The organism is Nocardiopsis sp. NPDC006139 (assembly GCF_040614155.1).
In the GTDB taxonomy this organism is placed as follows: Bacteria; Actinomycetota; Actinomycetes; order Streptosporangiales; family Streptosporangiaceae; genus Nocardiopsis; species Nocardiopsis changdeensis.
In genome coordinates, this window is sequence record NZ_JBEXTT010000006.1 from 287578 (window position 1) to 330571 (window position 42994).

Annotated in this window: 39 protein-coding genes (1 of these 39 cut by a window edge); 27 read left to right on the forward strand and 12 right to left on the reverse strand. The window is 73.0% G+C overall.

What is annotated here, in order from left to right; translation table 11 throughout:
• The 13 genes from mraY to ABZ249_RS10640 all read left to right on the forward strand — a co-directional run.
• Positions 1-903, forward strand: partial view of a phospho-N-acetylmuramoyl-pentapeptide-transferase gene (gene mraY, locus ABZ249_RS10580; protein WP_220562504.1) — the 3' portion only. It extends 171 nt beyond the left edge of the window; 903 of the gene's 1074 nt are visible here — the last part of the coding sequence; its start codon lies off the left edge, out of view; its stop codon occupies positions 901-903.
• A 6-nt stretch (positions 904-909) separates the two neighbouring features.
• Positions 910-2346: a UDP-N-acetylmuramoyl-L-alanine--D-glutamate ligase gene (gene murD, locus ABZ249_RS10585; RefSeq protein ID WP_355260154.1), complete on the forward strand. Its 1437-nt coding sequence runs from the start codon at positions 910-912 to the stop codon at positions 2344-2346.
• A 167-nt stretch (positions 2347-2513) separates the two neighbouring features.
• Positions 2514-3941, forward strand: a complete 1428-nt coding sequence (gene ftsW, locus ABZ249_RS10590; protein WP_355260157.1) for a putative lipid II flippase FtsW — start codon at positions 2514-2516, stop codon at positions 3939-3941.
• Complete coding sequence (gene murG / locus ABZ249_RS10595; protein WP_355260160.1) at positions 3938-5098, forward strand: undecaprenyldiphospho-muramoylpentapeptide beta-N-acetylglucosaminyltransferase; 1161 nt, start codon at positions 3938-3940, stop codon at positions 5096-5098. The genes ftsW and murG overlap by 4 nt, the downstream gene beginning before the upstream one ends.
• Positions 5095-6591, forward strand: a complete 1497-nt coding sequence (murC, locus tag ABZ249_RS10600; protein ID WP_355260163.1) for a UDP-N-acetylmuramate--L-alanine ligase — start codon at positions 5095-5097, stop codon at positions 6589-6591. Before murG ends, murC begins: the two co-directional genes overlap by 4 nt.
• A 15-nt stretch (positions 6592-6606) precedes the next feature.
• Complete coding sequence (locus ABZ249_RS10605) at positions 6607-7368, forward strand: FtsQ-type POTRA domain-containing protein (RefSeq protein WP_355260166.1); 762 nt, start codon at positions 6607-6609, stop codon at positions 7366-7368.
• A 493-nt stretch (positions 7369-7861) separates the two neighbouring features.
• Complete coding sequence (ftsZ, locus tag ABZ249_RS10610) at positions 7862-9310, forward strand: cell division protein FtsZ (RefSeq protein WP_355260169.1); 1449 nt, start codon at positions 7862-7864, stop codon at positions 9308-9310.
• A 132-nt stretch (positions 9311-9442) separates the two neighbouring features.
• Entirely contained in the window at positions 9443-10168 is a 726-nt protein-coding gene (gene pgeF, locus ABZ249_RS10615; RefSeq protein WP_355260172.1) for a peptidoglycan editing factor PgeF, read from the forward strand.
• 51 nt (positions 10169-10219) lie between these two features.
• On the forward strand, positions 10220-10945 hold the full coding sequence (locus tag ABZ249_RS10620; RefSeq protein WP_355260175.1) for a YggS family pyridoxal phosphate-dependent enzyme: 726 nt from the start codon (positions 10220-10222) through the stop codon (positions 10943-10945).
• 135 nt (positions 10946-11080) lie between these two features.
• Positions 11081-11611, forward strand: coding sequence for a cell division protein SepF (gene sepF, locus ABZ249_RS10625; RefSeq protein WP_220562496.1), 531 nt, complete (start codon positions 11081-11083; stop codon positions 11609-11611).
• A 37-nt stretch (positions 11612-11648) separates the two neighbouring features.
• Positions 11649-11948, forward strand: a complete 300-nt coding sequence (locus ABZ249_RS10630; protein WP_220562495.1) for a YggT family protein — start codon at positions 11649-11651, stop codon at positions 11946-11948.
• Between the two features lie 131 nt (positions 11949-12079).
• Positions 12080-12931, forward strand: a complete 852-nt coding sequence (locus tag ABZ249_RS10635) for a DivIVA domain-containing protein (protein ID WP_220565256.1) — start codon at positions 12080-12082, stop codon at positions 12929-12931.
• Positions 12932-12995: 64 nt separating this feature from the next.
• A complete protein-coding gene (locus ABZ249_RS10640) occupies positions 12996-14645 on the forward strand; it encodes a hypothetical protein (protein ID WP_355260178.1) in 1650 nt (549 codons plus the stop codon).
• A gap of 62 nt (positions 14646-14707) precedes the next feature.
• Here the strand turns inward: ABZ249_RS10640 and ileS are convergent, their stop codons facing one another.
• Positions 14708-17911, reverse strand: a complete 3204-nt coding sequence (gene ileS, locus ABZ249_RS10645) for an isoleucine--tRNA ligase (RefSeq protein ID WP_355260181.1) — start codon at positions 17909-17911, stop codon at positions 14708-14710.
• Between the two features lie 366 nt (positions 17912-18277).
• On the opposite strand from ileS, the gene ABZ249_RS10650 reads away from it, so the two are divergent.
• From ABZ249_RS10650 to ABZ249_RS10670, 5 genes are all read left to right on the forward strand, one after another.
• Positions 18278-18538, forward strand: coding sequence for a hypothetical protein (locus tag ABZ249_RS10650; RefSeq protein ID WP_220562492.1), 261 nt, complete (start codon positions 18278-18280; stop codon positions 18536-18538).
• A gap of 8 nt (positions 18539-18546) precedes the next feature.
• Positions 18547-19089: a GNAT family N-acetyltransferase gene (locus ABZ249_RS10655; RefSeq protein WP_355260185.1), complete on the forward strand. Its 543-nt coding sequence runs from the start codon at positions 18547-18549 to the stop codon at positions 19087-19089.
• 145 nt (positions 19090-19234) lie between these two features.
• The gene (locus ABZ249_RS10660) at positions 19235-19645 is read left to right on the forward strand and encodes a TraR/DksA C4-type zinc finger protein (protein ID WP_220562491.1); all 411 of its coding nucleotides are present in this window, start codon (positions 19235-19237) and stop codon (positions 19643-19645) included.
• A 29-nt stretch (positions 19646-19674) separates the two neighbouring features.
• Positions 19675-20316, forward strand: coding sequence for a signal peptidase II (gene lspA, locus ABZ249_RS10665; RefSeq protein ID WP_355260189.1), 642 nt, complete (start codon positions 19675-19677; stop codon positions 20314-20316).
• Positions 20313-21239 (forward strand): RluA family pseudouridine synthase, encoded by a 927-nt coding sequence (locus ABZ249_RS10670; protein ID WP_220562489.1) that lies wholly within the window; start codon positions 20313-20315, stop codon positions 21237-21239. Before lspA ends, ABZ249_RS10670 begins: the two co-directional genes overlap by 4 nt.
• Before the next feature lie 117 nt (positions 21240-21356).
• Here the strand turns inward: ABZ249_RS10670 and ABZ249_RS10675 are convergent, their stop codons facing one another.
• Entirely contained in the window at positions 21357-22328 is a 972-nt protein-coding gene (locus tag ABZ249_RS10675) for a DMT family transporter (protein WP_355260193.1), read from the reverse strand.
• Between the two features lie 73 nt (positions 22329-22401).
• Between ABZ249_RS10675 and ABZ249_RS10680 the strand changes: the two genes are divergently transcribed.
• Entirely contained in the window at positions 22402-23322 is a 921-nt protein-coding gene (locus ABZ249_RS10680; protein WP_220562487.1) for a LysR family transcriptional regulator, read from the forward strand.
• 246 nt (positions 23323-23568) lie between these two features.
• Here ABZ249_RS10680 and ABZ249_RS10685 read toward each other — a convergent pair whose 3' ends face one another.
• A complete protein-coding gene (locus ABZ249_RS10685; RefSeq protein WP_355260198.1) occupies positions 23569-25251 on the reverse strand; it encodes a thiamine pyrophosphate-dependent enzyme in 1683 nt (560 codons plus the stop codon).
• Between the two features lie 283 nt (positions 25252-25534).
• On the opposite strand from ABZ249_RS10685, the gene ABZ249_RS10690 reads away from it, so the two are divergent.
• Entirely contained in the window at positions 25535-26782 is a 1248-nt protein-coding gene (locus tag ABZ249_RS10690; RefSeq protein WP_355260201.1) for an Nramp family divalent metal transporter, read from the forward strand.
• A gap of 45 nt (positions 26783-26827) precedes the next feature.
• Here the strand turns inward: ABZ249_RS10690 and ABZ249_RS10695 are convergent, their stop codons facing one another.
• The 3 genes from ABZ249_RS10695 to ABZ249_RS10705 form a co-directional block, all read right to left on the reverse strand.
• Positions 26828-27142: an AzlD domain-containing protein gene (locus ABZ249_RS10695; protein WP_355260204.1), complete on the reverse strand. Its 315-nt coding sequence runs from the start codon at positions 27140-27142 to the stop codon at positions 26828-26830.
• Positions 27139-27897, reverse strand: coding sequence for an AzlC family ABC transporter permease (locus ABZ249_RS10700; protein ID WP_355260207.1), 759 nt, complete (start codon positions 27895-27897; stop codon positions 27139-27141). The genes ABZ249_RS10695 and ABZ249_RS10700 overlap by 4 nt, the downstream gene beginning before the upstream one ends.
• A gap of 98 nt (positions 27898-27995) precedes the next feature.
• Complete coding sequence (locus ABZ249_RS10705; protein ID WP_355260210.1) at positions 27996-28853, reverse strand: AraC family transcriptional regulator; 858 nt, start codon at positions 28851-28853, stop codon at positions 27996-27998.
• A 56-nt stretch (positions 28854-28909) separates the two neighbouring features.
• Here ABZ249_RS10705 and ABZ249_RS10710 point away from each other — a divergent pair, with 56 nt between their 5' ends.
• The 3 genes from ABZ249_RS10710 to ABZ249_RS10720 all read left to right on the forward strand — a co-directional run bounded on the left by ABZ249_RS10710 (position 28910) and on the right by ABZ249_RS10720 (position 30706).
• Positions 28910-29347, forward strand: coding sequence for a GNAT family N-acetyltransferase (locus ABZ249_RS10710; RefSeq protein ID WP_220562482.1), 438 nt, complete (start codon positions 28910-28912; stop codon positions 29345-29347).
• 145 nt (positions 29348-29492) lie between these two features.
• Positions 29493-30161, forward strand: a complete 669-nt coding sequence (locus tag ABZ249_RS10715; protein WP_355260214.1) for a PaaI family thioesterase — start codon at positions 29493-29495, stop codon at positions 30159-30161.
• 248 nt (positions 30162-30409) lie between these two features.
• Positions 30410-30706, forward strand: coding sequence for a chorismate mutase (locus ABZ249_RS10720; RefSeq protein ID WP_277615487.1), 297 nt, complete (start codon positions 30410-30412; stop codon positions 30704-30706).
• A 13-nt stretch (positions 30707-30719) separates the two neighbouring features.
• On the opposite strand, the gene ABZ249_RS10725 is transcribed toward ABZ249_RS10720, so the two are convergent.
• A complete protein-coding gene (locus tag ABZ249_RS10725; RefSeq protein WP_355260276.1) occupies positions 30720-31919 on the reverse strand; it encodes an endonuclease/exonuclease/phosphatase family protein in 1200 nt (399 codons plus the stop codon).
• Between the two features lie 98 nt (positions 31920-32017).
• Between ABZ249_RS10725 and ABZ249_RS10730 the strand changes: the two genes are divergently transcribed.
• From ABZ249_RS10730 to ABZ249_RS10740, 3 genes are all read left to right on the forward strand, one after another.
• Positions 32018-32863 carry a hypothetical protein gene (locus ABZ249_RS10730; RefSeq protein ID WP_355260217.1) on the forward strand — a complete coding sequence of 282 codons (846 nt, stop codon included), beginning with the start codon at positions 32018-32020 and terminating at the stop codon, positions 32861-32863.
• Positions 32864-33048: 185 nt separating this feature from the next.
• Positions 33049-36612, forward strand: coding sequence for a DNA polymerase III subunit alpha (gene dnaE / locus ABZ249_RS10735; RefSeq protein WP_355260220.1), 3564 nt, complete (start codon positions 33049-33051; stop codon positions 36610-36612).
• 149 nt (positions 36613-36761) lie between these two features.
• Complete coding sequence (locus ABZ249_RS10740) at positions 36762-37574, forward strand: PadR family transcriptional regulator (RefSeq protein WP_355260223.1); 813 nt, start codon at positions 36762-36764, stop codon at positions 37572-37574.
• Positions 37575-37631: 57 nt separating this feature from the next.
• Here the strand turns inward: ABZ249_RS10740 and ABZ249_RS10745 are convergent, their stop codons facing one another.
• Both ABZ249_RS10745 and ABZ249_RS10750 read right to left on the reverse strand, forming a co-directional pair.
• Positions 37632-38165, reverse strand: a complete 534-nt coding sequence (locus ABZ249_RS10745; RefSeq protein ID WP_355260226.1) for a DinB family protein — start codon at positions 38163-38165, stop codon at positions 37632-37634.
• A gap of 65 nt (positions 38166-38230) precedes the next feature.
• Positions 38231-38770, reverse strand: coding sequence for a DinB family protein (locus ABZ249_RS10750; RefSeq protein ID WP_355260229.1), 540 nt, complete (start codon positions 38768-38770; stop codon positions 38231-38233).
• A gap of 81 nt (positions 38771-38851) precedes the next feature.
• Here ABZ249_RS10750 and ABZ249_RS10755 point away from each other — a divergent pair, with 81 nt between their 5' ends.
• Entirely contained in the window at positions 38852-39490 is a 639-nt protein-coding gene (locus tag ABZ249_RS10755) for a hypothetical protein (protein WP_355260232.1), read from the forward strand.
• A gap of 3 nt (positions 39491-39493) precedes the next feature.
• On the opposite strand, the gene ABZ249_RS10760 is transcribed toward ABZ249_RS10755, so the two are convergent.
• The 3 genes from ABZ249_RS10760 to ABZ249_RS10770 all read right to left on the reverse strand — a co-directional run bounded on the left by ABZ249_RS10760 (position 39494) and on the right by ABZ249_RS10770 (position 42869).
• On the reverse strand, positions 39494-41359 hold the full coding sequence (locus ABZ249_RS10760) for a long-chain fatty acid--CoA ligase (protein ID WP_355260235.1): 1866 nt from the start codon (positions 41357-41359) through the stop codon (positions 39494-39496).
• A 128-nt stretch (positions 41360-41487) separates the two neighbouring features.
• Complete coding sequence (gene ybaK, locus ABZ249_RS10765) at positions 41488-41943, reverse strand: Cys-tRNA(Pro) deacylase (RefSeq protein WP_355260279.1); 456 nt, start codon at positions 41941-41943, stop codon at positions 41488-41490.
• Positions 41944-42095: 152 nt separating this feature from the next.
• Positions 42096-42869 carry an LON peptidase substrate-binding domain-containing protein gene (locus ABZ249_RS10770; RefSeq protein ID WP_355260239.1) on the reverse strand — a complete coding sequence of 258 codons (774 nt, stop codon included), beginning with the start codon at positions 42867-42869 and terminating at the stop codon, positions 42096-42098.
• Positions 42870-42994 lie beyond the last annotated feature (125 nt).

Consider the following 42994-nt stretch of genomic DNA (forward strand, 5'->3'; position numbering starts at 1 on the left):
ATCCTCGGCGCGGTGATCGGCTACTTCGGCTCCCACCTGGTGCTGGCGCTGGTGCAGCCCTCCGCCACCGGGCCCACCGCCTCCGGCCTGCTGGTGATGTTCCTGTTCGTCGGGATGGGCTGCGTCGGCTTCCTGGACGACTTCATCAAGATCTACAAGCGCCGCAGCCTGGGACTGCGCAGCGGCGCCAAGATGGTCGGCCAGGCCGTGGTCGGCGTCGGCTTCGCCTACGGCGTCACCATGTTCCCCAACGGCTACGGCTACACCCCCGCCGCCCCCAGCCTGTCCTTCCTCCGTGACTTCGGCCCCCCGCTGATGATCGGCCTGTTCGTCATCTGGGCGCTGTTCCTCATCGTCGGGTTCTCCAACGCCGTCAACCTCACCGACGGCCTCGACGGCCTGGCCACCGGCGCCACCATCCTGTCGCTGGTCGCCTACGTGATCATCGGCAACTGGCAGCTGCGCCAGTCCTGCGTGTCCTACCTGTCGAGCAACTGCTACACGGTCCGCGACCCCCTGGACCTGGCCGTCGTGGCCTCGGCCGTGCTCGGCTCCTGCATCGCCTTCCTCTGGTTCAACGCCCCGCCCGCCAAGGTCTTCATGGGCGACACCGGCTCCCTGGCCCTGGGCGGCCTCATCGTGGGCCTGGCCATCACCACCCGCACCCAGCTCCTGCTGCTGCTCATCGGCGGCCTGTTCGTCATCATCACCATGTCCGTGATGATCCAGATCACGTCGTTCCGCCTCACCGGCAAGCGCGTGTTCCGCATGGCGCCGCTGCAGCACCACTTCGAGCTCAAGGGCTGGGCCGAACCGACCATCGTCATCCGCTTCTGGATCATCCAGGGGCTGTTCGTGGCGGTCGCCATCGGCCTGTTCTACCTCGAATGGATGCCGAGGTAACCCCGGATGTCCCACCACTCCACCACTTCCACCCCCTTCACCGGCCTGCGGGTCTGCGTCGCCGGCCTGGGCGTCTCCGGACCGCCCGCGGTCCGGCTCCTGCTGGAGCACGGCGCCCGCGTCACCGTGGTCGACGGGCGTGACGACGACACCGTCCGCCCGGTCGCGGCCGAGCTCTCCGCCGCCGGGGCCGAGGTCGTCCTGGGCGCCACCCCGCTGCCCGAGGAGTGCGACCTCGTCGTCACCTCGCCCGGCTGGCGCCCCGACTCCCCGCTCCTGGCCGCCGCGGCCGAGGCCGGCATCGAGGTCATCGGCGACGTCGAACTGGCGTGGCGGATCAAGCCCGCCGACCAGCTGTGGCTGGCGGTCACCGGCACCAACGGCAAGACCACCACGGTGCGCATGCTGGAGGCGATGCTGCGGGCCGACGGCCGCGACGCGCTCGCCGTCGGCAACGTCGGCACCCCCGTGATCGACGCGGTCCGCCCCGACGCGGACGGCCGCTACCCCCGGGTACTGGCCGTGGAGCTGTCCAGCTTCCAGCTGCACTGGTCCTCCAGCCTGCGCCCGCACGCCGCGGCCGTCCTCAACGTCGCCCCCGACCACCTGGACTGGCACGGCGGCCTGGAGCCCTACGCCCGGGCCAAGGGCATGGTGTTCGCTCCCGGCACCCTCCGGGTCGTCAACCTCGCCGACCCCTGGTCGGTGCGCCTGGCCGAGGAGGACGGCGACCCGCACACCCCGCTGGTCGGCTTCGGCCTGGGGACCCCGCGCCCGGGCGAGCTCGGCGTCGTCGAGGACCTGCTGGTGGACCGGGCCTTCGTCGACGACCCGGTGACCAGCGCCGAGGAGCTGGCCGCACTGGCCGACGTGCGCCCGCCCGCCCCGCACAACGTCGCCAACGCCCTGGCCGCGGCGGCGCTGGCCCGCTCCATCGGGGTCGCCCCCGCCTCCATCAGGGCCGGGCTGGCGGCGTTCGCCCCCGAACCGCACCGGATCGCCCACGTGGCCACGGTGTCCGGGGTCGACTACGTCGACGACTCCAAGGCCACCAACCCGCACGCCGCCGCCGCCTCCCTGGGCGCCTACGACACGGTGGTGTGGATCGCCGGCGGCCTGCTCAAGGGCGCCGACGTGGACGAGCTGGTGGCCGCGGCCGCCGGCCGGCTGCGCGGCGCGGTGCTCATCGGCGCCGACCGCGCCCGGCTGCGCGAGGCCCTGGACGCGCACGCCCCCGACCTCCCGGTCGTGGAGATCGAGGGCCCGGCCCCCGGCGCTCCCGAGGGCCACACCGTCATGGACGCGGTCGTCGCCGCGGCCGCGGACATGGCCAGGGAGGGCGACACCGTCCTGCTGGCCCCGGCCGCGGCGTCCATGGACATGTTCGCCAACTACCCCGAGCGCGGACGCCTGTTCGCCGAAGCGGTCCGCCGCCTGGGCTGACCGCCCCGATCGCCGCCCCTGCGTGACCGAAAGTGCACGGGCGGTGATCGGTGTGCGCGGCGCCACCCCCTTCCGCGCCGAAGATGGCCAACACGCGGGAAATGTCCACGGTTCCCGCCCCGCAGTTCGCCACTATTGAGGCGCGCAGGTGCGGAGGGTGGGTGCGGATGGCGACGACGACGATCCCCGGGGTGGCCCGGACCCGGGGGACGACGGTGACCGAGGGGCGCGAGCGTGCCCTGTGGCGGGAGTGGATCGGGGCGCTGGACCGGCCCCTGACCTCCTACTACCTGATCCTGGGAACGGCGGTGCTGCTCATCGCCCTGGGCCTGGTGATGGTGCTCTCCTCCACGATGGTCAAGTCCATCAGCGAGACGGGGTCGTCCTTCTCCCTCTTCCAGAAGCAGCTGGTGTCGGCCGCCATCGGCCTGCCCCTGATGATCCTCGCCTCCCACCTGCCCCAGCAGGTGTTCCGGCTGGTCGGCTACCCCGCCATGATCGTCTCGGCCGCGCTGCTGCTCCTCACCGTCTTCCAGGGCGTGGAGGTCAACGGCGCCACCCGCTGGCTCGACATCGGCGGTCTGATCGTGCAGCCCTCAGAGCCCGCCAAGCTCGCCTTCGTCCTGTGGGGCGCCGGCATCCTGGCCCGCAAGGACGAGCTCAACGAGCTCACCGAGTGGCGGCACCTGCTCTTCCCGCTGCTGCCCGGCTGCGGACTGCTCGTCCTGCTCGTGCTGCTCGGCTCCAACCTGTCCACCGCCCTGGTGTTCCTGGTCACCTTCCTCGGGCTGCTGTGGGTGATCGGCGCGCCCGGCAAGCTCTTCGTCGCCATGTTCGGCCTCGTCCTGGGCCTGGCCGTCATCGCCATCGCCATCGAGCCCTACCGGATGGCCCGCGTCACCGCGCTGTTCGACCCCACCGCCGACCCGCTGGGCGACAACATGCAGTCGCTCCACGGGCTCTACGCCCTGGGCACCGGCGGCATCCTGGGCGTCGGCATCGGCGCCAGCCGGGAGAAGTGGGGCTTCCTGCCCTTCGCCGAGTCCGACTTCGTGTTCGCCATCATCGGCGAGGAGTTCGGCCTCATCGGCACCCTGCTCCTCCTGGCGCTCTTCGGGGTCCTGGGCTACGCCGGGCTGCGCGTGGCCTCCCGGGTCAAGGAGCCCTTCCCCCGCCTGGCCGCATTCGCCATCGTGACCTGGATCATGGGCCAGACCATGATCAACATCGGCGCCGTCATCGGGCTGCTCCCGGTGACCGGAGTCCCGCTGCCCCTGGTGTCGTACGGGGGTTCGTCGCTGATCACCACCATGGTCGCCCTGGGCGTCCTGCTGTCCCTGGCCAAGACCGAGCCCCAGGCGCAGCGGGCCCTGGCGGCCCGGGGTCCCGGTTGGGTGGAAAGGGCTCTAAGCTGGCTGGGCCTGGAGAACACCACCGCCACGGCCGCCGGCCGCGGGGGCGGCGTGCCCTCCGGGCGCGCCGCCACGGCGCGGAGCCCGCGCACGAAGGCTCCGCGGGGCGGCAGGACCAAGCCCACGTACGACAGCGGACCGATCCCGTCCGGGGACCGGTCGAGGAGGAATCGGCGACGATGAGGGTAGCCCTCGCCGGAGGCGGCACGGCCGGGCATATCGAGCCCGCGCTCTCCCTTGCGGACGCGCTGCGGCGCATCGACCCCAACACGGAGATCCTCTGCCTGGGCACCGAGCGGGGACTGGAGACCCGCCTCGTGCCCATGCGCGGATACGAGCTGGGCCTGATCCCGGCCGTCCCCCTGCCCCGCAAGCTCACCCCGCAGCTGCTCAGCGTCCCCGGCAAGCTCGCCGGGGCCCTCAGCGCCGCGGGCGACCACCTGGACCGGCTCCAGGCCGACGTCATCGTCGGCTTCGGCGGCTACGTCGCCACCCCCGGCTACCTGGCGGCCCGGCGGCGGCGCGTGCCCATCGTCGTCCACGAGGCCAACCCCCTGCCCGGGCTGGCCAACCGCCTGGGCGCCCGGCTGACCCCCCACGTCTTCACCGGGCACCCCCACACCCAGATCCGCAACGGACGGTTCGTCGGCATCCCGCTCCGCCAGCAGATCACCACCCTGGACCGGCTGGCCATGGGCGACAAGGCCCGCACCTACTTCGGCCTGCGCCCGGACCTGCCCACCCTGCTGATCTTCGGCGGCTCCCAGGGCGCCCAGCGCATCAACGAGACCGCCTTCGCCGCCCGTGACGCCTTCCGCGACCACGGCGTCCAGGTCCTGCACGTCGTCGGCCCCAAGAACGCCGACGAGCCCCAGGACCTCACCCAGGACGGCATCCCCTACGTCGCCGTCCCCTACGTCGACCGCATGGACATGGCCTACGCCGCCGCGGACGTGGCCATGTGCCGCTCCGGTGCGCTGACCTGCGCCGAGCTCACCGCCGTCGGCCTGCCCGGCGCGTTCGTGCCGCTGGCCATCGGCAACGGCGAGCAGGCCCTCAACGCCGAGCCCGTCGTCCAGGCGGGCGGCGGCCTCATGGTGAACAACGCCGACGTCTCCGTCGAGTGGATCACCGGCACGCTCATCCCGCTGCTCACCGACACCGACCGGGTCGTCGCCATGTCCGAGGCCGCCGCCCGCATGGGCCGCCGCGACGCCGACATGGAACTGGCCCGCGAGGTCATGGCCGTCGCCCGCGGCGACCGCCCCGCGCCGGAGGTGCCCGTCGCCGAGGACGACGGCGACGACGCCTACTACGACGACGGGAAGGACGCCCGATGAGCCTGGTGCGACCGACCGACCCCGTCCCCGTCGACAAGCTGGGACGCACCCACTTCATCGGCCTGGGCGGCGCCGGCATGTCCGGCATCGCCCGGGTGCTGCTCCAGTCCGGCGTCGAGGTCTCGGGCAGCGACGCCCGCGACAGCGACACCCTGCGCGAGCTCGAGGAGATGGGCGCCCGCGTCCACGTCGGCCACGCCGCCGAGCACCTCGGCGACGCCGAGACCGTCGTCGTCTCCTCCGCCGTCCGGGAGACCAACCCCGAGCTCGCCGAGGCCCACCGCCGCGGCCTGCGCATCCTGCCCCGGGCCGCCGCCCTGGGCGCCCTGCTGCTGGGCCGCGAGGGCGTCGCCATCGCCGGGACCCACGGCAAGACCACCACCACCTCGATGGTCACCGTCGTCCTGCAGCACCTGGGCGTCGACCCCGGCTACGTGATCGGCGGCAAGCTGGTCACCACCGGCCTGGGCGCGGACGCCGGCATCGGCGGCCCCATCGCCGTGGAGGCCGACGAGAGCGACGGCTCCTTCCTCATGCTCTCCCCGAAGGTCGCCGTGGTCACCAACGTCGAGGCCGACCACCTGGACAACTACAGCGGCATCGAGGAGATCCACGCCAACTTCGACGCGTTCGTCGACCGCGTGGAGCGCACCCTCATCGTCGGCATCGACGACGAGGGCGCCCGCCGGGTCGCCCGGACCGCGCGCGAGCGCGGCAAGAAGGTCCTCACCTACGGCGAGGCCCCCGAGGCCGACTACCGGATCACCCGGATCCGCCCCCGCGGGTTCACCACCGAGTTCACCCTCGCGACCGCCGAAGGCGAGATCGAGGGCACCGTCGCGGTCCCAGGCCGCCACAACGTGCTCAACGCCGCCGCCGCGGTCGCCGTCGCCGACGAGCTCGGCCACGACCTGGAGGTCGCGGTCGAGGGCATCGCCGACTTCGGCGGCGCCGCCCGCCGCTTCGAGCCCAAGGGCGCGGCCGGGGGAGTGGGCATCTACGACAGCTACGCCCACCACCCCACCGAGCTCGACGCCGACCTGCGCGCCACCCGCGCCGCCCTGGAGTCGTTCGCCGAAGAGGCGCGCGAGGCCGGGGAGGAGCAGGCGCCGGGCCGCATCATCGCCGTCTTCCAGCCGCACCTGTTCAGCCGCACCCGGATCTTCGCCGAGGAGTTCGGGGCCGCCCTCACCCTGGCCGACGAGGTCGTGGTGCTGGAGATCTACGCCGCCCGAGAGGACCCCGAACCCGGGGTCACCGCCGAACTGATCACCTCCGAGGTGGGCCACGACCGGGTGCACTACGTCCCCGGGCGCGCCGACGCCGTCCGCCTGGCCGCCGAGCTGGCGCGTCCGGGCGACATCGTCCTGACGATGGGCGCCGGCGACGTCACCGAGCTGGGCCCGCTCATCGTGGACCGGCTCGCCGAGGCCGCCGACGTGGAGGAAGTGGCCGAGTCCCTCGGCCACGGCGGCGGACGGGACCGGGACTGACGTCGGAGGACACGGGTGAGGGCAGACCACGACGGAGCGGACGGCGGCACCGGTACCGGAACCGCGCGGCCACCCGCCGCCGCGGCGTCGCGTGAGCGGTCCGACCCCTGGAAGGTCGCCTTCGTGGCCCTCCTGGTGGTCGCCCTGGTCTGCGTCGTCACCTGGATACTCCTGGGCTCGCGCCTGCTCGTGGTGCGCGAGGTCGCCGTGAGCGGGCTGGACCGGGTCGGACGCGAGGAGGTCGTCGCCGCCGTCGACGTCCCCACCGGGACCCCCCTCATCCGGGTGGACCTGGAGGCGGGCGCCGACCGGGTCGGCGACCTCGCCCTCGTGGAGTCGGCCACGGTCACCCGGGGCTGGCCCGCCACCCTGCGGGTCGAGGTCGTCGAACGCCGGCCCCTGCTCGCGGTGCGGGTGGGGGAGGAGTACCGGCTCGTCGACCGCGACGGCGTCCGCATCGAGGACTCGCCGTCCCGGCCCGGCACCCACCCGCTGGTCCGGGTCACCGGCGAGATCGAGGGGAACGACGCCGTCCGGGCCGCCGCGGCCATCGTCGAGTCCGCCCCCGACTCGCTGCTGGCCCGCATCCGGCTCATCGACGCCACCGACCCCGACGCCATCCGGATCGAGATCAGCGAGGGCGCCGTCATCGAATGGGGGACCGCCGAGGGCACCGGCGACAAGAGCGAGATCCTGCGCGTGCTGATGCGCGAGCACCCCCCGGGGGACGGTGTCGTGTACGACCTCTCCACCCCCGACCTGGCCATCGTCCGGTGAAGCGGCGGTCAGGCCCCGGGAAAGGACGGCAAAGCCGGACGAAGCCGGACCGGCGGCCGCTTCCGGAGGGCCGGCGGCCCCCTCGGGAGGGGGTGCGGACACGACGCGGGGACATTCCAGACGCGACGCGCCGAGTCAGCACATCGCTTCCTCGTGTTATACGACGTTAGGCTGAAGCAGTCATCGGTTGCCGGTGGTGGGCGGTCGGCTTACTGTCGAGAGTCACGACCACCGTCAACAAAGTACAGAACACGCTTTTCGGGGTACGCGGGAACCGTATTTCTCCCGCCGGACCCGGGGGAGGCACAGAGCCTCCCCGGTTCGGCACCCCACGGTTCACGCGGTCCCGGGTCCCCCGCGCCGGCGTCCTGGGACGCCTCGTCGGAGAACCCGAAACGCACACTGTAGAACCGGAGCCGAACCCACCGGCCCGGCGGACACCACCGCCGGACACGGGAGGGAACGGCGTATGCGAGCGGAAAGGCCCCTCGTCGTGGCAGCACCGCAGAACTACCTCGCGGTCATCAAAGTCGTCGGTATCGGCGGCGGCGGTGTCAACGCCGTCAACCGAATGATCGAAGAGGGGCTCAAGGGCGTCGAGTTCATCGCGATCAATACCGATGCCCAGGCGCTGCTGATGAGTGACGCCGACGTCAAGCTGGACGTCGGCCGTGAACTCACCCGCGGCCTGGGAGCCGGAGCCAACCCCGACGTCGGCCGCAAGGCCGCCGAGGACCACCGGGAGGAGATCGAGGAGGTCCTCAAGGGGGCCGACATGGTCTTCGTCACCGCGGGTGAGGGCGGCGGCACCGGTACGGGCGGCGCGCCCGTGGTCGCCAACATCGCCCGATCCCTGGGGGCCCTCACCATCGGTGTGGTCACCCGCCCCTTCGGCTTCGAGGGCAAGCGGCGCGCCACCCAGGCCGAGTCGGGGATAGCGATGCTCCGTGAGGAGGTCGACACACTCATCGTGATTCCCAACGACCGGCTGCTCTCCATCTCCGACCGGCAGGTCAGCGTCCTGGACGCCTTCAAGGCGGCCGACCAGGTGCTGCTCTCCGGTGTCCAGGGCATCACCGACCTGATCACCACGCCCGGCCTCATCAACCTGGACTTCGCCGACGTCAAGTCGGTCATGTCCGGGGCCGGCTCCGCGCTCATGGGCATCGGCTCGGCGCGCGGCGACGACCGCGCGGTGGCCGCCGCGGAGATGGCCATCTCGTCCCCGCTGCTGGAGGCCAGCATCGACGGCGCCCACGGCGTCCTGCTGTCCATCCAGGGCGGCTCCGACCTGGGGCTGTTCGAGATCAACGAGGCGGCACAGCTCGTCTCCAACTCCGCGGCCCCCGAGGCCAACATCATCTTCGGCGCCGTCATCGACGACGCCCTGGGCGACGAGGTCCGGGTGACCGTCATCGCCGCGGGCTTCGACGAACCCGAGGTCACCGGGCCCGCGCTGCACCGGCGCGAGCCGGTGGACCCTCCTAAGGCCGTCGCCCCCACGGCGGGCGCCGCGACCGGCGGACAGGGGGCGTCCACGACCCCCGCCGCGGACGCGGCCGGGGCGTCGGCCGAGAAACTGCCGTGGCTCGGCGGCCGGCACAGCGCCGAGCCGGCCCGTGCGCAGCAGACCCCGCCGCCGGCCTGGGAACCGGCCCCGACGGCCCCGGCGGCCCCGGTCGAGCCCGAGCCGGTCGCGGTGACCGAGCCCGAGCCGCAGCCCGAGCCGGAACCGCAGGCCCCGGCCCACGACCGGTTCGCCGAGGCCGCGCCGGCCGAGCCCGAGCCGGCCCCGGCCCGGGAGGAGCACGCCGACGAGCCCCGGCCCGTCCACGTGGTCTCGGAGTCGGTCGCCGAACGGCGCGCCGACGTCCCCACGCCCCGGCGCCGGGTCGTGTTCGAGGAGCCGGACGACCTGGACATCCCCGACTTCCTGAAGTAGCGCGGACCGACACCCCGGTACCATCGACGTGTCAGCGGCCCCGACCCGGGTGGGCGGGGCCGTCGCCGCTCCGGGGGTCGGCGTCCACCGCGCCGTCCCGACCGGGCCGAGGGAAGGACAGCGGTCACAGGGATGGGCACCATCGTCGACCTCGGGCACGGGGTCCGTGCCGCCGTCACCGAGCGCCACGGCGGGACCAGCTCCCCGCCCTACGACTCGCTCAACATGGGCCTGGGGACGGGGGACGACCGGGAGACGGTGCTGGCCAACCGGCGCACCGCCGCGCGGAACCTCGGTTTCGACGCCGACCGCGTCGTCTGGATGGACCAGGTGCACAGCGCCGACGTCCTGGTCGCCGACGCCCCCGGCACAGTCGGGACCTGCGACGGCGTCGTCACCACCACCCCCGGCCTGGTCCTGGCCTCCCTGGCCGCCGACTGCCTGCCCGTCCTGGCGGCCGACGGCGAACGCGGCGTCCTGGGCGCCGCCCACTCCGGCCGCCTGGGCACCGCCCACGGTGTGGCCGCCAACCTCATCGCCGCCATGGCCGACCAGGGCGCCCGCCCCGGGAGCACCACCGTCCTCCTCGGCCCCTCCATCTGCGGCAAGTGCTACGAGGTCCCGGCCGGGCTGCGGGACGAGACCGCCCGCGACACCCCCGAGGCCGCCTCCACCACCCGCCGGGGCACCCCCGGGGTCGACATGGTCGCCGCCGTCACCGCACAGCTGCGCCGCGCCGGGGTCACCGACATCCGGGCCGACGGCCGCTGCACCCTGGAGACACCCGAGCTGTTCTCGCACCGGGGCGGCGCCCCCACCGGGCGGTTCGCGTCGTTCGTCTGGCAGGAACAGGACTGAACCGGACCGGACCGCACGGACCGGCGAGACCGAGAGATGGATGAGGACGACGTGTCACACGACCCGGCCCGCGTCGAGCGGATCAAGGAGAACCTCGCGGCGGCCCGCGCCCGCGTCGAGGCGGCCTGCCACAAGGCCGACCGGGACCCCGCGGAGGTGTCGCTGATCGCGGTCACCAAGACCCGCCCCGCCGAGGACGTGCGCATCCTCGCCTCGCTCGGCCTGGCCGACATGGGGGAGAACCGCGACCAGGAGGCGGCCCCCAAGGCCGCCGCCACCGCAGACCTCGACCTGACCTGGCACTTCATCGGCCAGTTGCAGACCAACAAGGCCAGGTCGGTGGCCTCCTACGCCGACGTCGTCCACTCGGTGGACCGGGCGAAGCTCGCCCGCGCGCTGGGCGACCGGGCCGCGGCCGCCGGGCGCCGCCTCACCTGCCTGGTCCAGGTCAACCTCGACGACGACTCGCAGGCGGGCGTGCTGGGCCCGCGCGGCGGGGTCGACCCCGCCGACGCGGCGGAGCTGGCCGCCCGGATCGACGAGCACGAGGCGCTCGAACTCGGCGGTGTGATGGCCGTGGCACCCCGAGAGGGCGACCCTTATGAGGCTTTCGGTCGTCTTTATGAGGTCGCGTGTCTCATTCGTGATCGTTATCCTCGGGCCACGATGGTCTCCGCGGGTATGAGCGGGGACTTGGAGGCCGCGATCGAGCGTGGCGCGACACACCTTCGGCTCGGTGCGGCGTTGCTCGGCGATCGCGGGCCGATCGTGGGGTAATGTCCCCACATAGACCTTGGAACCCGTCTGTGGAGTTCGCCCGAAAGGGCGTCACACCCCGTTGCACCAGGGAAGACGGGGCGGTACGGAGGAGTCGGCTGCGGTGCAGGCCGCGGGGACGACGGAGGACATGAGATGGCCGGCGCGATGCGCAAGATGGCGGTCTACCTCGGCCTCGTGGAGGACGACCGTTACGATCACCGCTATGCGGACGAATATGATGAGTTCGATGATTTCGACGAGGGCGTGGAGGAGCACCGCGAACGCGGCGCCGACTCCCCGCACGGCGAGGGAACACGGGGCGAGGACGTGAACGACACCGGCGACCACTCGGGCACGGGTGAACGGCGCGGTGGCACGACCACGACCTCTGCCTCCACCGCCGACCTCGCGAGGATCACCACGCTCCATCCGCGCACGTACAACGAGGCGCGTACGATCGGAGAGCACTTCCGGGAGGGTACGCCGGTGATCATGAACCTGACCGAGATGGTCGACAGCGACGCCAAGCGTCTGGTCGACTTCGCGGCTGGTCTGATCTTCGGTCTGCATGGCAGTATCGAACGCGTGACCAACAAGGTGTTCCTACTGTCCCCGGCCAACGTCGAGGTGACCGCGGAAGACAAGGCGCGGATCGCTGAGCGAGGGTTCTTCAATCAGAGCTAGACCATCGGATTTGTCCAGAGATTGGGTCGAATAGACCGTGAGTATCGTCCTGTCCGTGCTGGTCATCGCGCTGCGACTGTACGTCTTCGTACTGCTCGCGCGCGTCGTGCTGGAGATGGTGCAGTCCTTCTCCAGGGACTGGCGCCCCTCGGGGTTCCTGCTCGTGATCGCCGAGATCGTGTACACGCTCACCGACCCGCCGCTGCGTTTCCTGCGCAGGTTCATCAAGCCCGTCCGGCTCGGCAGCATCGCGCTCGACCTGAGCGTCCTGGTGCTGTTCCTGGGCCTGTCGATCGCCGCGAGCCTGCTGGGAAGCCTGGCACTCTCGGTCGCCTAGAGCAGGCGTCGGGGGCGAAAAAAGTCGCCCCCGATTCCGTTATGTGGTCTTGGTCATGATCCGGATTGCCGTAAGGTCACGATCAGGTAGCGTCCCTACGGATGGACTCCAAGCGCGCCAAGGAGACGAACATGCCGCTGACACCCGCTGATGTGCGGAACAAGCAGTTCAGCACGACCCGGCTCCGGCCGGGCTACGACGAAGAAGAGGTCGATGCCTTTCTCGACGAGGTCGAGTCCGAGCTGGACCGGCTGATCCAGGAGAACGAGGAACTGCGCGGCAAGCTCGCCGAGTGCCTGCGCGGCAAGGTGCCCAACGCCGGGATGCAGGACTTCCAGCAGCCCCAGGAGCAGCCCGAGCCGCCCCGCCCCGAGCCCGTCCAGCCGCCTCAGGCCGTCGTCGAGCCCCAGCCCCAGGCGCCCGCCCCCATGCACATGGGCATGGGCGGCGAGGAGAACATGGACACGGCCGCCCGCGTCCTGGCCCTGGCCCAGCAGACCGCCGACCAGGCCATCTCCGACGCCCGCCGCGAGGCCGACGAGACCCTGGGCCGCGCCCGCCACGAGTCCGAGGACATCCTCGGCAAGGCCCGCCGCCAGGCGGAGCAGATCATCGGCGAGGCCCGCGTCCGCTCGGAGAACCTCGACCGGGACGCCCAAGAGCGCCACCGCCAGGTCATGGGCAGCCTCGTCCAGCAGCGCGAGGAGCTGGAGCACAAGGTCAACGTGCTCAAGGACTTCGAGCGCGAGTACCGCAGCCGCCTGAAGGACTACTTCGAGCGCCAGCTGCGCGAGCTGGAGGAGGGCGCGGGCATCGAGCAGCCGAACCCGAACACCACGGGCGGCTTCCAGACGATGGCCCCGCCGACCGGTCCCACCCCGGCGCTGCAGCACGGCGGCCCCGGCGGCAACCCCTTCGGCCAGCCCGAGCCCGTCCAGCACGGCGGTTTCCACCCGGGCGAGGCCCCGCACGAGCGTCGCTGACCCCGGTCGGCGGTAGGCTCCACAACTGAAGACTCCGGCAACGTGTAAAGGTCCTGGTCGACCCGTGATCCTCAGCGTCCTCGCATCCGTCGCGGTGCTGGCGGCCATCGCCGTCATCGTGGCAGCCCTGGTGTTCGCCGAGACCACCCTGGTGTTCATCGCCCTGGGGTTGGCCGGTGTGAGTGTGCTGCTCCTGGTGGGCGCCCTCATCCAGGGGAGGACCCGAGTGGATCGAACGGACGGTTTGGGGAAGTCGTCCGTTCCCGCGGCCGTGCACGTGGCGCCGGAGCACTCCGGGCGCGTACCCGCACCGGCTCCCGAGCCGGTGCGGGAACCCCGCGCCTGGACGGAGGACTCCGGACCGGGGGAGCCGGAGTACGATCTGCCGCGCTGGCAGACACCCACGGCCCGTGAGTGGCCGGAACCGGACACGGTGGCGCCTGCCCCCGCCCCGTCCGCCTCCACCGCGGTCGAGCACGGCTCCCGCGAAGAGCAGGCACCCGCCCCTGTCGACCCCCGGCCCGCCCACCGCCCCTTCGAGGACGCGCGGGACCCGGCCCCCGAGCCCGCGGCCGCGCGGGCCGAAGCCCCCGAGGATTCCCACGACGACGCCGGGCTCTCCTGGTTCGACCGGCGCGAGTCCGCCGCCGAGGAGGCGGAGGAGCAGGTCGTTCCGGCCCCCGCCTCCGGGACCGGTGATGACGCCGAGGCCGGGCTCTCCTGGTTCGACCGGCGCGAGTCCGCCGCCGAGGAGGCGGAGGAGCAGGTCGTCCCGGCCCCCGCCTCCGGGACCGGCGATGAAGCCGGGGCGGAGCTCTCCTGGTTCAACAGGCGTGAGACCGCGACGGCCGATGACGACGCCGAGGCGCCCGGGGAGCAGGAGACCGCCGCCCCCGAAGCCGAGGACACCCGGCCCGTACGGGACACGGGCGACGCGGCCGATGACGCGGAGGAGCCGGTCGTCCAGACCGCCGCCTCCGGGACCGGCGATGACACCGGGGCCGAGCGCGAGCGTGCCGCGGACGAGGAGGACGACGAGGCCGTCTCCGAGCCCTCGTGGTCCGACCGGCGCGAGGACGCCGACGACGCGGACGACGTGCACGGGGCGGAGGAGCCCGGCGCGCCCGTCGCGGACTCCGTTGAGACCGGTGAGGTCGACGAGGCCGCCGCCGAGCCGGACACCGACTCCGCTGTCCGCGACACCGAGGACTCCGACGCGGCCGAACCGGCGCGCGACGAGGCGGCGGAGGCGGACGACGACCTCCGGACGCCGGCGGAGGACGCCGCCGACGGCTCTCCGCGGGGCGACGGGGACACCGGCGCCGGAGAGATCGCGGAGCGCGGGGACGCGGCCGAGGAGCCCGAGTCCTTCTCCTACAGCATCCCGCAGCGCGACGGGGACGCGCGGGACTCCGAGGAGCCCGAGGCGCAGGAGGCCGGGGAGGCCGCCGCGGCGGACGCCGAGGACTCCGACGACGCCGACCGGCCGCGTGAGGACGCGGCGGAGGACGCCGGCGACGGCTCTCCGCGGGGCGACGGGGACACCGGCGCCGGGGAGTCCGCGGAGCGCGGGGACGCGCCCGAGGAGCCCGAGTCCTTCTCCTACAGCATCCCGCAGCGCGGCGACGACACCGAGACCACGGCCGTGTTCACCTACCGCAGGCCCCAGGACAACGAGGACCCCGACGCCACGGCGGCCTTCACCCGCGACTGACACCCGGCGACAACGACGACGGGCGCCGCCCCCACCGGGGGGGCGGCGCCCGTCTCGTTCGGTCAGGCCCTGCGGAAGCCGAAGGCCACCCCGAACTCCTCCGACTCGGTGCGGTGCAGGTCCGCGCCGATCTCGCCCGCGGTGAACGCGTCCGCCAGCACCTCGCCGGCGATGGCCGCGGCGTGCTCGTCCAGCGCCTGCGCGGTGGACTCGTCGGTGGCCGCCCACCACACGTGGATGCGGTCCGACACGTCCAGGCCGCTCTGCTTGCGGGCCTCCTGGAGCATGCGCACCATCTCGCGGGCCAGGCCCGCGCGGCGCAGCTCCGGCGTCAGCTCCAGGTCCAGGGCCACGGTCTCGCCCGCACCCGAGGCGACCGCCCAGCCCTCGCGCGGCTGCTCGGTGACCAGCACCTCGTCGGCGCTGACCTCCACCGGCTCGTCCTCGACCCGGACCTGCGCCCACCCGGTGTCGCGCACCTGGCGCACCAGCTCCGCCGGGTCCGCCGCCCCGATCGCCCGGGCGACCAGCGGGGTCCGCTTGGCGAACCGCTTGCCCAGCGCCCGGAAGTTCGGCTTGACCAGGTAGTCCACCAGGTCGCCGCCGACCGTCGACAGCGACTCCAGCGACGCCACGTTCAGCTCGTCGGCGATCTGCTCCCGCAGCTGCGCGGGCAGGTCCGCGAACCCGGCGGCGCCCACCAGGGCCCGCGCCAGCGGCTGGCGGGTGCGCACCGCCGAGTCCACCCGGGCCGAGCGGCCCAGCTCCACCAGGCGGCGGGTCAGCGCCATGTGCGCCGACAGCTCCGGGTCGACCAGGTCCTCGCGGACCTCGGGCCACGAGGCCAGGTGCACCGACTCCGGGGCGTCGGGCCGGCGCAGCGCCGTCCACACGTGGTCGGTCAGGAACGGCACCACCGGCGCCATCAGCAGCGTCACGGTCTCCAGGGCCTCGAACAGCGTCGCGAACGCCGCCGCGCCCTCGGGGGTGTCCGCGCCGCCCCAGAACCGGCGGCGCGACCGGCGCACGTACCAGTTCGAGATGTCGTCGACGAACGCGGTCAGGCGGCGGCCCGCCGTCGTCGTGTCGAAGGCCTCCAGGGCCTCGGTGACGTCCCGCACGACCTCGTTGAGCTCCGACAGCAGCCACCGGTCCAGCAGCGGCCGGTCCTGCGGGGCCGGGGCGTCGGCCAGCCGGGAGTGGTCCCAGCCCTCGCCGGCGTTGGCGTACAGGGTGAAGAACGACACGGTGCTGTAGTACGTCAGCAGCACCTTGCGGACGATCTCCTCCAATGCGGCGTGCCCCACCCGGCGGGCGGTCCACGGCGAGCCGCTGGCCAGCATGAACCACCGCAGCGCGTCGGCGCCGTGCCGGTCCATCACCGGGATGGGCTCCATGACGTTGCCCAGGTGCTTGCTCATCTTGCGGCCGTCCTCGGCGAGGATGTGGCCGAGCACCACCACGTTCTCGAACGCGTTGCGGTCGTGCACCAGCGTGTTGACCGCCAGCAGCGAGTAGAACCAGCCGCGGGTCTGGTCGATCGCCTCGGAGATGTACTGCGCCGGGAAGTTCTCCCGGAACACCTCCGCGTTGACGTGCGGGGCGCCCCACTGGGCGAACGGCATCGACCCCGAGTCGAACCAGGCGTCGATCACCTCGGGCACCCGCCGGGCCACCCGCTGCTCCTCGGGCAGGGACGGGTCGGCGTCCGGGTCGGGGATGACGATGTCGTCCACGAACGGCCGGTGCGGGTCGAGGTTCGACAGGTCCTCGCCGCTGAGCTCGCTCAGCTCCGCCAGCGAGCCCACGCAGATCTGCCGCCCGTCGGGGAACTCCCAGACCGGCAGCGGGGTGCCCCAGTAGCGGTTGCGCGACAGCGCCCAGTCGACGTTGTTGCGCAGCCACTCGCCGAAGCGGCCCTCCTTGACGTTCTCCGGCACCCAGTTGGTGGCCTGGTTCTGCGCCAGCAGCTCGTCCTTGACCGCGGTGGTGCGGATGTACCAGGACGGCACCGCGTAGTACAGCAGCGCCGTGTGGCAGCGCCAGCAGTGCGGGTAGGAGTGCTCGTAGGCCAGGTGCCGGAACAGCAGGCCCCGGTCCTTGAGGTCGCGCACCAGCGTCTTGTCGGCGTCCTTGAAGAACACCCCGCCGACCAGGTCCAGGTCGGCCTCGAAGGTGCCGTCCGGGCGGACGGGGTTCACCATCGGCAGCCCGTAGGCGCGGCACACCGCCATGTCGTCGGCGCCGAACGCGGGCGACTGGTGCACCAGGCCGGTGCCGTCCTCGACGGTCACGTAGTCGGCGAGCACCACGTAGTGGGCGGGCTCGTCGAAGGCCACCAGGTCGAAGGGGCGCTGGTAGGTCCAGCGCTCCATCTCGTCGCCCTCGAAGGACTCCCCGGTCAGCTCCCAGCCCTCGCCCAGGACCTTCTCGAACAGCGGCCGGGCCAGCACCAGGCGCTCGTTCCCGTCGGTGGCCACCACGTACTCCACGTCGGGGTGGACCGCCACCGCCGTGTTGGACACCAGGGTCCACGGGGTGGTCGTCCACACCAGCAGCGAGGTGGGGTGCTCGGGCGAGGCCAGCGGCCCGGACGTCACCGGGAACCGCACGTACACCGACGGGTCGGTGACGGTCTCGTAGCCCTGGGCCAGCTCGTGGTCGGACAGGGTGGTGCCGCAGCGCGGGCAGTAGGGGCTGATCCGGAAGTCGCGGACCAGCAGGCCCTTGTCCCAGATCTGCTTGAGCGCCCACCACACCGACTCCACGTACTGGGGGTCCATGGTGCGGTAGGCATCGTCCATGTTCACCCAGTAGCCCATGCGCTCGGTCATCGCGGTGAACGCGTCGACGTTGCGCAGCACGGACTCGCGGCAGCGGGCGTTGAACTCGGCGATGCCGAAGGACTCGATGTCCTTCTTGCCGGACAGGCCCAGCTCCTTCTCCACGGCCACCTCGACGGGCAGGCCGTGGCAGTCCCACCCGGCCTTGCGGTCGACGTGGTAGCCGCGCATGGTGCGGAAGCGCGGGAAGACGTCCTTGAACGCGCGGGCCTCGACGTGGTGCACGCCGGGCTGGCCGTTGGCGGTGGGGGGACCCTCGTAGAAGACCCAGTTGGGGCCGCCTCGGGTCTGGTCGAGGGAGCGCTGGAAGACGTTCTCCTTCGACCAGCGGTCGAGGATCTCGCGCTCCATCGCGGGCAGGTCGATCTGCGCGGGCAGCTGGGGGAGTGCGCGGGACGCGCTCGGCCGGGACTCGTTGGCCACCGTCGTACCTTTCCATCAGGGTCGTTCCTGACGGAGGGACGAGGCCGGGGCCCCGCGGTACCACCCTCCTTGGACGCCGCCGGTCCGGTCCGCGCGAGGGCGGCCGGGACGGGTCCCACTTCGTTCACGTCTGCCGGTTCTACTGGGGGCGTCGGCCCTGTTCTTCCGGCGGTTCCGGGGTGATCTTCGTGCCGGTCGTACCCCCGGGCTCCCACCGCCCCCGGGTCGCTCGGACGCATCGACCGCTTCTAAGCTGTGTCCGTCCGGTCGGGGCCGGCACTACTCGTCCCCATCGACACCTGGGCACAGGATAACGCAGCGCGGGGGCGGCGCCCCGCGCTTTTTCGACGGGGAGGGCGGAGGCGGGTGGCGGAGAACGTGCGCGGAACCGTCCTGGTGACGCTTGCGGACCGGGACGACGCCGAGGAGCTGGCCGAACAGCTCCTGGAGCAGGGCTACGAACCGTGCCTGGTGCACCGGGACATGCTGGCGGGGGAGGACGACGCCGAGGACGCCGACTGGGTGATCGAGGTGCGCACCGGCCCGCACGGCGGCCCGGCGGTGTTCGACGAACCCCACCTGGCGGCGCTGGCCGAGGACTACGGCGGCTTCGCCGCCGCCGAGTGACCGCCGCCATGGGCCCCGTGCGCGTCCGCCGGGCGGTCCCCGCCGACGCCCCGGCCATCGCGGCCGTCAACGTCGCCTCCTGGCACGCCGCCTACCGCGGCCTCATCGCCCGGGAGCACTTGGAGAGCCTGGACACCGACCGCCTGGCCGGGATCTGGGCGGGGCGGCTGCGCGGCCACCTGGTCCGCCCGGGCGCGGGATGCCTGGTGGCCGAACCGGCCGAGGGGCCGGGCGGCATCGTCGCCTACGCCGGGTTCGCCCCGGCCGCCGACCCCGACGACGCCGACCGCACCGTCACCGACCTGGAGACCTTCTACTCGCTGCCCGAGGTGTGGGGCACCGGCGTCAACCGCCGCCTGTGGGAGGAGACCCTGGCCGCCATGACCGCCGGCGGCACCGGCCACGGCGTCCTGTGGGTGCTGGAGGGCAACGCCCGCGCCCGCCGCTTCTACGCCGCCGCCGGGTGGCGTGACACCGGCGCGGTCACCCCCACCCCGCTGCTGGGCGGGGCGCTGGTGGTGCCCGCGGTGCTGTACCGGCGCGACCTGTGAGGACGTGCGACGCCGGCGCCCGGGTCGTTGCCAAGGGGGCGGGGCTCGCCTAGGCTTCCCGGCACCACTCGCGGCTCCGTCCACGGGGGTGATCCCGCAGGTCGGCGGGGTACGGGCGGGGGCGCACGGTCGGGAGGTAAGTGCGATGAAGGCCACCGAGGCGGCGGATCTGCCGGTACTGCCCGGCGAGGAGCCGTGGACCCGGCAGGAGCTCGCGGGGGTCCGCGAACGCCTGGAAGACGACATCGCCGCCGCGCGCAGGGAGATCCGCCAGGTCGAGGAGCAGGTCGCCGAGCGGCTGGAGGACCCCGTGGACGGGGCCGGGGACGACCCCGCCGATACCGGGGCCAAGGCCTTCCAACGCGAACACGAGTTGGCGTTGGCCTACAATACTCGTGACCTGCTCGCCGCGAGCGAGCGGGCGATCGAACGGATGGACGCGGGAACCTACGGGGTCTGCGACTCATGCGGACGGCCCATCGGCAAGGAGCGCCTCCAGGCGTTCCCGCGGGCCACCCTGTGCGTCTCCTGCAAACAGCGCGAGGAGCGTCGCTGACTGAGGTAGAGCCCTCCGGGGACAGCAACATGACCACCGCCCGCACACCGGGGGGCCGCCGGCGGCGCTACCTGCTGCTGGTGCTCGTCGCGCTCGCCGCCATCGGCGTGGACCTCCTCACGAAGGAATGGGTCCTGGCCGCCTTCCAGGAGGGCGAGCGGCTCGACGTCATCGGCGAGATCGTGCAGTTCACGCTGGTGTACAACACCGGCGCCGCGTTCTCCATGGGCACCGACCACACCTGGGTGTTCACCACCATCGCCAGCGTCGTCGTCCTCGTCATCGCCTACATCGGGCTGCGGGTGCGCAGCGTCTGGTGGGCCGTGACCCTGGGCCTGATGATGGGCGGGGCCGCCGGGAACCTCGTGGACCGGATCTTCCGCGAACCCGAGCCGTTCCACGGTGCCGTCGTGGACTTCATCAAGGTGATGGACTTCCCGGTGTTCAACATCGCCGACTCCTGCGTGGTGGTCGGCGCCTGCCTGGTCGTCCTGCTGACCTTCAAGGGCGTGGAGCTGGACGGCAGCATCGTCTCCGACGACAAGGACGGCGACAGGGCCGGCGGCGGGGCGCGGGACACCGCGACCGCGGCCGGGGGCTCCGCCGAGGGCCGGACCGGGGACGACACCGCCCCCGGCGACGACACCACCACCGAAGGGAAGGGCCAGTGAGCGACACCCGCAGCCTGCCCGTGCCCGACGGGCTGGAGGGCGACCGGCTCGACTCGGCGATCGCCCGCATGTTCGGGCTGTCCCGCACCCGTGCGGCCGAGCTCATCGTGGACGGCAGCGTCCTGGTCGACGGCTCCGAGGCGGGCAAGTCCGACCGCGTCCGCGCCGGCGCCTGGCTGGAGATCACCCTGCCGCCGCCGCCCACCGCCCCCGTGCCGCGCCCCGAGCCCGTCCCGGGCATGCGGATCGTGCACGAGGACGCCGACATCATCGTGGTCGACAAGCCCGTCGGGGTCGTCGCCCACCCCACCGTCGGCTGGACCGGCCCCAGCGTCCTGGAGGGCCTGCTGGCCGCCGGGATCCAGGTGGCCACCAGCGGCGCCGCCGAGCGCCAGGGCATCGTGCACCGCCTGGACGCCAACACCACCGGGCTCATGGTGGTCGCCAAGAGCGAGACCGCCTACAGCGTCCTCAAGCGCGCCTTCAAGGAGCGCACGGTGGACAAGCGCTACCACACCCTCGTCCAGGGCCACCCCGACCCGCTGCGCGGCACCGTCGACGCGCCCATCGACCGCCACCCGGCGGGCGACGGCCGCTGGGCCGTGGTCGCGGGCGGGCGCCCCTCGGTGACCCACTACGACACCCAGGAGGCGTTCCGGGCCGCCAGCCTGCTGGAGATCAAGCTGGAGACCGGGCGCACCCACCAGATCCGGGTGCACATGTCGGCGCTGCGCCACCCGTGCGTGGGCGACATGCTCTACGGGGCCGACCCCACGCTCGCCGAGCGCCTGGGGGTGCGCCGCCAGTGGCTGCACGCGGTGCGGCTCGGGTTCGACCACCCCACCGAGCACCGGCCGGTGGAGTTCTCCAGCCCCTACCCGGAGGACCTGGAGCGGGCCGTGGAGATGCTGCGCGAGGACTGAGCCGCCCCTGGCTCCCCGGCCGGTGCGGACACCGGGCCGGGCGGGGCCGGACACGGCACGCGAACGCACGAGGGGCCGCCGGACATCCGTCCGGCGGCCCCTCTCCCGTCGTCCCGGTCAGCCCCGGGGCGGCGGGGCGACGGGCCGGGTGCGCACCAGCCCCTGGCACAGGGCCGCGCCGATGATGATCACCAGCGCCCCCAGCGGCTGGTTCCACGACAGGGTCTCGCCCATGAGGACGATCCCCGCGGCGATCGACACCACCGGCGCCACGTAGGTGACGGTGGTCGCGACGGTCGCCCCCGCCTCCCGCAGCACCGCGTACTGGAGCACGTAGGCCACCCCCGTGCCCATCACCCCCAGGACCAGGACCGAGGCCACCACCTGCCAGGTCACGTCGGTCGGGGCGTCGGTGGCCACCGGCACCAGCACCGCCAGCGGCACGGCGGCCAGCAGCAGCTGCAGCGCCGACAGCTCCAGGGCGCCGTGGGAGCTGCCCGCCACGAACCGGCGCAGGTACGGGGTGCCGATGCCGTAGCAGGCGGTCGCCGCGACCACGAACCCCATGCCGACCATGGCGTCCCGGTCGCTCACGCTCACCTCGCCCAGGGAGTTCCACACGCCGAACACCACGAGCACGCCCAGGAAGCCGATCCCCAGCCCGAGCACCCGGTCGCGGTCGGGGCGGCGCTCGTCGGCCAGCAGCAGCATCGAGAACACCACGCCGAACAGCGGCGTCGCGGCGTTGACGATGCCCATCACCGCCGAGGGGATGAGCTGGCCGGCGTACCCGAACAGCGTGAACGGGATCGTGTTGAGCAGCAGCGCGGCCACGAACATGTGGGCCAGCAGCCGCGGCGAGGTCGGCAGCCGGCCGCCGCGCAGCAGCACCACCGCCAGCAGCGGCAGGGCGCCGGCGGCGATCCGGCCCAGGGACAGCTGCATCGGCTCCAGGGACTGGGCGGCGACCCTGATGAAGACGAAGCTCATGCCCCAGATCAGGGCCAGGAGCGCGAACTTGACCCGCCAGTCGGCGGTGAGGCGGCGGACCCCGGCGGACGCGGCCGGGGAGGGAGAGAGCACGGGCATGGGACGTTTGTACCGCGCACCGATGTGTTAGGTCTACTTCGTATTTCTAAACGAGTGAGTTAGTGTTCCTTACATGCTCAGTGTCGACCGCCTCCGTGTCCTCCACGCCATCGCGGCGCACGGCTCCCTCAGCGCCGCCGCCGAGGCCCTGCACGTCACCAACTCCGCCGTCTCCCAGCAGCTCTCCAAGCTCGAACGCGAGGTCGGCCAGCCCCTGGTCGAGCGCAACGGGCGCGGGGTGCGCCTCACCGACGCCGCCGAACTCCTCGTCGAGCACGCCTCCCGGATCCTCTCCCTGGTGCAGCGGGCCGAGGCCGACCTGGAGGCCCACCGCGACCACGTCACCGGGCACCTGCGCCTGTCCGGCACCCCCACCGCCGTGCGCGGCATCCTGCCCCAGGCCCTCAACACCCTGCGCGAGGCCCACCCCCGGCTGCGGGTCGAGCTCTTCGAGGAGGAGCCCCACGAGAGCCTGCAGTCGATGGCCCGCGGCGAGGTGGACCTGTGCATGGTCATCGACTGGATGGGCTCCCCGCTCGCCCTGCCCGAGGGCATGAGCCGCGCGCCCCTGATGGAGGACGTCGGCGACATCGCCCTGCCCGCCGACCACCCCCTCGCCCACCGGGAGATCCTCGCCATCGACGAGATCCTCGACCTGCCCTGGATCAGCTGGTCGCGCGGGTCCATCTGCAACGACTGGCTCTACGACATGATCCGCTCGCGCGGCGGCGAGCCCAACGTCATCCACAACGTCGAGGAGCACCAGACCAAGCTGGCCCTCATCGCCGCCGGGATCGGCGCCGCCGTCATGCCCCGGCTGGGCCGCGGCCCGCTCCCCGACGGGGTGCGGGTGGTGCCGGTGCAGCCCGCCCTGGTCCGCCAGGTGTACGTGTTCTGGCGCACCGACGCCTCCCGCCGCCCCGCCATCCGCGCCACCGTCCGCGCCCTGCGCGAGTCGGCCGCCGCCTACGACACCCGCCCCGTCCCGGCCTGACGCCCGGGACGGGGCCCGGGCGGAGCCGCCGCGAGCGCGACGGACGCCGGGCCCGGTCGTCTTCCCCGCCCGGGACGCCCGCCGCGGGTAGCCGGGAGAGCCGTGCCTCGCGCGGGCGTGCGGACGGGCGGCCGCATCGGCGTCCCTGCCCGGGACACCTGCCCCGGGTGCCCCTGGGCGGAGACGGGGCGCCGCTCGAAGCCCCGACCGGGGCCGGCCTCAGGGGCCGGTCCCCGGACGGGACGGTCAGCGTGGGGCCTGGAGGAGTTCCGTCAGGGTCGCTGAGGGGCTGATCACCTCGGGGTCCGTGCGCACGTCCACCAGGGTCGGCAGGTCCGCCGCCACCGCCTCGCCCAGCACCTTGACCAGCTCCTCCCGGGTGTGCACGGTCTCCCCGCGCGCGCCCAGCGAACGGGCGTACCCCGCCAGGTCCAGCGGCCCGCCGATCCGCGTCCCCGCCAGCCGGCCCAGCTCGCGGGCCTGGTGCATGGCGATCGTGCCGTACAGCCCGTTCTGGAACACCACCACCGTCACCGGGGCGCCCTCGCGCACCGCCGTCTCCAGCTCCTGCCCGGTCATCAGCGCGCCGCCGTCGCCCGCCACCGCCACCACCGTGCGCTCCGGCTCGGCCAGCTTGGCGGCGACCGCGGCCGGGACCGCGTACCCCATCGCCCCGCTGGTGGGCGCCAGCTGGGTGCGCGGGTGCCGGAACCACCAGCCCCGGTGCAGGAACGACGCGAAGTTCCCGGCGTCGTTGGTGACCACCGCGTCCTCGGGCAGCGCCTCGCGCATCCCCGCGATCACCTGCCAGGGGTGCAGCCCCGGCCCCTCGTGCGCCTGCGTCTCCACCGGCACGGCCGACGAGTCCACCCAGGCCCGCCGGGCCGCGCTCCAGTCCCGGTAGGGGGCCTGGAACGGGGCTTCGGCCAGCTCGCGCAGGGCCTCGCCCGCGTCGGCCACCACCGACGCCCACAGGTCCAGGTGCGACCCCGGCCGCCCCGGGTCGATGTCGATCCGCGCCACCTTGGCCCGGGCCGTGTCCGGCAGCCGGTACCCCTGGGTTGTGGTCTCGCTCAGTCGGCACCCCACCACCAGCACCGCGTCGGCCTCCGACAGCGCGGCCAGCGTCGCGGGCGGGGCGCCCAGCCCCAGGTGGCCCAGGTAGAGCGCGTGGTCGTTGGGGAACACGTCCTGCCTGCGCCAGGCGGAGTACACGCCGGCGCCGAACCGCTCGGCCACGCGCACCAGGTCGGCGCGGGCGCCCCGGGCGCCCCCGCCCGCCACGACCACCGGCCGCACCGCCCGGGTCAGCCACGCCGCCAGCCGGTCGCGCTCGGCCCCGCCCAGCGGGGGCCGCGGCGGCTCCGGCGGCCGCGGGACCGACGCCGGTCCCACCACCTGTCCGAACAGGTCGCCCGGCACCGCGATGGACACCGGCCCCGGGCGGCCCGAGCGGGCCACCCGCAGCGCCTCGGCGGTCACCTCGGCCAGCCGGTCGGCCCGGTGCACGGTGGTGGACCACTTGGTGATGGGCGCGTAGAACGCGGTGAGGTCCACCTCCTGGAACGCCTCCCGCCCCAGCCGCTCCGTCTCGGCCTGGCCCAGGAACACGACCATCGGGGTGGAGTCCTGGTGCGCGGTGTGCACCGCGACCGCCAGGTTGGCCGCCCCCGGGCCGCGGGTGGCCGCCGCCACCGCCGGGACCCCGGTGAGCTTGGCGTCGGCCTCGGCCATGAACCCGGCGCCGCCCTCGTGCCGGGTGGACACCAGGCGCATCCCGGGATGGCGGTCGATCGCGTCGGCGAGCTCCAGGAAGCTCTCGCCCGGGACGGTGTAGCAGCGGCGGACGCCCGCGGCGGCCAGGACGTCGACCACCGCCTGCGCGGCGGTGCGGTCGGGGGGCGTGGGTCGGTGGTCGGCTGTGGCCATGGGGTGGGTCCCTTCCATCGTCGCAAGGTCCGCTCGGCGCGTCCGGGATCCGCCGGACGCCCGTCAACGACCTTTCCAGGCACCGTGAAGCCGGGTCAAGGAGCGCCCCGGGCGCCTGTGGACGACCACCCCCGAACCGCCCCCTGTGATCCGTGTCATAGAGATTCGGGCACGGAAGGGTCACGGAGGGCATTGTCACCTTTGCAAGTGGTGTGTCCGCTTCTAAAGTGCTGCGAGTCCGCGGTGGAACCGGTCCGCCACGGGACGCGACGGAAGGACACAGGTGGCCGCCACCGAACAACGCAAGGCGACGTGGAAGCAGATCGGTCCGGGAATCGTCGTCGCGGCCACCGGCGTGGGCGCCGGAGACCTGGTCGCCACCCTCATCGCGGGCAACCTCTTCGGTTACGCCCTCCTGTGGGCCACCATCGTGGGCTGCATCGTCAAGATCTCCCTGGCCGAGGCGACCGGCCGCTGGCACCTCGCCACCGGGCGCACCATCTTCGACGGCTGGACCAGCCTGGGCCGCTGGACCTGGGCGTACTTCGGCGTCTACGTGGTCCTCTGGGGCTTCGTCTACGGCGCCAGCGCCATGTCCGCCACGGCGCTTCCGCTCTCGGCCCTCTTCCCGCAGGTGCCCTTCAACGCCTGGGCGATCCTCGCGGGCGTCTCCGGCCTGGCCATCGTCTGGTTCAACCGGTACGCGATCTTCGAGAAGATCATGATGATCTTCATCGGCGTCATGTTCGTGATCGTCGTCGGCCTCGCGATCTACGTCGGTCCCGACATCGGCGAGGCCGTCACCGGCCTGGTCCCGCTGCTGCCCGAGGGCTCCCTCTTCTACACCCTGGGGCTCATCGGCGGCGTCGGCGGCACCATCACGATGGCCGCCTACGGCTACTGGGTCAACGCCAAGGGCTGGCGCGACTCCGGCTGGATGCGCATGATGCGCATCGACAACCGGGTCGCCTACATCACCACCGGCGTCTTCGTCATCGCGATGCTCGTCGTCGGCGCCGAGCTCCTCTACGCCAGCGGCATCGCCCTGTCCTCGGGCGACCAGGGCCTGCTCGACCTGGGCGAGGTCCTGCGCGACCGCTTCGGCGGGTTCGTCGCCACGCTGTTCCTCGTCGGCTTCTTCAGCGCCGCCTACTCCTCGATCATCGGCGTCTGGCACGGCGTCAGCCTGCTCTTCGCCGACTTCGTCAACCACGTGCGCGGCCAGAGCGACATGGACCCGGGGGCCACCGAGAAGAGCCTGCCCTTCCGCGCCTACATGCTGTGGCTGACCTTCCCGCCCATGCTGCTCCTGCTGCTGGGCCGCCCGGTCCAGCTCATCATCGCCTACGGCGTCCTCGGCTCGTTCTTCATGCCGTTCCTCGCCTTCACGCTGATGTGGCTGCTCAACTCCTCCCGCACCCCCGCCGAATGGCGCAACGGGTGGATCTCCAACACCGGCCTGGCCATCGCGGGCGGCCTGTTCCTGGTGCTGTGCGGATACGAGCTCTACGGCGTCATCACCGGGGAGTGACCCCGGCGCGGGGGCGGTACCTCCAGGGCCGCCCCCGCACCGCGTTCACAGCCCCAGGGCCCGCAGCCCGGCGGTGACCACCGCCGCGGCCAGCACCACCACCAGGAACGGGGCGCGCAGCGCCAGCGCGGCCACCGCCGCGCCCACCCCGCCCATCCGGGCGGTGTCCCAGGCCAGCGCCTGGCCCTCGCCGCGCAGCGCCTCCACCGCGATCAGCGCGGCCAGCAGCGCCAGCGGCACCGCCGTCGCGAACCGGCGCAGCCAGGCGTTGTCCAGCAGGCGCCGCGGCGCCGCCAGCCCGGCGAACTTCAGCAGGTAGCACCCGGCCGCCGTCGCGACCAGCACGATCCACAGCGTCACGACCGCACCCCCTCGCCGTCGTTGTCGGACTCCTTCGCGTCCGCGGCCCCGGGGGCCGCAGCGGGGCCGGCCACCCGCATCTCCGGCCCGACCAGGGCGATCAACGCGGCCGACGCGGCCAGCAGCACCGGCACCCCCGGCGGCAGCAGCGGTGTGGCCGCCAGGGCCAGCCCCGCCCCCAGCCCGGCGATCAGCCAGGTGCGGGCGCCGCCCTCGCGCAGCCGCGGCCACAGCAGCGCCAGGAAGATCGCCGGGCCGACCGCGTCCAGGCCCAGCGCGCCGATGTCGCTCACGCGCTCCGTGGCCAGAGCGCCCACCAGCGTCGTGACCACCCACGACGTCCCCAGCACCACATAGGTCGTGGTGAACGCCAGCCGGGCCGAGGCCCGGTCCGGCTGGGCCAGGGCCACCGCCGTCGTCTCGTCGATGACCCCGTGCGCGGCCAGCGCCCGCCGGAGCCCGCCCCGCAGGTCGAGGACGTCGGCCAGCCGCAGGCCGTACAGGGTGTTGCGGGCGCCCAGCAGCAGGGCGCCCAGCGCCCCGGCGACCAGGCTGCCGCCGCCGGCGACCACGCCGATCAGCGCGAACTGGGAGGCTCCGGTGAACATGAACATGCTGGTGAACACGGCCTGGGCCGGGGACAGCCCGGCGGTCGCGGCGGCGGTGCCGAACGCCAGGCCGGCGGCGCCCACGGCGACGCCGACCCCGAGGCTGTCGCGCACCGCGGGAGAACGGAGAAGGGAGATGGCTTTCACGCCGCCCCACGCTAGGAGCCGGGGCCGCCCGCCGTCTTGTACGTTCTTGCGCCCGCCCGGCACCGTGCCCGACCCCGGGCCGCCGGGCCGAACCCGGCTCAGCGCCCGGCCAGCGCCCGCCGGTACGCGCCCGGGGGCACCCCCAGGTGGCGGCGGAAGTGCCTGCTCAGATGCGCCTGGTCGGTGAACCCCACCTCCACCGCCACCTCCGACGGGGCCCGCCCGGCCGCCAGCAGCGTCCGGGCGCGGTCCACCCGCAGCTGGTTGAGGTAGGCGTGCGGGGGCAGCCCGTAGGCCTTCGAGAACGCCCGTGACAGCGCGAACGGGCCCAGGCCCACCGCGGCGGCCAGCTCCTCCAGGGTCGGCGGGTCGGTGAGCCGGGACGCCAGCACCTCCCGCGCCAGGGCCGTCTCGGGCCGGGCCTCGCGGGTCCGGACCCGGGGCGGGCGCTCGCGGCCGTGGGAGCGCAGCAGCGCCGCGATCCCGCGCCGCACCAGGGAGGAGGCCCCCAGCCGGTCGCCGCGTTCGGCCGCCAGGTGCGCCGCGTGCAGCAGCCGGGACGCCTCGGGTGCGTCGATCCCCGACTCGCTGAACGCCGGGGTGCCCCGCAGCCCCAGCTCCCGGGCGATGCCGACCACCACCTCCGGCCGGGGGTAGAACACCCGGTACGTCCACCCCTCGGGAACGCCCGCGTGCCCGGTGTGCACCTCGTCCGGGCCGACCACCGCCAGGCCGCCCGGGCCCACACGCGAGGTGCCGCCGGGGTGGGCGTACTCCTCGACGCCGCCGGTGATGACCCCGAACGTGTAGGTGGGGTGGGTGTGCCGGGTGAAGTTGGTGGTGACGAACCGGGCGGTGAGCATCTCCGTGTCCGGCAGCCCGGAGAAACGCCAGTAGCGCGCGCGTTCGGCGCGGGGGTCGTCGACGACGGGGTGGACCGTACTGGGCATGCCCATACGCCCAGGTTAACGTCGGTTCCTCCGCGGTGCCGCGCCGGTATTACGCTGCGCTCATGACCACGACCGAGATCAGGCAGGCGCGCGACGACCGCGACCGCGCCGCAGTGTTCGTCATCCGGGGCGCCGTCTTCGTCGCCGAGCAGAAGGTGCCCGTCGCCGAGGAGTGGGACGACCGCGACCCCGCCGCCCTCCACCTCCTCGCCCTCGTCGACGGGGTGCCCGCGGGCACCGTCCGCGTGGTGGAGCAGGACGGGGGAGCGGGCCTGCTCGGGCGCATGGCCGTACTGCCCGAGCGGCGCGGCACCGGCCTGGGCGCCGCCCTGGTGCGGGCCGCGGAGGACCTGGCCCGCGAACGCGGGCTCGCCGCCATGGAGCTGCACGCCCAGACCCACGCACTGGGCTTCTACGAGCGGCTGGGCTACACCGCCCACGGGGAGGAGTTCCTCGACGCCGGGATCCCGCACCGGCACATGGTCCGCGACCTGGGCTGACGTCCCTCGAAGTGCCCCCCGTCTCCCCTCGGTGTGACGGGGGGCGCACCCCCGGCCGCGGGGCGACCGGAATACCGCCGAGTAGGATTCGGTTTCGGGTGGTGGCCCCCACCACCAGTGCACACGCCGACCCGACGAGGAACACATGACGGTCAACACGCAGCCGGCCACCGAACGCCCCGACCCCCGCGCCTTCGGCCTCCCCGTGGTCGAACAGGCCGACATCCCCGCCGAACTGCGCACCCTCGTCGGCCGCGTGCACGCCCTCATCGACACCGTCGCCAACACCACCGAGACCGACCCCGCCGTCCTCGCCGAGGCCGCCGCCGCCGTCGAGGAGGTCACCGACCGCCTCGCCGCCGCGCCCCGCCGCCAGATCGGCACCATGGTCCGCCGCGACCTCCCCGACGGCGAGAGCGAGTACGGCACCATCACCAACATCGTCGCCGGGGACACCAACCCCGCCGCGCCGCCCCTGTCCCTGGTCCCGGCCGCCGGCGGCGGGGTGTACGGCGAGGTCACCCTCGACACCGTCTACCAGGGCCCTCCCGGGCTGGTCCACGGCGGCTGGATCGCCGCCCTCCTCGACCAGGCCGTCGGGACCGCCTCCTCCCTGGCGACCTCGCCCGGCCTCACCGCGCGGCTCGAGGTGAACTACCGCAGGCCCACCCCGCTGTTCAACCCGCTGGAGATCACCGCCGAGGTCGAGCGCACGGAGCGGCGCAAGGTCTACGTCAACGGCCGTATCCGCGTCAACGGCGAGGTCACCGCCGAGGCCACGGCCATCATGGTCCGCGTCGAGGTCCCCGAATAGGGGACCGGCCGGGGGCGCGCGTGCGCGCCCTCCGCGGACACGCTAAGATCACGCACATGACCCACCGCTATCACGTGTTTAGCGAGCCGACGCTCCCGTCGGCCGCCGACGACACGTAGGCGGAGACGGGAACGTCGGCAACAGAGCACTCGGGCCCCGCGGCCCCGGTGCTCTTTCGCTTTCCAGGCGGCCGACACCCTCCCGCACGGGACCCCGTACGGCCGCATCCACCGCGACCGGAGGCCACCGTGCACGACCAGACGTCCACCACCAGCGAGATCGCCCGCCTGCGCGAACACATCGACGCCATGGACGCGCGCCTCGCCGAGCTCCTGGAGCAGCGCGCCCTCGTCGCCGCCCGGGTCCAGCGGCTCAAGCCCGTCGGGTACTTCGCCGGACGCGACATGGACCGCGAGCGCCGCCTCGTCGAGCGCATGGCCGAACACGCGCCCCGCCTGGGCGCCGACCGGCTCGCCGCCATCATGGACAGCGTCATCACCGCCGGCCTGGCCGCCGCCGAGGAGGAGGCCGCCCGCGACCGCTGACCCGGCGGGGGCGTCAGCGGGACACGTCCACCCACACCAGGCGGTGGTCGGAGGCGGGGAACGGGGGACCCGCGCCGGCCAGGCGCGCCAGCGGGTCGTCCGGCGCCGGCCAGAACACGCCCCGGTCGCCCACCGCCAGGTCCCGCGAGGGCAGCACGTAGTCCACCCGCAGGTGCCCCGGCGGGGTGTCCTCGGTGAAGGCGTCCCCGTGGCCGGGCGCGCCCGCCGCGCTCCCGGCCCGGCCCCGGCCGCCCTGGGAGTGGGGGAGCGGGTCCGCCACCCGGGGGTGGGCCAGCAGGCGGTCGATCGCCCCGGGCAGGGAGGAGCCGTTGCGGGGGTCGGCGTTGAGGTCCCCCGCCAGCACGAACGGGGCGTCCGGCGCCAGCCCTCCGGCGGCCCCGGCGTCGTCGCGGATGTAGCCGTCCGCCCCGGGCGTCAGGTAGTCCGCCCAGAACCGGATCTCGTCGTGGTTGCGCAGCACGTTGCGGCGCTCGGGGCCGTCGAACGCGGGCGGCGTCGGATGCGAGGCCAGCAGGTGCACCGGGCGGCCCCACCCGGTGTCCACCGGCAGGTCCCAGTGGCTCTTGGACGACAGCCGCGCCGCCGCCCACGCCCGCGGCGACAGGAACGGCTCCCCGCTCGCCGGGTCCACCGGGACCAGCGCCCCGGGCATCGCCGCCCGCGGCAGCAGCCGGAACGTGCGCGCCCGCTCCGCGTCCAGGGGGTACCGGGAGAGCACCGCCATCCCGTACTGGCCGGGGAACCGGCCGAACCCGAACGCGTCCCCGGCGTAGGCGTCGCTCCCGGGCTCGGCCACCACCCGCCCGTCGCCGTCGAGGTCCTGACCGGACGAGACCCCGGTGTTCACCGGAGCAGTGAAGACATGGGGGAACTCCACACCCTCGGCACCGTTCCACCCGCGCTCCAGGTACTCGCGGGCGAACAGCTCCAGGGACCGGCCCGTCGGGTCGTGGTCGAACTCGTTCACCAGCAGCACGTCGGGGCGCACCCGCTGCACGGTCTCGGCGACCGCCCGCGCCAGCCTCCACTCCCCGGAGGCCAGCGCCGACGCCATCGCCCCGGGCCGCTGCCGCGACAGGGCCGTGTTGAAGGTCGCGAACCGCACCGACCCGGCGGGCACGGGCGGCGGCACCGACGGGGACACCGCCACGGCGGGCGCGGCGGCCGGCACGTCCTCGGAGGCCAGGACCATGGTGGCGGTGGACGCGGGAAGGAGAGGTCTCACCCGCCCATTCTCCCAACCGGAAAAGCCCTTGCGCGGATCCGGCCGCCCCCGCTTTCCTCGGGGGCATGCCCGAACCCAACCTGCCCTTCCGCTGGGACGTGGAACACGACCGCCTCGGCTCCCTCGTCGAGCCCGCCGACCCCGAGCGGTCCTATGTCGAGGCCCTCACCGAGTGCGCCGCCAAGGTGCTGGCCCGCGGCGGCGGCCGCGACCTGTACTTCGTCGGGCGCTCCCCGGACAGCGTGTACGACCTGCTGCGGGGCGTCCTGGCCGACACCGGGCACCGCGACCGCGTGCACCGGCTGCCGCTGTCCCTGTACGGGTACGACGGCCAGGGCCTGAGCCGGGCCGAACAGGCCCAGCTGCGCGCCAACCTCACCGCCCAGGGCGTCACCCCGGGGCGGCTGGCGGGCGGCGGGCGCGCGGTCGTGTTCTGCGACCTGGTCTCCCACGGGAGCACCTTCGAGAACCTGCACCGCGAGCTGCGCTCGTGGATCGGCGACGACGGCGCCGACTGGAACCGCATCCGGGGCCGCATCGGCTACCTGGGCATCGTCATGCGCGGCAAGACCAGCCCCAACACCTGGCGCTGGCAGCAGCACGCGCCGTGGGTGGGGGAGCTGCCGCCGCGCGCGGTGCGCAACGTGTCGGTGCCCGGGTGGCTGTGGGGCTACCTGGGCAACTTCCAGCCCAAGACGGAGCCGTCGTTCCGCCGCATCCGCTGGGCCGACCCGGGGGTCGCCCGCCCGCGCCACGACGAGAGGACCCGCGCCGCCCTGTCGGGGGCGGTGGCGCTGTTCGAGCGCGCCCGCACGCCGGAGGTCCGCTCCGCGTTCCGCGCCGTCCTGGCGGCGGAGCCCGCCTTCCGGGAGCCATGGCTGCGGACCCTCGCGCACGACATCCGTTCTTGAAGGGGGACGGTGGGGCAGGAGTGGTCTCGTCCCGGGCCCCACACCCCCGCCGCCGAGCGAGGCGACCTCCCCCGCGGCCTTCGCCTGATCCGTGGTTCGGGCCGGGCGGGCACCGAACGTCGTGGGAAAGTCGTAGGCTCAGGAGACACCACCCGTCCGTCCACCCACTGGGGAGCACTCCACCCATGGCAGACTCCTTCGTCCACCTGCATGTCCACACCGAGTACTCCATGCTCGACGGTGCGGCCAAGCTCAAGCCCCTCTTCAAGGAGGCGGGGAGACTGGGCATGCCTGCGGTCGCGATGACCGACCACGGCAACATGTTCGGGGCGTACGAGTTCTACCAGCAGTCCAAGGGCTCGGGGGTCAAGCCGATCATCGGCATCGAGGCCTATGTCGCCCCCGAGTCGCGTTTCCACAAGCAGCGCGTGTTCTGGGGGCGCGCCAGCGGGTCGGACGACACCTCTTCCGAGGGCGGCAAGGACATCTCCGGCGGCGGCCGCTACCTGCACATGACGATGCTGGCGCGCAACGCCACGGGCCTGCGCAACCTGTTCAAGATGTCGTCGCTGGCCTCCATCGAGGGCTACTACATGAAGCCCCGCATGGACCTGGACCTGATGTCGGAGAACAGCGAGGGGATCATCGTCTCCACCGGCTGCCCCTCCGGCGGTGTGCAGACCCGGCTCCGGCTGGGCCAGGAGAAGGAGGCCATCGAGTACGCCGCCAAGCTCCAGGACATCTTCGGCAGGGAGAACGTCTTCCTGGAGCTGATGGACCACGGCGTGCCCATCGAGAAGGAGGTCCGCGACGGCCTCCTCAAGGTCGGCCGGGAGCTCAAGATCCCGCCCCTGGTCACCAACGACTCCCACTACGTGTACGAGTCCCAGGCCGACGCCCACGACGCGCTGCTGGCGGTGGGCGTGGGCAAGAACCTGGACGACCCCACCCGGTTCCGGTTCAACGGCTCGGGCTACTACCTCAAGACCGCCGACGAGATGCGCGGCCTGCTCACCTTCGACGAGTGGCAGGAGGGGTGCAGGAACACCCTGCTGATCGCCGAGCGCATCGACCCCAACGCCTACGACGAGGTCTTCGCCCACCGCGACCTGATGCCGGTCTTCCCCGTCCCCGAGGGGGAGACCCAGTCCTCCTGGCTGGCCAAGGAGGTCGAGCGGCTGCTGCCGACCCGCTACCCGGACGGTGCCGGTGCGGAGGTCCGCCAGCGGGTGGAGTTCGAGCTGGGCATCATCAACGAGATGGGCTTCCCCGCCTACTTCCTGGTGGTCGCCGACATCTGCCAGTACGCCCGCAAGGAGGGCATCGCGCTGGGCCCCGGCCGCGGCTCGGCGGCGGGCTCGATGATCGCCTACATCCTGGGCATCACCGACCTGGACCCCCTGGAGCACGGGCTGCTGTTCGAGCGGTTCCTCAACCCCGAGCGCGTGTCCATGCCCGATGTCGACCTCGACTTCGACGAGCGCCGGCGCGGCGAGATGATCGAGTACGTCACCCGCCTGTACGGCGCCGAGCGGGTCGCCCAGATCCTCACCTTCGGCACCATCAAGGCCAAGGCCGCCGTGAAGGACTCCACCCGCATCCTGGGCATGCCCTACTCGGTCGGGGACCAGATCACGAAGGCGTTCCCCGCGGCCGTGGGCGGCAAGGAGATCCCGCTCGACGCCGTGTTCAACCCCGAGCACGAGCGGTACCCCGAGACCACCGAGCTGCGCAACCTGGTGGACAACGACCCCCAGGTCGCCAAGGTCATGGAGACCGCGCGCGGTATCGAGGGCCTGACCCGCGGCACCGGTGTGCACGCGGCGGGCGTCATCCTGTCCAAGGAGCCCCTGCTCGACGTCATCCCGCTGCACATGCGCGACGCCGACGGGGCCATCATCACCGGCTTCCCCTACCCTCAGTGCGAGGAGATGGGGCTGCTCAAGATGGACTTCCTGGGCCTGCGCAACCTCACGATCATGGACGACGCGGTCAAGTCCATCAAGGAGGCCGAGGGGATCGACATCGACCTCTCCAAGCTCCCCCTGGACGACAAGAAGACCTACCAGCTGCTCGCGCGCGGCGACACCCTGGGCGTGTTCCAGCTGGACGGCGGCGCCATGCGCAACCTCCTCAAGCGGATGCAGCCGAAGAAGTTCGGCGACATCGCCGCCGTCAACGCCCTGTACCGGCCCGGTCCGATGGCGGCCAACGCCCACAACGACTACGCCGACCGGTCGAACGGCCGCCAGGAGATCACCCCGATCCACCCGGAGCTCAAGGACGCCCTGGAGCCGATCCTCGCCGAGACCTTCCACCTGATCGTGTATCAGGAGCAGATCATGGCCATCGCCCAGCAGCTGGCCGGGTACACGCTGGGCGGGGCCGACCTGATGCGCCGCGCGATGGGCAAGAAGAAGAAGGAGGCCCTGGAGGAGGAGGAGGCCAAGTTCTTCCCCGGCGCCATGGAGCGCGGCTTCTCCAAGGAGGCCATCCAGACGCTCTGGGACGTCATGCTCCCGTTCTCGGGCTACGCGTTCAACAAGTCGCACGCCGCCGGCTACGCCCTGGTCTCCTACTGGACCGCCTACCTCAAGGCCAACCACCCCGCCGCGTACATGGCCGCGCTGCTGACCTCGGTCAGCGACGACAAGGACAAGATGGCGGTCTACCTCGCCGAGTGCCGCGCCCAGGGCATCAAGGTGCTCCCGCCGGACGTCAACGAGTCCGGTCTGCGCTTCACCCCCGTGGGCAAGGACATCCGCTTCGGCATGGGCGCGGTCCGCAACGTGGGCGCCAACGTCGTCAACTCGATCATCAAGAGCCGCACGGAGAAGGGCAAGTACACGTCCTTCACCGACTTCCTGTCCAAGATCGAGCTGGCCGCCTGCAACAAGCGCGTCATCGAGTCCCTGATCAAGGCGGGCGCCTTCGACTCCCTGGGCCAGCCCCGGCGTGAGCTGTACCGCCACCACGAGGTCGCGGTCGACGGCATGATCAGCTCCAAGAAGCAGGAGGCCCACGGCCAGTTCGACCTGTTCGGCGGCGCTGAGGAGGGCGGCGACTCCACCCCGATCGGGCTGAACATCCAGTGGGGCGACGAGGAGTGGGACCGCAAGACCAAGCTCGCCTTCGAGCGCGAGATGCTGGGCCTGTACGTGTCCAGCCACCCGCTGGCCGGGGCCGAGCGGGTGCTGGCCCGCTCCCGGGACACCTCCATCGCCCAGATCGTGGCCGGGGAGATGAGCCGCGAGCGCAACGAGCTGCGCATCGCCGGGCTGATCTCCAAGGTGGAGAAGCGGGTGAACAAGGCGGGCAACCAGTGGGCGATCGCCACCGTGGAGGACCTGGACGCCTCCATGGAGGTGCTGTTCTTCCCCAAGACCTTCCCGCTGTACGTGGACGCCCTCATCGAGGACACCGCGGTGACGGTCAAGGGCCGCCTCAACGACCGGGACGGCACCTGGTCGATGTTCGCCTCGGAGCTGTCCATCCTGGACATCTCGCACATCACCGAGGGCGAACCGCCGGTGCTGCTGACGGTGGACGAGAAGCGGCTGACCCCGGAGCTGGTCGACGAGCTGCGCCAGGTGCTGAGCACGCACAAGGGGGACACCCCGGTGCGCATCCGGGTGGACAACCCGGTCCGTTCCAAGGTCTTCGCGGTGGACCGCTACTCGGTGCGGATCTCCCCGGAGTTCAACGGTGAGATGAAGAGCCTGCTGGGGGCGTACGCGGTCGACTACTAGCCGCCGCTCGACCGTATCCCCGTGCGCCGCCGACCGGCGCACGGGGATTTTTCGTGCCCGGGGCTTGCCGAAGCGAAGTTAGAGATATATCTTTGAGCTATCAGAACAGAGCATGACAGTCGCTCTGTATCGACACTGAGGAGAACACCATGACCGCCATGGCACTTCCCGGTCCCTGGGACTGGAACGACGACAGCGCGGACGGCCCGCGCGGCCCCCGGTCGCGCCGCTTCGCCGAGGGGCGGCGCGGCGGCGGGCGCCGCCGGGACCACCACCACGGAGGCGGACCCCACGCCGGGTTCGGCCCGGTGGTGCCGCCCGGGCCCCCCGCGCCACCCGTACCGCCGGGAGGCCCCGGCGGCTGGGGGGCCGGGCCGTTCGGGCCGGGGGGACCGTTCGGTCCCGGCGGGCCCTTCGGCGGGTTCGGGCCGCACGGCCCCGGCGGGGGGCACCGGCGGGGCGGCCCCCGCGCCCGGAGGGGCGACGTGCGCACCGGCATCCTGATGCTGCTGGCCGAGGAGCCGCGCAGCGGCTACGAGATCATCCGGGAGGGCCGCGAGCGCAGCGGCGGGGCCTGGCGCCCCAGCCCCGGCTCCATCTACCCGATGCTCCAGCAGTTGGAGGACGAGGGGCTCATCGTCCAGGAGGAGGGCGAGGGCCGCCGCCGCCCCTACCGGCTCACCGAGGAGGGCATCGACCACCTCGAGGAGCACGGCGCCGACCTGACCCCGCCGTGGGAGGCCGCCGCCGACGCCTACGCCGACGACCGCTCCCGCTACGAGGAGATCGGCGCCCTGGCCGCCCAGCTCGGCGCCGCCGCCTTCCAGGTCGCCCAGGCCGGCACCCCCGAGCAGGTGGACCGCGCCAAGCGGCTGCTGGCCGAGAGCAAGCGCGGCCTGTACCGCATCCTCGCCGAGGACGAGCCGGAGTCCGACGACGGGTACGACACCGGACAGGACTGACCCCGGACACGGCGACGGGGCCCGCCGCGGATCGGCGGGCCCCGTCGGTCGTCGCCCCTACTCCCCGGTGGTGCCGTCGGCGAGTTCGCGCAGGATGTCCAGGTGCCCGTTGTGCCGGGCGGTCTCCTCGATCATGTGCACCAGCACCCAGCGCAGCGTCGTGGCGTCCTCGCCCTCGCGGCGGCGCACGGCCGCGGTGTCCAGCTCCAGCTCCGCGGTGATCTCCCGGGAGCGCTCGCACTGCGCCTCGTACTCTTCGAGCAGCGTCCCCAGCGGCACCTCGTTGCCGCGCCGCCACTCGCCGTCCGGGTCCTCGGGGGTCGCGTACCCGCGCTCGGGCAGCCCCAGCAGGATCCACTCGAACCAGGCGTGCTCCACCCAGCGCAGGTGGGACACGATCGCGCCCACGCTCATCAGCGGAGAGGTGGGCAGCGGGGTGGCCGTCGCGTGTTCGGCGGCGATCCCCGCGCACTTGGCGTGGACGGTGGCGCGGTGCCGGTCCAGCCAGGTGGTGAGCATGGTGCGCTCGTCGGCGTCCGTCGGCGGGTCGACGCGTTCGGGCGCGGCCGGGAGGGTGATGTGTTCCGTCATCTCCCCATCATGGCGGTCACGGCCGACGGTCTTCACGTCCTTTTCCGCTCCCGCGCGCGCCGTCCTCACTCCCCGGTGGTGCCGTCGGCGAGCTCGCGCAGGACGTCCAGGTGCCCGTTGTGCCGGGCGGTCTCCTCGATCATGTGGACCAGCACCCAGCGCAGGGTGGTCCGCCCCCGGGACCCCAGGACCTTGCGCGAGGACGACCCGAGTTCGAGTTTGGCGGTGATCTCCCGCGACCGGGCGCACTGGGCCTCGTACTCCTCCAGCAGCGCCCCGAGGGGGAGCCCGGCCCCCAGCCGCCACTCGGCGTCGGGGTCCTGTGCGCTGTAGGGGGCCAGGTCCGGCTGGTCCAACATCGCGCTCTCGAACCAGAACGCCTCCACCCATCGCAGATGGGACACCACACCGCCCACGGTCATCAGCGGCGAGGTCGGCAGCGGCGCGGCCGAGGACAGGGACGGGTCCAGCCCCGCGCACTTGGCGTGGACGGTGGCGCGGTGCCAGTCCAGCCAGGAGGTGAGCATGGTGCGCTCGTCGGCCGCCATCGGGGGGTCGACACGGGCGGTCAGGGGCAGGTGAAGAGTGCTGTTCTTGTCGCTCATGCCGGTATTCTCCGTTCCGGTCATGCCGCCGAGCCACTGGTTTTCCGTGGTGAGGGCACGAGGGCGAGGAGAAGACCGCAGATGGACGACCGGAACGGCGCGGACGCGCCGCGCGGGCCGCGACCGCTGATCGTGGGCGCATGGGTGTTCGGCGCGCTGGCCGCCGCCGGCGCGCTGCTCGGTCCGGTCTGGTGGCTCCTGGCCCCGGACCGGGCCGAGGGCACGGCCCTGGGGGAGGGGGAGGTCTTCACCGGCACCAGCGAGGCCCTGTTCGCGGGGGAGGGGACCTTCGTCCTGGTCACCGCGCTGGCGGGACTGCTCAGCGGCTACGCCGTCTACATGGTGCAGTTCCCCCTGGCCCGCAGGCGCCCCCGCGACCTGCGCCTGTGGTGCCTGCTGGCGGGTTTCCTCGGCTCCGCGGCGGGGACCCTGCTGACCTGGCGGATCGGCATGCTGCTGGACACGCCCCTGCACACGGCGCTGGCGCGGGCGCAGGCCGGTGACGAGGTCGCCGTGGGCCTGCACCTGGACGCCACGGCGTTCCTGGTCGCCTGGCCCTTCGTCTTCGTGCTCCAGTACGCCCTGCTCGACCTGATCAGCATGGTCCGCCGGGACCTGCCGGGCGTGCCCCGGCGCGCCCGGGCCGCCGCGGCCTCCTCCGACGCGCCGTGGTCCGGCCCCTCCCCGGTGGGCGAGGGGCCGGACCCGCTGGCACGCTGACCGTCAGACGGCCCGGATGCCGTCCTCGTACATACCGTCCAGGATGTCCTGGTACTTGGTCTCCACCGCACGGCGCCGCATCTTCAGGCTCGGCGTGATCTCGCCGCCCTCCACGGTCAGGTCGTTGGGCAGGATCGAGAACTTCTTGACGGTCTCGTGCCGGGGCAGGTCCCGGTTGAGCTCGTCGACGGCCTCCTGGACCATCGCGCGCACCTTCGGCTCCCGGGTGAGGGCGGTGTAGTCGAGGCCGCCCAGGCCGTTCTCCCGGGCCCAGGCCGTGACGGCCTCGGGGTCCAGCGCGACCAGCGCCACGCAGTAGGGCCGGCGGTCGCCGTGCACCACCAGGTTGCTGACGTAGGGGCACAGCGCCTTGAACCGGCTCTCCAGGTGCTGCGGCGCCACGTACTTGCCGTTGGAGGTCTTGATGAGCTCCTTCTTGCGGTCGGTGATGCGGAGCCTGCCGTCCTCCAGGACGCCGATGTCGCCGGTGGCGAACCAGCCGTCCCGGTCGATGGCCTCCTCGGTGGCGCCCGACAGGTTGTGGTAGCCGCGCATGACGCCGCCGCCGCGCAGCAGGATCTCGCCGTCCTCGGCGATCTTCACCTCGGTCCCGGGCATCGGCATGCCCACCGTCCCGAACCTGATGCCGCCGGGCCGGTTGAGGAAGGATCCCGCGCTGGTCTCGGTGAGCCCGTAGCCCTCCAGGATGACGATCCCGGCGCCGTAGAAGAACCGGCCGATCTCGGGGGCCAGCGGGGCGCTGCCGGAGATGAAGAACTTCAGCCGGTCGCCGAAGCGGGCGCGCAGCTTGGAGAAGACGAGCCGGTCGGCCACCCTGTGCTGCAGGGCCAGGGCCCCGGCGGGCTCCCTGCCGTCCTCCCTGAGCCGGGCCACCCGGTCGCCCACGCCCACGGCCCACTTGAAGATGCGGTACTTGGCGGCGCCGCCCTCCTTGGCCTGCATGACGACCCGGTTGTACACCTTCTCGAAGATGCGGGGGGCGGCGGCCATGAAGGTCGGCCGGACGACGGAGAGGTTGTCGACGATCTTGTCGACCCGCCCGTCCACGGCGGTGGAGAACCCCACCTGCAACTGGTTGACCTGCATCAGCTTGCCGAACACGTGGGACAGCGGCAGCCACAGGTACTGCACGTCGTCGGGGCCGAGCAGCTCCCAGCCCTGGCCGCGCAGCTCCGTGTCCAGGTCCTGGAGCGCCTTGGCCTCGTACAGCCAGTTGGCGTGGTCCAGCCGCACGCCCTTGGGGCGGCCGGTGCTGCCGGAGGTGTAGATGAGGGTGGCGATGTGGTCGGGCGCCACCGCCTTGACGAGCTCGTCGAACAGCTCGGGCCGCTCCCCGTGCAGCGCGGCGCCCAGGGCGGCCAGCTCGTCCAGGGTGATGACCCAGCCGTCGTGGCCGCCCTCGCCGTCGAAGACGACGACCTTGGACACGCCGGGGATCTGCGCCCGCTGGTCCACCAGCTTGGCGACCTGGTCGGCGTTCTCGGCGAAGACCAGCATGCTGCCGGAGTCGGAGATGATGTACGCCGAGTCGGCGGCGGTGGAGGAGGGGTAGACGGTGGTGGAGGCGCCGCCCGCGCACAGGATCGCCAGGTCGGCCAGGATCCACTCGATCCTGGTGGAGGAGGCGATGGCGCAGCGCGCCTGCGAGGTGACCCCGAGGGAGTGCAGGCCCAGGGCGAGGTCGCGGACCCGGTCGCGGGTCCGCGACCAGGTCAGGGTCTCCCAGGTCTCGGGAGCACCGGTGCTGTTGGGAACGGGGTAGGTGAACGCCGTCGCGTCGCCGCTCTCGGCCACACGGGAGACGAACATGTCCGGAACCGACGAGAAGGGGGATGAAGTGTTACCCATGTCACAAAGCTACCCTCGGGTAGTAGGGGCGGCAACAGCCGATGTCCCCTTGTGACAAGGTATGCGCGGTTTCATTCCCGATCGCCCCGATCGGTTCACCGCCCCGTTCCCGGCCGCCGTTGCGCCGCTCAGGCGGCGCCGATGGGAGCGACGACCGCCTCGGTGAGCGTGATGAGGTCGGCGGGCGCCAGCTCCATCTGGAGCCCGCGCCGCCCCGCCGACACGTAGACCGTCCGCTGCCCGCGCGCCGACGCGTCGACGACGGTGCGCAGCCGCTTGCGCTGCCCCAGCGGGCTGATCCCGCCGCGCACGTACCCGGTGGCCTTCTCCGCCTTGGCCGGGTCGGCCATCACGGCCTTCTTCCCGCCCACGGCGGCCGCCAGCGCCTTGAGGTCCAGTGAGGTGCTCACCGGCACCACCCCCACCGTCAGGACCCCGTCCACCTCGGCCACCAGCGTCTTGAACACCTGCTCGTGGGGGATCCCGAGCGCGTCCGCGGCGTCCGTGCCGTAGGAGTGGCCGTCCCCGCCGGCCGCCTCGTACGGGTGCAGTGTGTAGGTGGTCTTGGTCCGTCCGGCCGCCACGGTGGCGGGTGTGGCCTTTCCGCTCATCGGTTCCCCGGTCCCTCGTCGAAGCGCGCCCGACCCCCGGGCGCCTGGTCTGTAGGGCAGGCTAACGAACCCGGCGCCCGCGGCGCCCGGACCGGGGGCGCGGGTCCGGTCCGCGTCCGCCGCCGTCAGTTGAAGGAGACCCCGTTGTTGAGGAACGGGCCGGCGGGCAGCGTGTTGAGGGTCGGCGTGTGCACGATGCGGTTCTCCCGGCGCAGGAACCGGGCCAGCACGGCCAGCCGGGTCGCCGCGTCCTCGGCCTCCAGCAGCCGCTGCTTCTCGGCCTGGTCGAGCACGACCGCCTCGGACAGCGCGTACGACAGCGGGACGGGGTCCTTGGGCGGGTCCACGAACGTCCCCGGGGTCAGCCCGGCCGCGGACAGCCGCTCCCGGTAGACCTCGAACAGCGCCCGCACCCGCTCGGCGTGCTCCTCGGCGTCGGGGCCGGCCGCCTCGGGCAGGAACGACACCGACGCGGTGGGGTAGACGTCGGCGGAGGAGGCGTCGACCTCCGACAGGTCGTCGACCGTGAACCGGGTGCCGCCCTCCACCACCAGGTCGTAGCGGCCGTCGTCGTAGGTGCGCACGTTGCGGACCAGCGCGGTGCAGCCGGTGGCGCTCACCCGGGGGAGCCGGACGTCGCCGCCCAGGGTGGGCGCCCCGACGGGGTTCTCGGTGGTCTGCGCGGACGAGGTGGCCGCCACCTCGTGCCCCAGCTCGATCCACACCACCCCGAACCGCCGCGGTGAGCGGTCGCGCCCGGCGAGTTCACCGCGGGTGAGGGTGGGGCCGAGCAGTTCGGAGACCAGCCGCCGGTAACGCGGCTCGAAGACGTGCAGGGGGACGTTCACACCGGGGAACAGAACGGTGTTCAAGGGAAAGATCGGCAGAGCCTGGGCCATGGCCCCAGTATGCCTTTCGTCACGGCCGTTCGGGCTCGGACACCCGGCGGGGGCGCCCGGTCGGACCGCGACGGCGAGACCGTGGGCCCGGACGGGTTCCTGGGCGCGGCCGAGGAGTCCGGGCT

Excerpts from the sequence above, each read along its gene's own strand:
- ABZ249_RS10725 (WP_355260276.1), bottom strand. The coding sequence starts at position 31,919 with ATGGTCCTGGCCTCCGAGGACGTGCCGGCCGCCGCGCCCGCCGTGGCG.
- ABZ249_RS10680 (WP_220562487.1), top strand. The coding sequence starts at position 22,402 with ATGCTCAGTGTCGACCGCCTCCGTGTCCTCCACGCCATCGCGGCGCAC.
- ABZ249_RS10745 (WP_355260226.1), bottom strand. The coding sequence starts at position 38,165 with ATGACGGAACACATCACCCTCCCGGCCGCGCCCGAACGCGTCGACCCG.
- ABZ249_RS10705 (WP_355260210.1), bottom strand. The coding sequence starts at position 28,853 with ATGGGCATGCCCAGTACGGTCCACCCCGTCGTCGACGACCCCCGCGCC.
- ftsW (WP_355260157.1), top strand. The coding sequence starts at position 2,514 with ATGGCGACGACGACGATCCCCGGGGTGGCCCGGACCCGGGGGACGACG.
- ABZ249_RS10740 (WP_355260223.1), top strand. The coding sequence starts at position 36,762 with ATGACCGCCATGGCACTTCCCGGTCCCTGGGACTGGAACGACGACAGC.
- pgeF (WP_355260172.1), top strand. The coding sequence starts at position 9,443 with ATGGGCACCATCGTCGACCTCGGGCACGGGGTCCGTGCCGCCGTCACC.
- ABZ249_RS10750 (WP_355260229.1), bottom strand. The coding sequence starts at position 38,770 with ATGAGCGACAAGAACAGCACTCTTCACCTGCCCCTGACCGCCCGTGTC.
- lspA (WP_355260189.1), top strand. The coding sequence starts at position 19,675 with ATGACCACCGCCCGCACACCGGGGGGCCGCCGGCGGCGCTACCTGCTG.
- ABZ249_RS10635 (WP_220565256.1), top strand. The coding sequence starts at position 12,080 with ATGCCGCTGACACCCGCTGATGTGCGGAACAAGCAGTTCAGCACGACC.
- ABZ249_RS10760 (WP_355260235.1), bottom strand. The coding sequence starts at position 41,359 with ATGGGTAACACTTCATCCCCCTTCTCGTCGGTTCCGGACATGTTCGTC.
- sepF (WP_220562496.1), top strand. The coding sequence starts at position 11,081 with ATGGCCGGCGCGATGCGCAAGATGGCGGTCTACCTCGGCCTCGTGGAG.
- murC (WP_355260163.1), top strand. The coding sequence starts at position 5,095 with ATGAGCCTGGTGCGACCGACCGACCCCGTCCCCGTCGACAAGCTGGGA.
- dnaE (WP_355260220.1), top strand. The coding sequence starts at position 33,049 with ATGGCAGACTCCTTCGTCCACCTGCATGTCCACACCGAGTACTCCATG.
- ABZ249_RS10770 (WP_355260239.1), bottom strand. The coding sequence starts at position 42,869 with ATGGCCCAGGCTCTGCCGATCTTTCCCTTGAACACCGTTCTGTTCCCC.
- ABZ249_RS10675 (WP_355260193.1), bottom strand. The coding sequence starts at position 22,328 with ATGCCCGTGCTCTCTCCCTCCCCGGCCGCGTCCGCCGGGGTCCGCCGC.
- ABZ249_RS10655 (WP_355260185.1), top strand. The coding sequence starts at position 18,547 with ATGGGCCCCGTGCGCGTCCGCCGGGCGGTCCCCGCCGACGCCCCGGCC.
- ABZ249_RS10755 (WP_355260232.1), top strand. The coding sequence starts at position 38,852 with ATGGACGACCGGAACGGCGCGGACGCGCCGCGCGGGCCGCGACCGCTG.
- ABZ249_RS10660 (WP_220562491.1), top strand. The coding sequence starts at position 19,235 with ATGAAGGCCACCGAGGCGGCGGATCTGCCGGTACTGCCCGGCGAGGAG.
- ABZ249_RS10730 (WP_355260217.1), top strand. The coding sequence starts at position 32,018 with ATGCCCGAACCCAACCTGCCCTTCCGCTGGGACGTGGAACACGACCGC.
- ABZ249_RS10710 (WP_220562482.1), top strand. The coding sequence starts at position 28,910 with ATGACCACGACCGAGATCAGGCAGGCGCGCGACGACCGCGACCGCGCC.
- ABZ249_RS10685 (WP_355260198.1), bottom strand. The coding sequence starts at position 25,251 with ATGGCCACAGCCGACCACCGACCCACGCCCCCCGACCGCACCGCCGCG.
- ABZ249_RS10715 (WP_355260214.1), top strand. The coding sequence starts at position 29,493 with ATGACGGTCAACACGCAGCCGGCCACCGAACGCCCCGACCCCCGCGCC.
- murG (WP_355260160.1), top strand. The coding sequence starts at position 3,938 with ATGAGGGTAGCCCTCGCCGGAGGCGGCACGGCCGGGCATATCGAGCCC.
- murD (WP_355260154.1), top strand. The coding sequence starts at position 910 with ATGTCCCACCACTCCACCACTTCCACCCCCTTCACCGGCCTGCGGGTC.